Source organism: Arthrobacter ginkgonis (assembly GCF_039540195.1).
GTDB classification, from domain to species: Bacteria; Actinomycetota; Actinomycetes; order Actinomycetales; family Micrococcaceae; genus Zafaria; species Zafaria ginkgonis.
In genome coordinates this window covers 169,714-221,108 of record NZ_BAABEO010000020.1, presented here as the reverse complement: position 1 = coordinate 221,108, position 51,395 = coordinate 169,714, and the positions used below count along the sequence as shown (strand labels likewise).

The following is a 51,395-nucleotide window of genomic DNA, read 5'->3' as shown; positions in this document are numbered from 1 at the left end:
GCGGACTGGAACCTGCTCAGGTTCCCCGACCGGGACCAGGCGCTCGAGAAGATCATGGACCTGACCATGCTCTCCGACATCCTGCCCACCGGCTTCCACGGCGCCGTGACCGCCGGGGTCGGGGTCGGCTCCACGGTCTACGTGGCCGGCGCCGGACCCGTCGGGCTGGCCGCCGCCGCCAGCGCACAGCTGCTCGGCGCCGCCGTCGTCATCGTCGGCGACATGAACGAGGACCGCCTGGCCCAGGCCCGCTCCTTCGGGTGCGAGGCCATCAACGTGGGCGAAGGGGACCCCGCCGACCAGATCGAACAGCTCCTGGGGGTCCCGGAGGTCGACTGCGGCATCGACGCCGTCGGCTTCGAGGCCCGCGGGCACGGCCACGGGCACGCTGCGGCCGAGGCCCCTGCCACGGTGCTGAACTCGCTGATGGACCTGACCGTGGCCGGCGGCGGGATCGGCATTCCCGGGCTCTACGTCACCGGGGACCCCGGCGCGGTGGACGCTGCCGCGCAGCGCGGCAGCCTCTCCCTGAGCCTCGGGACCGGCTGGGCCAAGTCGCTGTCCTTCGCCACCGGCCAGTGCCCGGTGATGAAGTACAACCGGCAGCTGATGATGGCGATCCTGCACGACCGGATCCACATCGCCAAGGCGGTCAACGCCACTGCGATCGGCCTGGAGCGGGCGCCGGAGGCCTACGCCGAGTTCGACGCCGGCGCCGCGACCAAGTTCGTGCTCGACCCGAACGGCTACGTGGCCGCCTGACGCCCGCGGCCGATTGCGATTCGGCCGGGCATGTTCCGGCCGGCGGGGCGGGTTCCGGCGGGGGCTTCCAGCCTTCGCCGGAACCCGTACCCATGGTCGCTGATTAAAACAGGCCACTGAGGAAAAGGGGCGACGCTCGCCGGGGCCCCGCGCCGCCGGCGTCGTTGCCGTCCCTTCGCGCGCCTTCAACCGGACGCCGAATCGAGTCTCAAATTGAGACAAAAACGCACCTGAGCCCGTGGCTATGGTGTGTGTGGCAGCTCACACTTCCCCGGAAGATGGCCGCCGACCGCCACGTCCCCACCACCTACAGCGGCATCTTGTGCAGAGCGGGAGTCACAGTGAAGTCCACCCTTGAGGTCCTCGGGACCACCGGCATCGAGACGATCCGGGTGCCCATGCGCGACGGCGTCGCCCTCGCCGCCACCCTCTACCGGCCGGCCGCCGGCGGCGGGCATCCCGTCATCCTGGTGCGCACCCCCTACAGCGAGCCCATGAGCCGGTCGCTTCCGGTGCTCCCCGCGCTCGCCGAGGGCTTCGCCGTGCTGGTCCAGAACTGCCGCGGCACCGCAGGCTCCGAGGGGGAGCTGCACGCGTTCGAAAACGAGGGCGCCGATGGCCTGGACACGCTGGCCTGGATCCTCGAACAGCCCTGGTGTGACGGCCGCATCGCGATGTTCGGGCCCTCCTACCTGGGGATGTCGCAGCTGGCGGTCAGCGGACACGCTCCCGCCGGGCTGCGGGCCATCGTTCCGATCGTGGCCACCAACGACTACCGCGACGGCCTGGTCTTCCGCCAGGGCGCGCTGCAGCTGGGCCAGGGCCTGGGCTGGCACCTGCTCAAGGCGGCCCAGACCCTCGGCGACCGGCGCGCACGGGGCGAGGACGTGGGCGCCCACGCCGCAGCCTTCGGCGCCGTGGCGGCCAACCCGGACGCCGCCTACCGGACGCTGCCGTTGACCGCGCTGACCGGCGTGTCCGACCTGGTCCCGAGCTGGACCACCTGGCTGGAGCAGGAAAACGAGCCCGCCTACTGGGAGCGGATCAGCTACGCGGACCGCCGCTCCGGCACGGCCGTGCCCGGCCTGCACGTTGGAGGCTGGTTCGACCTGTTCCTCGGCGGCACGCTCGACAATTTCGTGGAGATCTCCACCCGGGCCACCGACGAGTCGGTGCGCCGCGGCCAGCACCTGATCATCGGGCCCTGGACCCACGCCGACCAGACCGGTGCCGCCGGCGAAATGTTCTTCGGGTCCGGGGCCGCGGCGGCCATCGGGCTGGAGGCGCAGCAGCTGCGGTTCCTCCGCGAAAGCGTCGAGGGCCTGGACTCCTCCCTGCCGCCCGTGCAGCTGTTCGTGATGGGCGCCAACGTGTGGCGCCAGGAGAACGAGTGGCCGTTGGCCCGCACCGACTGGCAGCGCTGGTACCTGCACCCCGACGCGGGCCTCGGCACCGCGGCACCGCACGAGGACGCGGCCCCGCGCACCTACCGCCACGACCCGCACGATCCGGTCCCCACCATCGGCGGCGCCACGCTCATCGGCGGCGGGCTCGACGGCGGCGCCGAGTACATGCCCGGATCCCGCGACCAGCGCCGGCTTGACGGGCGCGAGGACATCCTGCGCTTCAGCAGCGACCCGCTGGAGGAGGACGTGGAGGTCACCGGTCCGGTGACCGTAACGCTGCACGCTTCCACCAGCGCCGCCGACACCGACTTCACCGCAAAGCTCATCGACGTCTGGCCCGACGGCCGGGCCATGGCGGTCACCGACGGGATCGTCCGCGCCCGCTACCGCGGGGGCATGGATGAGCCGCAGCCGGTGGTCCCGGGCGAGGTGGCCCGCTACGAGATCGACCTGGTGGCCACGAGCCAGCTCTTCCGCCGCGGGCACCGCATCCGGGTCGACGTCGCCAGCTCGAACTTCCCCTGCTACGACCGGAACTCCGGCAGCGGCAAACCCGCCGGAAGCGTCCAGGCGGAGGACCTGGCGCCGGCCGACCAGGCCGTTTTCCTTGACCGCGACCGCCCCAGCTACATCACCCTTCCCGTCATCCCGTCCAACTGAGCACCACCACTCGCCTCTGACCAACACACGACCCTGAAGGAGCCTTCCCTGATGCATGCCCAACGACGTGTTCTTGCCCTGGCGGCCACCGCCGCCCTGCTTCTGACCGGCTGCGCCGGCAACACCGTTTCGCCCGAAGGAGCGGCCAACGAAGGCCCCAAGGAACTGGTGAGCGTTCCCGGCTTCGATGCCGCCACCAAGACCATCACCGTCGGATCGATGGTTCCCGTCTCCGGGATCTGGGCCCCCGCCGCCACCAACATCGTCGGATCCGAGGCCTACTTCCACCGCGCCACGCAGCCCGGCGGCCCGCTTGAGGGATTCACGGTAAAGGTGAAGAACGTGGACACCGAATACAACCCCTCGGTGGCCGTTCCGCTGTACAGCTCGCTGAAGAACGACGTCCTGATGTTCACCAACGTGCTGGGCACCGCCATCAACAAGGCGCTGCTGCCGCAGCTGAAGGCCGATGACATGCTGGCCGTGCCCGCCTCCTCCGACCAGAAGCTGCTGACCGAGCCGAACCTGCTCCCGTTCGGCCCCTTCTACGGCATCTACCACACGGCGGCGCTGGACTACATGGCCAACGACGAAGGCAAGAAGGACGCGGTGTACTGCGTGCTGGCCGAGGACAGCGACTTCGGCGCGGAGGTGGTGGAATCCTTCGAGTACGCCACCGAGAAGCTCGGGCTGACCACAGGCGCCACGGTGCGCTACCCGAACACGCTGCAGGACTTCACCCCGCAGATCTCCAAGCTCAAGAGTGCCGGCTGCGAGGTCGTCGACCTCGGCGGCGTCGGCGCCGTCGTGCAGAACGCGGCCGTGCGCGCCGTCCAGCTGGACTTCCAGGCGGACTGGATCGCCGGCAACACCGCCTACAACGCCTCGCTGGCCACCGGCGCCGCGGCCGACTACATCAAGGACAACGTCCGCTTCCTGGTCACCGGCACCGAATGGGGAGACGACTCCGCGCCCGGGCAGGTCCAGATGGAAGAGGACATCGCGGCGCTGGATCCCTCGGCCAAGCCGATGGCCAACAGCTACCAGACCGGCTACATGGCGGCGAAGACGACGACGGCGGTGCTTGAGCGGGCCATCGCCGACGGCGACCTCTCGCGCGAGCACCTGCTGGAGGTGGCGGCCTCGCTCGGAACCGTCGACGACTTGGGCCTGGCCGGCGGCACCTTCACCTACGGCGCCAGCCCCGCGGAACGGCGTTCCGGCAGCAGCATGTCCATCTTCACCGTGGACAGCTCCTCCCCGACGGGGCTGAAGCTCAAGAAGTACGGCTACGAGTCGACCGTCGCCGCCGAATACAACGAGTCCGTGGCCGCAAAGTGACGATTTGCGCAGTGACGCATCGTGCCGTGACCCATGGCGCGGGGGAGGGGAAACCATGAGCGAGGCCAAGGCCGCGGCGCAACCGCGCACGGATCGCGCCGGCACCGAGCTCCTGGCCGTCGATCGGCTCTCGGTCAGCTACAGCGGCGGGTCCATCGTCGCGCTCGAGGACGTCGGGCTGACGGTGCACGAAGGCGAGATCGTCGCCCTGCTCGGGGTCAACGGGGCCGGCAAGACCACCCTGCTGCGAGCCATCTCGGGACTGCTGGGCATGCACGGCGGCACCGTCAAGGGCGGTTCAATCCGCTACGCCGGCCGCGACATCACCGGCGCACCGTCCTGGAAGCGCGTCGCGGCCGGCATCTCGATCTCCCTGGAGGGCCGGCGCATCTTTGCCGACCTGAGCGTTGCGGACAACCTGCGGGCGGGTGGCTACACCCGCCCGCGGGCGCAGACGGCACGCACCATGGAGGAGATCTACGGGCTCTTCCCGGTTCTAGGGAAGAAGCGCGAACTGGCCGCCGGCCTCCTTTCCGGAGGTGAACAGCAGATGCTGGCCGTGGGACGGGCGCTGATGCAGGGCCCACGCCTGCTGCTGCTCGACGAGCCATCGCTGGGGCTGGCGCCACTGATCGTCGCCCAGATCATGCAGATGGTCACGCAGATCAACGAGCGCGGATGCAGCGTGCTGCTCATCGAACAGAACGTCTCGACAGCCCTGCCCGTCGCCGACTACGCCTACGTGCTGGAAAGCCGCCGGGTGGCCCACCACGGGCCCGCGGCCGCCCTGATGGCCGATGACCGGCTGCGCGACCTCTACCTGGGGTCCGCGGGCGAGCCGGTCGCCGTCCCCCGAGAGAAGGTCCTGCCATGATGCTCCGTGTCGAAGCGCTGACGCTGTCCTTCGGCGGCGTGCGCGCGCTGAACGAGGTCGGCTTCGAGGTCCGCGAAGGCGAGTTCTTCGGCATCCTTGGTCCCAACGGGGCCGGGAAGACCTCGCTCTTCAACTGCCTCAGCGGGCTGGTCAAGCCCGCGGGGTCGGTCACCGTGGAGGGGACCGAGCTCCTGGGCCGGCGTCCGCACGAGATCGCCGAACTCGGGGTGGCGCGCACCTTCCAGAACCTCGGCCTCTTCGGGTCGATGAGCGTCACCGAGAACATCCTGGTCGGCGGACACCGCCAGATCAGCGGCGGGGCGCTGTCGGCCGCCCTGCGCTGGCCGCGGACGTTCCGCTCCGAACGGCAGGCGAGGGCGCGGGCCGACGGGCTGGTCGACCTGCTGGGCCTGGGCGCCTACCGCGACGCGACCGTCGACACGCTGCCCTACGGCATCCGCAAGCGCGTCGAAATCGCCAAGGCGGTGGCGTCCGGTCCAAAGCTGCTGCTGCTGGACGAACCCGTCGCCGGCATGAACCACGAGGAAACCGACCAATTCGTCGACTTCGTCCTCGAGCTCAAGGACCGCATGGGCCTGACCATCGTCATGATCGAGCACGACGTGCCGATGGTCATGCGCATTTCCGACCGCATCCTCGCGCTCGACTTCGGTGAGGTCATCGGCGTCGGCACCCCCGAGGAGATCCGGCACAACGAACGATTCATCTCCGCCTACCTCGGCGCCCCCACGGGCGCCGGCACCACGGCGGAGCCCCAGCTGCAAGGAGGAACCCGGTGACCAACCTGATCCAACTCACCGTGTCCGGCCTGTCCTTGGGCATCCTCTACGCCCTGGTCGCCATCGGCTTCGCGGTGCTGCTCAAGGCCACCGGCCACTTCAACATGTTCCCCGGAGCCCTGGTGCTGCTGGGTGCCTACCTCACCTACCAGTTCCACGTGCTGTGGTCGCTGAACTTCGTGCTGGCCGTGGCGCTGGCGGCGATCGTGTGCGCCGCGCTCGGGCTGGCCGGGGAGCGGCTGCTCTTCTCCCGGCTCGGCGGCAAGGGACACCGCTCGATCGAGCACCTCTCGGTGCTCCTGGTCAGCCTCGGACTGATCTCGCTGGCCCAGGCCGCGGTGGTGAGCATCTGGGGGCCGCTGAACTACCTGATCGAGGACCCCTGGGGGCTGAGCCTGGTCCGGCTTGGCGGGGTCGCGATCGCGGTGCGGGACATCTGGGCGCTCGGGCTGAGCCTGGCGCTGCTGGCCGTCTTCTACCTGGTCATCCAGCACACCCGCGTCGGCGTGGGCATGCGCGCGGTGGCGAGCGACCCCGAGGCGGCCCGCGCCCAGGGCGTGAACCCGCACGTCATTTCCGCCACCGCCTGGGCCATGTGCAGCGCGGCGTCGGTGCTGGCCGGAATGATGCTGGCCACGGAAATGGGCGGCGGGCTGGTTCCCAACCTGGACCAGATCGCGTTCTCGGCCCTGCCCGCGCTGATCCTCGGCGGCCTGTCCTCGCTGCCCGGGTGCGTCTACGGCGGCCTGGCGCTCGGCCTGGTACAGACCTACGCCGCCGGCTACGCCCCCGAGAGCATGGGCCAGGGATTCGCCTCCATGCTGCCGTGGGTCGTCATGATCCTGCTGCTCGTCGTCAAGCCCGGCGGCTTCGCCAAGACCCTCGAGACACGAAAGGCCTGAGCCCATGGCCCTGACCGAAACCGCACCACGCCTCAGGTCCGCCCGCACCGAGCCGCCGTCGGGGGCTCGGCGCCGCGACGACTCCAGGCTCTGCCGCACGCGGACGCAGCGCATCCTGCTCGCCGTGGCGTTCGTGGCCATCGTGGCCTTCCCGCTCAGCGTCGACAGCGCGTTCCTGATCTCGCTGACCGGCACCATCGGCGTCTTCGCCCTCGCCGCGCTGGGCCTGAACATCCTCTCCGGATACGCGGGCCAGATCTCCTTGGCCCAGAGCATCTTCGTGGGCGTCGGCGCCTTCGCCGGCGTCGGACTGGGCGGCTTGGCCGAGCTGCCGCTGCTGGTGTGGCTTCCGGGATCGTTCGTGGCAGGAGGCCTGGCGGCCGCGCTCGTGGCCCCGCTGACGCTGCGGCTCAAGGGGGTGTTCCAGATCGTGCTCAGCCTGGCGCTGATCTTCGTGGGCCACTACGTCTTCGTCAACCTGCCGGCGCTGACCGGCGGCAACGGCGGCATCTCCGCCACCCCGAGCCTGTCGCTGGGGTTCATCGACTTCGGCGAGCTGACCGTGGCCGGGATGCGCTACAGCTACGAGCAGGGACTGTTCATCCTGATCTGGCTGGTGCTGGCCGCGAGCATGATCGCCGTCGTGAACATGCACCGCACCCGCTTCGGGCGGGCCCTGGTGGCGGTGCGCGAGGCCGAGACCGCCGCGGAGATCGCCGGGATCAACGCGGCACGGATCAAGGTGCTCGCCTTCATCCTCGCCGGTGCCTTCGGCGGGCTGGCCGGAGGCCTGCTGATGGCGCAGCTGCGCTACGTGCAGGCCGAGCAGTTCGGGATCAACATGGGCCTGGAACTGCTGATCATCGTTGTGGTGGGCGGGCTCGGGACCACGTGGGGACCGGTGCTCGGCGCCGCCGTCATCAGTTCCATCCCCGTCCTGGCCACCCAGTACGCCGAGTACATCCCGTTCCTGCAGGCCGACTTCAGCCAGGACGGCGGGATCGGCATCCCCGTCGGACAGGTGGGGCTGCTGATCTACGGCCTGGCGCTCGTCCTCGTGATGGTCTTCGAGCCCCGGGGCCTGTCCCACCTGCTCGGCGCCGCCGGCAGGTCGCTGGTGCGCCTCGCCGGGCGCTCCCGCACGGTACCGGATCCCGTCCCCGCACCACCCACCCGCGCAGATGACCGCGCCCACCAAGGAGAAAAGGCATGACACTTATGACGGCGGCCGTGGTCCGCGACGCGGCCCGCGGATTCGAACTGGAGCAGGTGCGCCTGGACGCCCCACGCGCGGACGAGGTGCTCGTGCGGCTGGTGGCCACCGGGATCTGCCACACCGACCTGGGGGTGGCCCGCGATGTCACCTCCCCGCGCGTGCTCGGCCACGAGGGCTCCGGCATCGTCGAACGGGTCGGCGCCGCCGTGACCGGGGTGAAGGCCGGCGACAAGGTGATTCTGTCCTTCGCCTCCTGCGGCGACTGCGACAAATGCCTCGGCGGGACCCCGGCGCACTGCCGCAGCTTCTTCCCTCTGAACATGGCCGGGGCCCGCCACGACGGGTCGCTGACCCTCAGCGGGAGCGTGGGCGAGCCGATCGCCGGCAGCTTCTTCGGCCAGTCCTCCTTCGCCCAGTACGCCCTGACCACCCCGCGCAACCTCGTCCGGGTGCCTGACGAGACCCCGGAGGAGCTGCTGCGCATCCTCGGCCCGCTGGGGTGCGGCATCCAAACCGGGGCCGGGGCGGTGCTGAACAGCCTGCGCGTACGCGCCGGCAGCTCGCTGGTCATCATGGGCGCCGGCGGCGTGGGCCTCAGCGCACTGCTCGCCGGCCTCGCCGCCGGATGCGCCACGATCGTCGTGGCCGACCTGAACCCGGACCGGCTCGCCCTGGCCCGGGAACTGGGCGCCACCGAGACGGTCAACGTCGCCGATGCCGACGCCCTGGACCAGCTGCGGGCGGCGACCGGCGGGGGAGCGGACTACGCCGTGGAGACCAGCGGGGCCGCTGCGGCCGTTCGCCTGGCCGTCGACGCCCTCGACGTGGGCGGCGTGGCAGGGCTGGTCGGCCTGGGGCGCCCGGGCGCCGAGATCGTCCTGGACCACGCCACCGTCGGCTTCGGCCGGTCGATCATGGGCATCGTGGAAGGCGACTCCGTGCCGCAGACCCTGATTCCCGCGCTGCTGCGGCTGCATCGGGCCGGGCGCTTCCCGTTTGACCGGCTGGTGACGCTCTACCCGTTCGAGCAGTTCCAACGGGCCGTCCAGGACAGCATCGCCGGCAGCACCATCAAGGCGGTGGTGGTGCTGTGAGCGTGCATGAAACGGCCCCGGCCGTGCCCCTCTCCGATGGCCAGTCCGCCGCCGGCCAGCACCGCGACGGAATGTATTGCGGCGGGCAGTGGATCGCGCCGCCGCAGGGCCGCGAGCGGAAGCTGCGGGACCCGAGCACCGGGGCCCCGCTCGGCACGGTGTCGCTGGCCGGCGCGGACGACGCCGACGCCCTGGTCGCCGCGGCCGAACGGTCCGCGGCGGGCTGGGCGGGCTGCGGCCCGGTGCGGCGCGCCGAGATCCTTGAGGCGATCGCCGAGCGCTGGGAGGCGCGCGGCGAGGAACTGGCCGAACTCGTGTCGCGCGAAATGGGCATGCCGCTCGGCGCCTCCCGGGGCAACAACGTGCACGGGCCGGTGGCGGTGCTGCGCTACTACGCCGGCCTGGCCCGCGGCCTGGAGACGGTCGAACGCCGCGCCCCGCTCCTGTTCGACGGAACCGTCAGCATCCACCGGGCGCCGCTGGGCGTCGTGGCCGCGATCGTGCCGTGGAACTACCCGTGGATGCTGCTGGCCACGAAGCTGGGTCCGGCGCTGGCGGCCGGGTGCCCGGTCATCGTCAAACCGGCCGAGGAGAACGCGCTCAGCGCCCGGCTGCTGGCCACGGTGTTGGACGAGGCCGGGGTGCCCCCGGGCGTCGTCAACGTGGCCGTGGGCGGTGCGGACCTGGCCGCCGCGCTCGTCGCCCACCCGGGGGTCGCGAAGGTGGCCTTTACCGGCTCGACCGCGGTCGGCCGCTCCATCGGGGCCACCGTCGGGGGCCGGCTCGCGGCCTCGAACCTGGAACTGGGCGGCAAGTCGGCGGCCATCGTGCTCGACGACGCCGACCTCGACCTGACCCTGTCCCGACTGCCCGCGCTGTCCTACCTGAACTCGGGGCAGACCTGTTTCGCCCAGACCAGGGTCATCGCCACACCGGGCATCTACGAACGGATCGTCGAGGGCTACCGCGAGTACGTCCAGGCCCAGCGGGTGGGCCCGGCCCTGGACGAATCGAGCGCCCTGGGGCCGGTGGCCTCCGCGGCCGCCCGCGACCGCATCGAAGGGGCGATCACCGGCGCGGTGTCCGCGGGGGCGCGCCTGATCCGTCCCGCGCTGCCGGCGGACCTTCCGCCCGACGGGCACTACGTCGCACCGGCCGTGCTGGCCGACGTCGACAACGACTGGCCGGTGGCGCGGGAGGAGATCTTCGGGCCCGTGGTGTGCCTGATTAGGGCCCGCGATGCCGAGGACGCGGTGCGGCTGGCCAACGACAACGCCTACGGCCTGGCCGGGACGGTGTGGACACGGGACCTGGACGTGGCCCGGGACATCGCGGCGCGGGTGCAGGCCGGTTCATTCGGCATCAACGGGTACCTGCCCGATCTCGGTGCGCCCTGGGGCGGGGTGAAGGCCAGCGGCACCGGACGCGAGCAGGGGCCCGAGGCCATCGAGGGATTCCTGCGCGCCGACACCGTCTACGAGTTCGGTTCCTGAACCGGCAGGCCCCGCCTTTTCCGCCCGTTGGCCCGTTCGCATGGTGACCCATGCGAACGGGCCAACGGCGTTTCCGGGGAGGGCCGCCGGCGGAAAAACCGCCCGTCTCAAAGTGAGACGCAAAGGCCATCGCACGGAGCCTAGCGTGATATCAATGACATCACCCAGTGATGTTGATTACGGCTTGAAATCCAATCACTGAAAGGGACAACCATGTTGAACATCGGCATCAACCTCGGATTCGGCAAGCTCGACGAGAGCCTGACCGACGAGGAGATGTACCACGGCGAGCTGGACCTGGCCGTGCGTGCCGAGGCCCTCGGGTACGACAGCATCTGGGCGGTGGAGCACCACTTCAGCGACTACTCGATGTGCCCGGACAACCTGCTGCTGCTGGCCAACGTCGCCGGCCGCACGGAGCAGATCAAGCTCGGCAGCGGCGCCGTCATCGTCCCTTGGAACGACCCGCTGCGGGTGGCCGAGAAGGCCCTGATGCTCGACACGATTTCCCGCGGCCGCCTGCTGCTCGGCGTCGGACGCGGGCTCTCCCGCAAGGAGTACGTCCCCTTCCGCATCCCGCTCGAGGAGACGCGCGAACGCTTCGACGAGGCCTCGGCGATGATCTTCGAGGCCGTCGAATCCGGCGTCATCGAAGGCGAGGGCCCCTTCTACCCGCAGCCGCGCGCCGAACTGCGCCCCGGCCCGCGCGGCTCCTTCCTCGGCCGCCGCTACTGCGTGGCCGGATCCCCCGACTCCCTCGTCTCCGCGGTGAACCTCAAGGCCCGCCTGATGTCCTTCATCGTGCGTCCGGTGCCGGACCTCATGGGCAACTTCACCACCTACCGCGAGATGTACCAGGAGCGGCACGGAGAGGTCGCGCCGGCCATCTGCCTGAACGTGAACATGTACTGCCACGAGGACGACGCCCTGGCCCAGGAGCGCCACTTCGAGTACATCTCCCGCTTCTTCCAGTCCAACGTCGACCACTACGAGATGGCCGGGGACCACTTCGCCACCACCAAGGGCTACGAGCGGTACGCCGAGGGCGCCAAGCGCATCAGGGACGCCGGCCTGCAGGGCGCCGCGGACAAGTACGCCGAAACGGCGCTGTGGGGCAACCCGGAGCGCATCCTGGGCCAGATCGAGGAAATCCGCGATGTCCTCGGCGACTTCGAGATCATCGTGGCCCCGTGCTTCGGCGGGATGCCGTACGACCAGGCCCGCGACAGCCTGGAGCTCTTTGCCCGCGAGGTGATGCCCAAGGCGCGCAGCCTCAACGGCCAGAAGGTCAGTCTCGCCGTCTGACGCCATCCGGCGCCCTCCCGCAGCCCGCGGGCGGCACCGCCCGCCCGCGGGGCCAGCCCGCCACCCGCCCCAGCAGAAAGGAACACCCCGATGGACACACCGCGCCCCACGGTGCCCGGCACCGTTGCGGAATGGGACGCCATCCGTGCCGCCAAGCTCGAGGTGCTGGGGCGGGACCCGTTCTCGATCCGCGACGGCGACTACCCCCAGGTCCGCCCCGACGTGCTGCGGTCCTGGAAGCGCTCCCTGCTGGCCGGGGTGGACCCGCACGGCACCGTGATTCCCCACGACCCCGGGTTCGTGGCCCAAAGCCGGCTGGCCCAGATCGCCCAGCCGATCATGAACCGTCTCGAGGACCAGATCTCCGACCTGAGTTCCTGGGGATTCCTGACGGACCGCGCCTCGAGGCTGCTGACCGTCGTGGTGGGCGACTCGCCGCAGGCGGAGCGGCTGCGCCAGAAGGATTTGCGCCCGGGACTGTGCTTTGCCGAGGACCAGATCGGCACCAACGGCATCGGCTGTGCCCAGGAGGAGCAGCGCCCGTTCATCATCTCCGGCTCCGAGCACTTCCGCCTCGATACCGAGATCATCACCACCACCGGGGTCAACATCCGCGACCCCTATACCAAGCGCTTCGTCGGAACGCTCGGGGTGCACTGCCGCCGCGAGTACGGCTCCACCGCGCTGCTCCAGCTCGTGGTCGAGATCGGGCGGTCCATCGAGGCCCAGCTGCTGGCCAGCCGCGCCGACGAGGAGCGCGCGTTCTTCGACCACTACCTGCGCATGCAGCGCCGCTTTCGCGGCGCGATCGTGGGCATCACACCGAACCACTACGTAGCCAACGCCCAGGCCCAGGCGCTGCTGGGCGAGAACGACCAGCAGGTCCTGCGCCGGCTGGCCGAGGAGGCGAGCCTGCGCGGGCAGGAACGTTCGACCCGCCGCCGGCTCGCCAACGGCTCCGGCGCCACCATCACCATCACCCCCCTGGAGCACTCGGCCGGGCGGTTCGCCGCCGTGCTGACCCTCGAACCCGAACGGGAAGCGGACCCCACGAGTCTCTACGCGCTGCCCTTCAGCGCGGGCGGGGCCGTGCGCGAGGACTTCCGGGCGCAGGCGCGCCGGGCGCTCGGCGGCGGCCAGGCGGTGCTCTTCAGCGGCGAGAGGGGCAGCGGCAAACGGCACATCGCCCGCGACGCGCTCGCCGAACTCTGTGCACCCGCGGCGGTGGCGGAAATCGACGGCGCCCAGGCCCACGCGGCACCGGGGGAGTGGTTCGCGGACCTGAGCCGCGCGCTGCGCGACGGCAACGCCCCCGTGCTGCTGACCCACCTCGAGGAGATCCCGGCCGAGCTCCTGCACCGCGTCGCGGACCTGATCAACGCGGCGGCCGGGCCGCTGGTCGGCACCACCACCGAACAGCACGGCGAGGACAGCCCGACGGCCTTCCTGCGCGAGTGCTTTCCCGCCGCCCTGGAGATTCCTCCGCTGCGCAACCGCGCCGATGAATTCTCCGCGCTCTGCCGCGGACTGCTGGCAGCGCTCGACGCCGCCGACGGCCAGCGCAGCAGCATCGCCCCCAAGGCGGTCGCCGCCCTGGTCTCCAACGACTGGCCCGGCAACGTGAGGCAGCTGCGCCAGGTCCTGGCCACCTCCCGCATCCGCGCCGCGGGGCGGGAGATCCGCCTCACCGACCTGCCCGCCCGCTACGGCACCGCGGTGGCCTCACGCCCGCTGCGGGAAATGGAACGGGTCGAACGGCAGACGCTTATGGTGGCGCTGCGCGAATCCGGGGGCAACCGGGAGGTCGCGGCCGAAAAGCTGGGCATCTCCCGGGCCACGATCTACCGAAAGCTGAAGCGCTATGAGCTGCGCTGAGACACACACGAACGGAAGGGGCATGCAGCCATGACACAGAGGGACGATCTCGCCGGGGCCACGGCGGTCGTGACCGGGGGCGCCTCGGGAATCGGCCGGGGCATCGCCTCCACCCTGGTGGAGCGCGGGATGAACGTCGTCGTCGCCGACATCGACCGGGACGCCCTGGACCGGGTGGAGGGCGAACTCGGCGTGCTTGGGGTGACCACCGACGTCACCGACGCCGACAGCGTCGCGGCGCTCGCCGAGGCCACCATGGCCGAGTTCGGCGCGGTGCACCTGGTCTGCAACAACGCCGGCGTCGGACCGATGGCCCCGATGAACCAGCTGACGCTGGAGGACTGGCGGTGGATGCTGGAGGTCAATCTGTGGGGCGTGATCCACGGGGTGGACGCCTTCCTGCCGCTGCTGGAACGCAACACGGATTGGGGCCACATCATCAACACCTCCTCGATGTCGGTGTTGGCCCCGCCACCCCGCCTGGGCGCCTACGTCGCCTCGAAGGCCGCCGTGATGGGCCTGACCGAGGTGCTGGCCGCGGAACTGGAGGCGGCGGGGTCGGTGGTCTCGGCCAGCGTGCTGATCCCCGGACCGGTGCGCACCAACATCGCGGCGAGCCTGCGGCACCGGCCCGCCACCTCGAACGGGGCGCTGTTCGACGTGGACATCTCCGGCAACGGGAAGAACTTCCGGTTCCTGGACCCCGAACAGGTCGGCGAACTGGTGGTCGAAGCCATCGGGGACCGCCGCCTCTACATTCCGACCCACGGCGAGTGGCGCACCCAGGCCGCCGAGCGCCACCGCCGCATCCAATCCGATTTCCCCGCCGACGGCGCCGCCGCCGGCGCCGTCCCCCAGGAGGCGTCATGAACACGAACACGAGCACCGCCGAGGCCGGCCCGGCCGCGGTGCAGGAACCGGCGCAGGAACTGGCGGAGCGGGTGCGGGCCGTCCACCGCCAGTACCCCACGGGCGTCACCGTGGTCACCACCGCCGTGGACGGCGTCCCCTACGGGCTGGCCGTCAACGCCTTCTCCTCCATTTCCCTGGACCCGCCGCTGGTGCTGGTGTGCGTCAACGAATCCTCGCGTTCCTACCCGGCGGTGTTCGACAGCGACCACCTGGGGGTCAACATCCTGGCCGCCGACCAGCGGGCGGTGGCCGGCGCCTTCGCCGCCTCCGGCGGAGACAAGTTCGCGCAGCTGGACTGGACCCCCAGCGAACGCGGGGTCCCGGTGCTCGACGGCGTGGCCGGCCACTTCGAGCTCGAGGTCAAGTACAAGATTCCGGCCTTCACCCACACCATCTTCATCGGCGAGGTGATCGATGCCCGGGCCTCGGGCAAGGCGCCCCTGGTCTACCAGGGCGGCGGCTTTTTCGACGGCGCCCAGCTTGTCCCGGCCGGCTAGGCCACCCCTGCAGCGAACCACGAAGGAGCCCACAGCATGTCCGTCACCGCGTCCACAGAACAACCCAAGCAGGAGCTGCCCAACCGGGAGCTGCTCCTGAGCGCCCTGTCGCACCAGGGCCACGAGGCCGCCAGCGAGGCCATCGACACCTACTACGCAGCCGACTTCGTCCGCCACGGCGAGAAGACGGACTACAGCCGCGACCAGCTGCGGGAGGGGATCGCACGGCTCTACCGCGGCTTCCCCGACCTGGTGCGCACCCACAGCGACGTGATCGTGCAGGGGGACCGCGCCGCCTACCGGTGGGAGGCGCGCGGCACCCACCTGGGCGACTACCTGGGGGTCCGGGCCACCCGGCGGCCCGTGCACGCCCGAGGCATCGTGATGTGCCGGTTCGCCGACGGCAGGATCGCGGAGGAGTGGGCCTCGTGGAACAAGGCCAGCCTGCTGCACGACCTGGGCATCATTCCGCTGGGTCGGGAGGAGGGCAAGTGAGGGAGTTCGCGGGCAAGATCGCCTTCATCACCGGCGGCGCCTCGGGCGCCGGCCTGGGGCAGGCGCGGGTCTTCGGGCACGCCGGGTGCCGCATCGTGATCGCCGACATCCGCCGGGCCGCGATCGACGACGCCCTGGAGCTGCTGCGCTCCGAGGGAATCGAGGCGCACGGGATCGAGCTCGACATCACCGACCGGCAGGCCTACGCGGCCGCCGCGGACGAGGTCGAGGCGATCTTCGGCTCCGCGCCGCAGCTGCTCTTCAACACCGCGGGGGTCAACAGCTTCGGGCCCTTGGCCACGGCCACCTATGAGGACTTCGACTGGGTGATGGGCGTGAACCTGCAGGGCGTCATCAACGGCATCCAGACGTTCCTGCCCCGCATGATCGCCAGCGGGCGGGACGGCCACATCGTCAGCACCGCCTCCATGGCCGGCTTCGAGGGCAGCCCCACCGCGGCGATCTACGCGGCCAGCAAGGCGGCGGTGATCAACCTGATGGAGAGCTACGCGCTGTCCCTGCCGGCCCACGGCATCGGTGCCTCGGTGCTGTGTCCGGCCAGCATCCGGTCCAACATCGCCTTCGCCCAGGACACCCGGCCGGCCCACTTGGCCGCGAACTCGGGGTTCCGCGCGGATCCCGAGTTCATTGCGCTGCAGCACCAGCTCTACAGCGGCGGCATGGATCCGATCGTGCTGGCCGGGCACGTCAAGCGCGGCATCGAGGAGGACGCCGTGCACATCCTGCCCTACCCGGAAACGCGGGACGGGATCGAGCGGCACTTCCGCACCATCCTTGACTCCTTCGCCGACTCCTCGGTCGATCCGGAAGGCGCCCGGGAACGGGCCCTCGCCTTCGAGCGGTACCGGGCCCAAGCGGCTGCCCTCCCGGCCTCCACGGACTGAGCCCGCCCGCGCGGCGGTACCGGACAGGGAGGGGGGACGACGCCGGAACGCACCGCCGGCGTCGTCGCCCCCCTCAGGCGAGGACCTGCCTAGTGGGAGAGCTTGAGCCCCACCACGCCGGCGACGATCATCAGCAGGAACAGCACCTTTACCACCGACAGCGGCTCCCCGCCGGTGGCCATCGCATAGACCACGGTAAGTACCGCCCCGATGCCGACCCACACCGCGTAGGCGGTGCCAACCGGCAGGCCCCGCATGGCATAGGCCAGTCCCGCCATGCTGGCGGCCAACGCGGAGAAGAACACAACGGACGGACCCAGTCGGCTGAAGCCCTCGGACTTGCCCAGCGCGGTGGCCCACGCCGCCTCAAGCACACCGGACAACACCAGAACGAACCATGACATGACAGCCTCCACGGGCCGTCTTGTCGCACACCGGGTACGGCACCCATCGTCCGGAAGCCCGTTGTTTCGGGCTCCTTTCAGGATCCCACGCCCCTTGGCGGGCGGCAATGTCAACTCCCTCACCCGCGTCCGCGCGGGCGATCCGCCGCCCTCAGGCCGAACGCAGCGCCTCCAGCGCCTCCTCCACGCGGCGCGAGGGGCGGTGCTCGCTCGGCAGCACGCCGACCAGCGCGTTGCCTTGCACCGCATCCAGGACGGGCAGGTACACCACGGTGCGCCCGTCGAAGGTCGCTCCGGTCGCCGGCACGCTGTTGATCAGCGAGTACCCCAGCCCGCGCGCCACCATGCAGCGGATCGTCTCCATGTTGCTGCTCCTCCAGCGCACGTCCATGCGCAGCCCGAGGTCGGACACGATGGAAGTGAGCCGTTCGATCGTCGGCGGGACGTCGAGCAGGACGGCCGGTTCGCCGATGACCTGCGCCAGGTGGATCCCGGGTTCGCCCGCCAGCGGATGCGTGGCGGGCAGCATCACGTGCAGGTGGATGTCGATCAGGCGCACCGGGGTCAGGTCGGGCGCGGCCTGCAACTCATAGACGAGCGCGAAGTCCAGGTGTCCGTCGCGGACCGCGTCCTGTATCTCCGAGGGCGCCCCCTCCCGGAATCCGAGCTCCACCTCCGGATAGCGGGTGGTGAAGTGCTCGGCGAGCACCGGCATCAGGCGTGGCGAAATCGACTGGGCGAAACCGATGTTCAGGGGGCCGCGCATCAGGTCGCGGTGGTCCGTCATCGCCTCTTCGGCCTCGGCCACCCGGGCCAGGACCGCCCGGGCATGTGCGGCAAACTCGCGCCCCGCCGGCGTGGGGGCGACCCGCTTGGAACGTGAGCGGATCAGCAGGTCGGTCTCCAGCGAGCGTTCCAGCTGGGAGATGGCCATCGAAACCGCGGCCTGGGAAATGTGGCACGCCGCGGCGGCCGCCGTCACCGAGCCGTGCTCGATGACCCGAACGTAGTACTGGAGCTGGCGCAGCGTGATTTCAGGCATAAGTTTTCCTGATCGATTTCCTTGGATCAATTGATTATACAGATCCTGTGCGGTGGCACACACTGGAACCAGAATCGTCCCTCACCCACAAGGAAGTGTCGTGAATCGCACCCAGACCCATGGAGGCACCGGAGCCTCCCTCACGGGCCCGGCCCCTTCGGGCGAACCCTCGGGGCCGGCCGTGAACGAATCGCTGAACACGGCGGAGATGCGCCGCATCCTCTCCTCGAGCTTCATCGGCAGCGCCATCGAGTACTACGACTTCATCCTTTACGCGACGGCCGCCTCGCTGGTGTTCGGCCACGTCTTCTTCGCCGACCTCGGCGCCGGATTCGCGCTCTTCGCCTCCTTCGCCACGCTGGCCGTCGGCTACGTGGCCCGCCCGCTCGGCGGCGTCGTCTTCGGCCACTTCGGCGACAAGCTGGGCCGCAAGAAGATGCTGGTGCTCTCCATGCTGATCATGGGCGTGGGCACCACGCTGATCGGCGTGCTGCCCACCACCGCCCAGATCGGGATCGCCGCGCCGATCGCGCTGGTGCTGCTGCGCATCTGCCAGGGCATCGCCGTCGGCGGCGAGTGGGGCGGGGCGGCCCTGATGGCGCTCGAGCACGCGCCGAAGGCCAAGCGCGGCTTCGCCACCTCCTTCGCCAGCGCCGGCGGCCCGGCCGGGGCCATCATGGCCACACTGGTGGTCTCCGCGGTCTCCGCGCTGACCGGCGAGAACTTCCTGACGTGGGGGTGGCGCATCCCGTTCCTGCTCAGCGCCGTGCTGATCGCCGTCGGCCTGGTGATCCGGCTGAAGGTCTCCGAGACGCCGTCCTTCCAGCGGCTGGAGGCCGTCAACGACAAGCGCAGGATGCCGATCCTTGAGGTCCTGCGCGACCACCCGCGCGCCGTGGTCCTGGCGCTGCTGGCCGCCATGAGCTTCTACGCCTGCCAGGGACTGTTCACCGTCTGGGGCGTCTCGCTCGCCGTGGAGAACGGGGTGGACCGCTCCGGAGTGCTGAACTGGAAGGCCGCCGGCGCCATCGTCACCCTGCTCGTCACGTTCTGGGCCGCGCGCATGAGCGACCGGATCGGGCGCAACCGCATGCTGCTGATCGGCGGCGTGGTCGGCGTCGTGCTGGCCTACCCGCTGATCGCCCTGCTGAACAACGGCACCCTCTGGGGCTTCGCCGTCGCGATCGTGGTCGGCAACGGGGTGGTGCAGGGCCTGCTCTACGGGCCGATCGGCGCGTTCGTCGCCGAGCAGTTCCCCACCAGCGTCCGCTACACCGGCGCCTCGCTCTCCTACCAGGGGGCCTCCACCCTGGGCGCCGGCTTCAGCCCGATGATCGCCACGGGGCTGGTCCTCGCCGCCGGAGGCAGCATCGGACTGGTCGCCGCCTTCTTCGCAGCGGTCATGGTCGCAGGCATGGTCGCGGTCCGGCTGACCAAGGAAACCTCCAAGATCGACCTGGGCTAGGCGCCTGCCCGGCGGCGGTTCCCCGAAAGGCTTCGGTGGGACCGCCGCGCCGGCGTCCCGGAAAGCACTGGCGTCCCCGCACGCACCGACCGAACCACCGCCCCGGCGCACCCCGCCGCCGCGGCGGAAGGAATGAAGAAGGATCATGACGCAGATCAACAACGGCAGCTACCCCGTACGCGACTATGCGGGCTTCGGGGGCATGGTCTCGGAGAAGGCCAGCGAATCGGCCCCCTGCTGGCCGCCCCGGCCCACCGCGCCCGCCGGGGCGCCGAACGTCGTCGTCATGCTCATGGACGACATGGGCTACAGCGACATCTCCCCGTTCGGCGGCGAGATCCACACCCCCACGCTGGAGGCCATCGCGGGGGAGGGGTACCGGCTGGGCAACTACCAGACCCCGCCGATGTGCGCGCCGGCGCGGGCCGCGCTGCTGACGGGGCTGAACCCGCACCGGGCAGGGTTCGCCTACGTGCCCCACATGGATCCCGGCTTCCCGAACTCCGCGATGGAACTGCCCGCGGACGCCCCCACGCTGGCGGAGAGCTTCCGCGCCGGCGGCTACGCCACCTTCATGGTGGGCAAGTGGCACCTGACGGTCGAATCGAAGATGCACGACGGCGCGGCCAAGGACTCCTGGCCGCTGCAGCGCGGGTTCGACCGCTACTACGGGTGCATGGACGGCTTCACGTCCCTGTTCCACCCGCACCGGCTGGTGCGCGACAACGGCCAGGTGGTCGTCGACGAATACCCGGAGGACTACTACCTCACCGACGACCTGACCGACCAGGCGCTGGGCATGATCGGGGAACTGCGGGCCAACGACCCGGCCAAGCCGTTCTTCCTGTACTTCGCCCACCAGGCGGTGCACGGCCCGGTGCAGGCCAAGGAGCGGGACCTGGAAACCTACCGGGGGCGCTACGACGCCGGCTGGGACCACATCCGCGACGAGCGCTTCGCGCGGCAGATCGAGATCGGGCTGTTCGGCCCGGACACCCGCTGCGCACCCCGCAACCGGGAGGCGGGCGCCGACGTCGTGCCCTGGGATTCGCTCACCGAGGCCCAGCAGCGGACCTTCGCCCGCTACATGGAGGCCTTCGCCGCCGCGGTGGACAACGTGGACCAGAACCTCGCCCGGCTCGCCAACCGGCTCAAGGCGATGGGCGAGTACCAGAACACGATCTTCGTCTTCACCTCCGACAACGGGGGCACCTCCGAGGGCGGGGACACCGGCACCCGCAGCTACTTCAGCCGCTTCGGCGGGGTCCGCACCGGGCTGCCGGAGGACTGGGAACCGGACGTGCCGCGCGACCCGGACCTGATCGGCGGCCCCCAGACCTACGTCCACTACCCGCGCGGCTGGGCCTACGCCTCGAACACGCCGTTCCGGATGTACAAGACCTACACCCACGGCGGGGGAGTGCGGGTGCCGATGCTCGTCTCCTGGCCCGCGGGCCTGCCGCGGGCCGCGGACGACGACGGCGTGCGCCACCAGTACGCCTACGCGACCGACATCGGCGCCACGCTGCTGCGCCTGGCCGGCGTCGAGCCGCTGGCCGAACGCGCCGGCATCCCGGCGCGGCCGGCCGACGGCGTGGCCTTCGACCACTGGCTGCGGGACGCGTCCCTGCCCACCCTGCACACCGAGCAGTACACCGAACTCAACGGCCGGCGCGCGTTCATCGAGGGCGGCCTCAAGGCGATCGCCCCGGCCCCGAACGGGCCCGGATGGGACGAGGGCGGCTGGGAGCTCTACGACGTCGCCGCGGACCCGACGGAGACGCGCGACCTCGCCGCCGAGCGGCCCGACGCCGTCGCGCGCCTGGCCGAGCGCTGGCGTGCCAGCGCGTGGGAGAACCAGGTGTTCCCGCTGAACGACGACGGGTCGTTCAACCGCAACCGGCCCGCCACCGAGCTGGCGCTGGAGGCGCCGGTGACGCTCTTCCCCGGCGCCCCCACGCTGGAGCGGTACCGCAGCGCCAAGCTGGTCCGGCTGCGCAGCTTCACGATCGAGGTGGACCTGCACTGGCGCGAGGGCGACGCCGGGGTGCTGCTGGCCCACGGCGACCAGGGCGGCGGCTACCAGCTGCGGATCGAGGACGGCCGGCTGGTCCTCGCCTACAACCAGTACGGGGCGATGCGCCACGCCAGCGCGCCGCTGGAGCCGGGCGCACGCTCGGTCACGGTCGGCTTCACGGCCCTGCCCGGGTTCCGCTGGGAGATCGGGGTCCGGGTGGACGGGCGTGCGGCGTTCGGCCTGGACGAGGTGACGATGCTGATCGGCATGGCCCCGTTCGCCGGGATCAGCGTGGGCCTGGACCGCGGCGGCCCCGTGGACTGGGAGCTGTACCGCCGGCACGGGTGCTTCCGGTACCGCGGCGAGCTTTCCTCCGTGCGCTACGTCCCCGGCCCCAAGGCCGCCTACAACCCCGAGGTGATCCTGGAACTGGACCGGCAGTTGGTCTCCGTCTTCGATTAGTGGCGGACTTCGACTAGATGGGTGAATCCTCCCCGGCCGGGGAGGGGAACAGGCTCCGACGTTCGCGTCGGGGCCTGTTCCGCGTTCCGGCCCCCTACACCTGCCGGCGGCCCGGGGCGGGCGTGCATGCCCGTGCGTCGGATGCATGGCGACGCGTCACGGTGCACCGCACGCAGGGGCATGCACGGGATCAATCGTCCGCAAGCGGTGGCGCGGCGAGCACTTCCGACTCGTAAAGCATGAGGTCGTCCTTGGCATCGAGCATCTTCAGCAGGGCCTGGTTGAGTACCCGGATCTCCTCCGGATCAAGGCGGCGGTGGAGGAGGCGCTGCCGTTCCATGGCCACCGGCATCATCCGTGTGTGCATCTCGGCGCCGGCCGGAGTCAGGAAGAGGAGGCGGGAGTTCCACCTCCCGTCCTTGGCGGTGATCAGCCTCCGTTCCGTCAGGACCGTAATCGCCTTGGAGGCAATCGATTTGTTGATGCCTAGGACCTCGCAGAGTTCGCTTGCGGACGAGCCCGGGTGGTTGCCCAGCGCGCTGATGATCCGCCACTCGTTGGTGCCGAGTCCGAACAGATGGCTGAAGACCCGGGAGCCGCCCCAGAGCAGCATGTTGGACACGAGCCCAACAAGAGCCGGGGTATATGAGTCGCGATCGATCGTCTCCGGAAGCCGGTCAAGGACGCGTCCTTCATCATCGACGTGGAGTGGGGCCGAAGCGGTTGGATTGGACATTTTGCCTATTCACTTGCGGAGGAAGCGGTGGTCGTTGCCATGCCGATGGCCTGGCGGGGCCCGGACTTGCGACCACGATACGTGGAGTTGCGGGCGGGCGTCACAACTGGCATGGAAAGTCCTTACGTTCGGTCGGAATTGCCCTGTGCTCACCGGGGCGCCTTCCCCGCTCCTGCCCTGCAGCGGGCAAATTCCGAGGCCTCCTTGACGGGTGCGTCGAAATCAGTTTACATATGAACGAATTTAAATGTAATGCACATCACGAACGGCTGGCTGGTGCGACATGCAGGGAGAAGCGCCGCGATCAGGGAGAGCACATGCTGGATTCAACGGACACAAACAAGCGCGTCATTTCGGACGTCGATCCTTTTTCCCGGGAGAGTCTGCTGAACCCGACCGAGGTGGATCGGACCGTGCGCGAGGCGGGCGACATCGTGTGGCTGGAAAAGCACGGCATCTGGGCCACCGGACGCCATGCCGTGGTGGATCACATCTTCCGCGACTACGGGACCTTCGAATCGTCGTCCGGCACGGGCCTGACAAACATCAAGAAGGAAGCGAACTGGCGCAAGCCCAGCGTCATCCTGGAGAGCGACCCTCCGGTGCACGCCAAGTACCGGCGGGTCATGGCCTCGGTGCTCAGCCAGCGGGTCGTCCGCCGGCTGCGCGACGGATTCCGGGCCACGGCGGTGGAAATCGTCGACAGGGCCCTCGACCGGGGCTCGGTCGACGGTGCCAAGGAACTCGCCGAGGCCTTTCCCCTTGCCGTCCTTCCCGACGCCATTGGCTTCAGCCCCGAGGGGCGGGAGAACCTGCTGCCGTACTCGAACCTGAACTTCCAGGCCATGGGCCCCCGGAACGAGTTCTACTGGGAGGCCGTCGAGGAGGCGAAGCCGGCGGTTCCCTACGTGGATTGGCAGATCAGGCGTGAGGCGCTGGCGCCGGGAGGACTGGGCCAGGACATCTATGCCTTTGCCGATTCCGGCGACATCAGCGAAGAGGACGCGGCGATGCTGGTGCGCACCTTCCTGTCGGCAGGTGTTGACACGACGATCTTCGGCATCCAGTTCGCGCTGAAGGCGCTCGCCGAGAATCCCGAGGCCTGGGCTGCCCTGAAGCAGGATCCGGGGCTGGCCAAGGCCGTCTTTGAGGAATCGCTGCGCTGCTACGCCCCGAGTCCCTACATCGGCCGAACCACGTCTCACGAAACCCGGATCGGCGATACGGTCCTCGGGGCCGGCGAGAAGGTCCTGCTGATGCTTTCCGCGGCAAATCGCGATCCCCGCTTCTGGGAGCGCCCGGAGGAGTTCGACATCGCGAGGGACACCTCGGGACACTTGGCCTTCGGCACGGGAATCCACGGTTGCGTGGGACAGATGATGGCCCGAATGGAGGCGATCACCCTGCTGACGGTTCTGGCCGAGCGGGCTGAAGTCCTGGAGTTGGCCGGCGAGCCGGTGCCCTTCCTCTCGAACTGGCTGCGCGGGTTCGATTCGCTGCCCATGCGGGTCGGACGCGGCGTGTCATGAGATCCGCCATGGAAACAGTTTTTGATACCAAAGCACCCCAAGGAGACAACAGATGAAACGACTGCCCAAGTTGATGATCGCCCTCGGCGCGGCGGCCATGGCGCTCACCGCCTGCTCGCCCGCCACCGGCGGCAGCGAGCAGAAGAGCGCGGCTGCCAACGGCGAGCTGCGGGAAGCGCACGTCGGGGCCGTTCCGGTCGTTGACGTGGCAGCGCTCTATGTGGGGGAGAAGCAGGGATACTTCGAGGATGAAGGGCTGAAGCTCAACATCGAGTTTGGCCAGGGCAGCGCGGCCATGATCCCCTCCCTGCTGAACGGGCAGTTCGACATGCTCTACGGCGGATCGGTGAACATGCTCCAGGCCGCCGGCCAGGATCTTCCCATCCAAGCCGTCGCCGTGGGCGGGCGCACGACGGGCGTCGTGGGCAAGGACCACGGCGGGGTGCTGGTCCTGCCGGAGAGCGGCATTGAAAACGCCGCAGGGCTGGAAGGCAAGAAGGTCGCGGTCAACGCCCTGCGCGGCCTGCACGAGGTCAGCCTCTGGGCCGCCATCAAGAAGGCCGGCGGAGACCCGAAGAAGGTCACGTTCCTTGAAATGCCCCTGGCCGACATGGGCGCGGCACTGGAATCGGGCCGGATCGATGCCGCGTCCACCTCGGAACCGTTCCTCGGCGTGATCGAAGGCGATGGCGCCAAGAACATTGCCAGCCTGTATGCCGAAGCCGACCCCAACTTCGTCACGGCCACCTACTTCACCTCCACCAAAATGACGGAAACCGATCCGGAATTCGTCAAGGCCTTCGTCCGTGCCCTGGAAAAGTCGTTTGCCTATGCCGATGCCAACCCGGACGCGGTGCGGGCCGAATTGGGCAACTTCACCAAGATCGATCCGGCGCTGATCGATTCCATGACCCTCACCCGTTTCAAGTGGGGGCTCACCACCGAAGACGTCCGGTTGATCGCCCGGCTGGCCGCCGACGCCGAGTCGCTCGAAGACCCGGACAAGGCCACCGATGCCGTGACCGCGTTCCTGAACGAGCAGTAGGGCGTTTGGTCCAGTCATGAAGAAGCTCATCAATTCGGCCGAAGACGTCATCGAGGACTACATCGATGGCCTGGTCGCGGCCGGGCACGGCCTGGCCCGCCTGCCCCGCGAACCAATCGTGCTGCGGGCCCCCCGGTTCCGGAAAGAGCCGGACAAGGTCGCGGTGATTTCAGGAGGCGGTTCCGGGCACGAGCCGGCCCACGCCGGCTACGTTGGCCCCGGAATGCTCGACGGCGCCGTGCTCGGCCCCGTCTTCACCTCGCCGTCGGCGGACGACGTCTACTCGGCCATCAAGGCCGTGGCGACGGACGCGGGGGTCCTCCTGATCGTCAAGAACTACACCGGTGATCGGCTGAACTTCGGGATCGCCATGGAAATGGCCCGGGCCGAAGGCCTCGACGTCGACATGGTGGTCGTCGCCGACGACGTCGCGCTCGGCGACGAGTCCCGGGCCGGGCGGCGCGGCCTGGCCGGAACGGTCCTGGTCCACAAGCTGGCCGGGGCGCTGGCGGAGCAAGGCACCGGCCTGGCCGGAATCGTCGCGGCACTGAAGGGCTTCCTGCCCGGGATGGGCACCATGGGGGTCGCCCTGGGCCCGTGCCATTCGCCGGGCCGGGAGGAACCGAACTTCACGCTGGGCCGGGAGGAAATCGAGTGGGGGCTGGGCATCCACGGCGAAGCCGGCCGAAACCGGGGCCCGCTTCCCGGCTCCCGGGAACTGGCCACCGCGCTGGTGGAAGCGATCGCCGTCGACCGGGGGCTTGCGGAAGGGACCGAGGTCGCCGTCCTCGTCAACGGCCTGGGCGGAACCCCGGACCTGGAACTGCGCATCTTTGCCGGCAACGTCATCCAGGCCGCACGTGCCCGGGGACTCTCCCCCGAACTGCTCTGGACCGGGGCGTTCATGACGTCCCTGGAGATGCCCGGGGTGTCGGTCACGCTGGCCGCGCTCGACGACGCGTCGCGGTCCCTGCTTCTGGAGCCGGCGGCCGTCCCCGGCTTCGGCGCACCGGGGCACCCGAACGGCGTCCCGGACGGTGACGGAGGCCTTCCGGAGGCCCCGCAGCACGAGGGTCGGGTCCATGGCGAGACGCCGGCCACGGTGGCGGCCGCCCACGAATTCGTGGCGCTGCTCTGCCGGCGGCTGATCGAGGAGGAGGACCACCTCACGGCGCTTGACCGTGCGGTGGGGGACGGGGACCTGGGGACGAACCTGGCCCGCGGTGCCCGGAGCATCCTGTCCTGCGGGGAGGAATTAACGGCAGGCAATAGTCTGTCCGGCTACTTCCGGGATCTGTCGACGACGATCCGCCGGGGTGTGGGTGGTACCTCCGGTCCGCTCTACAGCCTGTTGGCCCTAGGGGTGGCCGAAGGCATCGGCCGCGCCCAGGAGGCGCCGCAACTGGAGGATTGGGGCAGGGGCCTGGACATCGGCGCGGCCCTGATCCGGGAACTCGGCGGAGCCAAGATCGGCGACCGCACCATGGTTGATGCGCTCGCTCCCGCCGTGGAGGCCCTGAACGGGCCCGCCGCCAGCCATCCGGAGGCCGTGGCTGCGGCGGCACGGGCCGCCCGCCAGGGCGCGGAGTCGACCGGCGCCATCGTTGCCGGCCTGGGGCGGAGCAGCTACCTGGGCCAGCGGGCGCTGGGGCACCCCGACCCCGGGGCCATCGCCATCGCCCTCCTCTGCGAAACGGCTGCCACGCACCTCGGAGCGATGACCGGCGCCGACCCCCACCCTGGCGGCGGACGATGACGGCGGCCCCGACGCAGACGAAGAAGCAGACCGGGAAGGGCTCCAGCCGGGAACCGCTCCTGTGGGGGCTGCTGGGCGTCGGAATCCTGCTGGCGCTCTTCGAGATCGTTCCCCGGTTCGGGCTGCTCAATTCCCGGTACGTTCCGCCGCTGTCCGACGTCCTCGCCGCGCTCGGCGGGCAATTGACGGATGGGGGCTTCTGGGTGGCCCTGGGCTCAACGATCCTGGGCTGGCTGCTCGGACTGGCCATCGCGTCGGTCCTGGGCGTGGCCGGCGGTGTGGTCGTGGCCAGCATCCCGATCCTGAACCGGATGCTCTCCTCGACCATCGAGTTCCTGCGTCCCATCCCGTCGGTGGCACTGGTGCCGATCGCCGCGTTGCTCTTCGGCACGACCATGCAGGCGACGCTGTTGCTGGTGGTTTTCGCCAGCTTCTGGCAGGTCCTGATCCAGGTCATGTACGGGGTGCGGGACATCGACCGGGTGGCGATGGACACCGCGCGCACGTACCGGCTGGGTGCGTTCTGGACGATTCGCAAGGTCGTCTGGCCCAGCATCATGCCGTACGTGGTCATCGGCATTCGGCTGGCCGCGGCCGTCGCGCTCATCCTGGAGATCACCGGCGAACTCGTGATCGGGTCACCGGGCATCGGAAAGCTCATCGTCGTCGCCCAGTCATCGGTGGCCACCTCAACCATGTACGCCCTGGTCCTGGTGGCGGCCCTGCTCGGGGTGCTGGTCAACGTCGGCACCCGCCACATCGAGGGCAGGGTCCTGTTCTGGCATGCCTCGGTTCGCTCGGAGGGAGCGTGAAATGAACATGGGCAAGCTACCCATCTGGTTGTTCGTTACCTTGACCGTTCCCGCGGTGATCCTGGCGCTCTGGACGCTTTTGGCGGAAGTGACGGAGAGCCTCTACTGGCCCTCGCCGTTGGCCATTGCCCGGGTCTTCCCCAAGACCTGGCTCGATGGACGCATGGCAGAGGACGTGGTGCCCAGCCTGGTCCGGCTTGCCGTGGGCTATCTCTGTGCCCTGGTCATCGGGATCGCGATTGGGCTCGTCGTCGGATCGGTGCGGCGGCTGCGGCTGGCCGTTGAACCGGTCTTCGAGTTCTTCCGCGCCATCCCGCCGCCGGTCCTGGTGCCGATCATGATGCTGATCGCCGGCATCGGCGACGGCATGAAGATCACCGTGATCGCCTTCGGCTGCGTGTGGCCGATCCTCCTGAACACGGTGGAAGGCGTCCGCGGCATCGACGGGATCCAGATCGACACGGCCCGGTCGTATTCGCTCCGGCCGACGCAGCGGCTCCTGAACGTGACCATCCCCTCCGCCTCGCCGAAGATCTTCGTCGGGGCCCGGCAGTCCCTGGCGATCGGCCTGATCATGATGGTCATCAGCGAGATGTTCGCGGCGAGCAACGGCCTCGGCTACAACATCGTCCAGTTCCAGCGGCTGTTCCAACTCAAAGAAATGTGGAGCGGAATCATCCTGCTCGGCATCATCGGCGTCGCCGCCAACGCCATTTTCAAGCTTGTCGAGAAACGCTGCCTGCGTTGGTACCTCGGCATGCAGTCCCAGGAAAGGTAATTCAAGGATGCAACACGTCGAAAAGCCGCCGATCCTGTCGGTCGAGTCTCTCCGCAAGGTCTACGGTTCCGGTGCCGGAGCGGTGGAAGCCATCGGAAACCTCGACTTCACCATCGGCCACAACGAGCTGATCTGCATCGTGGGACCGTCGGGGGCGGGAAAAACGACCTTCCTCCGGTGCCTTTCGGGACTGCTTGCCCCCACCTCCGGGCAGGTCGTGCTGGAGGGGAAGAAGGTCGAGGGCCCGCCCGAGGGCATGGCCGTGGTGCTGCAGGAATACAGCCGCAGCCTCTACCCGTGGATGACCGTCTACGACAACATCGAACTGCCGCTGAAGGCAAAGGGCCTCTCCGCCGGCGAACGCAAGGCCGCCGTCACCGAGGCCCTCGCAGCCGTCGGGCTCTCCTCCTCGAGGAAGTCGTATCCCTGGCAGCTGTCCGGCGGCATGCAACAGCGCGTGGCCATTGCCAGGGCCATCGCCTACAAGCCCAAGATCCTGGTCATGGACGAACCCTTCGCCGCGGTCGACGCCCAGACCCGGGCGGACCTGGAAGACCTCGTGCGGGACATCTGGCAGCGCCTGGGCGTGACGGTCCTTTTCGTCACCCACGACATCGACGAGTCCGTCTATCTGGGCCAGCGGGTCCTGGTCCTGTCCAGCGCTCCCACCTTCATCATGGAGGAGGTGCGGATCAACCTGCCCGACGAGCGTGACCAGCTCTCCACCCGGGCGCTGCCCGAGTTCGCGCGGCTCCGCACGCAGGTGTACGAGCTGATCCAGCAGGCCAAGCATGTCACCTACCGGACGCAGCCCGCCGTCGCCGGGGAAGCGGTGTCCCATGGTGCCTGATCCAACAGTGACTAGTCCAACAACGCTCACCTTGCAGGTCGTGGCCAGGAACGCGGAGTCCGACGGGGTTGTCTCGCTGGTGCTGGCCGATCCGATGCGGGTACCGCTTCCCGCATGGACCCCCGGCGCCCACATCGACCTGCACCTGGACGTTCCCGGCCAAGGGGAAACGGTCCGGCAGTACTCGCTGTGCGGCGATCCGTCCCAAGACACCGAATACCGGATCGCCGTGCTGCGGGAGTCCGACGGCGGGGGCGGCAGCCGGCACATCCACGACGCCCTGTTCCCGGGCACCCTGGTGCGGGTCTCGAGCCCGCGGAACCTGTTCGAACTCGGCTCCGGCGCCCCGCTGGTCTTTGTGGCCGGCGGCATCGGCATCACCCCGATCCTGCCGATGGTTGCCCGGGCGCAGGAACAGGGGATCGACTGGCAATTGCACTACGCCGGACGGTCGACCGAGACGATGGCGTTCACGGGCGAGCTGGAACCGTATGCGGGGCGCACCTTTTTCTACCCTGCAGACCAGGGAAAACGGATGGAACTGCAGGAGATCGTGCGCAACGCCGGCCAGGCGGTGACGTACGCCTGCGGGCCGAACAGGCTCCTGGATGCCCTGCAGGCGGCCGCCGACCGGCACGGCCGGGACCTGCGGGTCGAACGGTTCGTGAACGGGAACATCGTCACCGCCGCATCGGACGAGCCGTTCAGCGTAGAGCTCTCCGAATCGGGGCTGACGCTGGAGGTCCTTCCCGGGGAATCGATCCTGGAGGTCGTTGGCTCGGCAGGGGTATCGGTGCCGTCCTCGTGCCGCGGCGGAACCTGCGGCACCTGCGAGACGTTCGTCCTGGCGGGCCGGCCCGACCATCGCGACGCGATCCTCAGCGCCAAGGAACGCGAGGAGTCCGAGGTCATGATGATCTGCGTGTCGCGGAGCAAGGGCGGCCCGATCACGCTGGAACTGTGATTCAACGGCCTGCCGCCGGAATCCGGACCGCCCGCGTGCAGCCGTCGTCAGCGGCTGCACGCGGGCGGTTTGCCGTTGGACGCGGGGTCAGCCCTGCCCGTCCGGGAAGGCGGTCTTGGTGAGCAGGCGGCGCAGCTCGTCCCGCTCGGCGGGGGAAAGCGAACCGAGCGCGGCCTCCTCCGCCCGGTGGGTCGCCTCGCGCGCCTGGCGGTACACGGCCGCGCCGTCGCCGGTGGCGCGGATGATCTTGGAGCGGCGGTCCTGCGGGTCCGGGACGCGCAGCACCAGCCCGCGCTTCTCCAGCTGGTCCACCAGGGCCACGATCTGGCTGGGGTCCAGGCTGAGGAACCCGGCGAGTTCGCGCTGGGTGGGAGGCGTCGGCCCGCAGGCCAGGGACAGGACGGAGTACGAGCGCACCTTCAGGTCCAGGGGGGCCAGTTCCCGGTTCGCCAGAAGGGAACCGAGCGAGCGGGTCCGGGCCGTGAGGAACTCGATCTCGCCGGCCAGATCGCTGGCCAGGAGCCGGTCGTGCTCCTCGAGGACCGCGGTGTTCTTCTCTTCGGGGGCCATGCCCCCTCCTTCCACGCATGTCGATGTGGAACTTAATCATTGACTTTTTCAAGAATATAAGTTGCCATGTATTTAACGCCAGATTCGCACGAAACCGAACGCCGGGCAAGGCCGGGCAGAAGGAGCCACCACATGTCACTCGCAGGAAAAGTCGCCATCGTCACCGGCAGCGGCCGCGGCCTCGGCCTCGCCTACGCGCAGGAGCTCGCCCGCCAGGGCGCGGCCGTGGTCGTCAACGACGTCGACGCCGCCGTCGCCGAAGAGGCGGTCGCCACGATCACCGCCGCCGGCGGCCAGGCTGTCGCCGTTGTCGCCCCGGTGGGCACCACCGAGGTGGCCCAGCAGCTGGTCCGCGCCGCCGTCGACGCGTTCGGCCGCCTGGACATCCTGGTCACCAACGCCGGCGTGCTGCGGGACAAGTCCTTCCTGAAGATGACGGACGAGGACTTCGACACCGTCATCAACGTCCACCTGCGCGGCACCTTCACCTGCGCCCGCGAGGCCTTCGCGTACTTCAAGGAGAACGGCATCGCCGGGCGCATCATCGCGATCGGTTCCCCCACGGGCCAGCGCGGCGCGTTCGGGCAGACCAACTACGCCGCGGCCAAGGCCGGCATCGTCGGCATGGTCCGCACCTGGGCGCTGGAGATGAAGCGCGCCGGCGTGACCGCCAACGCCGTGATCCCGGTGGCCGTGACGGCCATGACCCGCACCGTGCCGTTCTTCGCCAAGGCCGTCGAGGCGGAGGACCGCGGCGAGCCCATGCCGGAGTTCTTCCGCAAGGAGCTCGGCTTCGGCTCGGCCGACGACGTCTCCGGCCTGATCGCCTTCCTCGCCTCCGACGCGGCGGCCGGAATCACCGGCCAGGCCATTGGCGCCGGCGGCGACCGCCTCCAGCTCTGGAGCCACCCGGAGGCGATCGAGTCCGCCTACCACGACGGCGGCTGGGACTACGGGACGCTGCAGGCCGGCTTCCCGTTCGCCGAGGCGCTGCAGTCCGTGGGCGAGAAGTTCCCCGAGCTTCCCGAGGAGCTGCGCCCGGAACCCGTGGCGAAGTAGGGGCAGGGATCCATGTCCACCCACCACGGGCCCACCCGCTACGAACCCGCGCTGGACGTGGCCGCGCTGGCGGCCATCGACATGCACGTCCACCTGGAGGTGGACAACTGCGGCCACCGCGCCATGCCGGATGACCTGTTCGACGCCTCCGCGAAGTACTTCAAGGCCGAGGAACGCACCCCGTCCATGGACCGCATCGCCGAGATCTACCGCGAACGCTCCATGGCCGCCGTCGTGTTCACCGTCGACGCGCGCACCGCGCTGGGCCACCTGCCCAACTCCATCGACGACCTGGTCGCCGGGGCGGCGCGCAACAACGACGTCCTGATCCCGTTCGGCAGCGTCGACCCGCGCACCGGCGCGGAGGCCATCGCGGAGGCCCGCCGGCAGGCGCTGGAGCTCGGCGTGCGCGGCTTCAAGTTCCACCCGTCGCTGCAGGGCTTCGACCCCTCCGAGGCGGCCTTCTACCCGCTGTGGGAGGCGCTTCAGGAGCTGGGCCTGCCGTGCGTGTTCCACACCGGGCAGAACGGCATGGGCGCCGGGCTGCCCGGCGGGCGCGGGATCAAGCTGCGCTACTCCAACCCGCTGCTGCTCGACGACGTCGCCGCGGACTTCCCGGGGCTGACGATCATCATGGCGCACCCGTCGGTGCCGTGGCAGGAGGAGGCCAACTCCATCGCCACGCACAAGGCCAACGTGTTCATCGACCTGTCCGGCTGGAGCCCGAAGTACTTCCCGGCCTCGCTGGTGAAGCTGGGCAACAACGTGCTGTCCTCCAAGCTGCTCTTCGGTACAGACTTCCCGCTGATCACGCCCGACAAGTGGCTTCAGGCCTTTGCCGAGCTGCCGCTGAAGGACGAGGTGCGCCCGCGCATCCTCAAGGGCAACGCCGTGCGCGTGCTGGGACTGGAGGCTTTCGCGCCAGCCGGCACCGCCGAGGAGGCCAGGGCGGCCGCGGGGGCCGAAGCGTGAGCCGCGGCCGGGACGGCGCCACGGAGGGGTTCTACCCCTCGGACGTCTACGGGTTCGCGGAGCTGCTCACCGACGCCGAACGCTCCGCGCTGTCCCGGCTGCGGGCGGTCCTGGACACGCAGGTGCGCCCCCTCGTGGCCGAGTACTGGGAGCGCGGGGAATTCCCCGAGCAGATCGTGGCCCCCTTCGTGGACCTGGACCTGATGGATCCGGTGGAGGTCCGCGAGGCCGGACAGGTGCCCAGCGGCCTGTACGGGGGGTTCCGGAACTTCGAGATCGGCCGCGTCGATACCTCCACCGTCACCTGGTACAACGCGCAGTCCGGGCTGTTCCGCACCACGGTGAACCTCGGCGGAAGCGCCGAGCAGGCCGCCGAGCTGGACCCGCGGATCCGCTCCTTCGACTTCACCGGGGTCTTCGCGCTCACCGAGCCGGACCACGGCTCGGACATCGCCGGAGGGCTGGCCACCACCGCCACCTTCGAGCCGGCCGCCGGCGAGCAGGGCGGGGGCGGTCCGGGCGAAGGCCGGTGGACCATCAACGGCGCCAAACGCTGGATCGGCGGGGCCTTCCTGGCCGACGTGCTGGCGGTCTTCGCCCGCGACACCGCCGACGGCCAGGTCAAGTGCTTCCTGGTCCCGCGGGAGGCGGCCGGCGTGAAGCTGACCAAGATCGAGCGCAAGACCAGCCTGCGGATCATGCAGAACGCCGACATCGAGCTCGCCGACGTGCGGGTCCCGGACTCGGCGCGGCTGCGGAACATCAACTCGTTCGCCGACGTCGCCGCGTGCCTGCGCAACATGCGCTCGGACGTGGCCTGGATCGCCGCCGGCGGCGCCGCCGGAGCCTACGAGGCCGCGGTCAGGTACGTGCTGGAGCGCCAGCAGTTCGGCAAACCGCTGGCGTCCTTCCAACTCATCCAGGAAAAGCTGGCGCACATGCTCTCCAACGTCACCGCGGCCCTGGCCGTGGTGGTGCGCCTGACCCAGCAGCAGGAGGCCGGGATCTACCGGGACGAAAACTCGGCCATGGCCAAGATGTTCACCGCCCGCATGTACCGCGAGACCGCGGCGCTGGCGCGCGAGGTCTGCGGCGGCAACGGCATCCTGCTGGAGAACGACGTCGCGCGCTTCCACGCCGACGCCGAAGCCGTCTACTCCTACGAGGGCACCCACGAGATCAACGCGCTGATCGTGGGACGCTCCATCACCGGACTCGGAGCTTTCCGCTAACCGGTGCCTTCCGCCGAGCCGGCCACGACTTCACTCCAACCACATCAACTACACCAACCACACCTAAGGAGACCCACCATGGGCCAGACCGTCATTTCCTACGCCGAGCTCGCCAACGCCGCCGGCACCGACCTGGGCTACAGCGAGTGGCGCACCGTCACCCAGGAGCAGGTCAACACCTTCGCCGACGCAGCCGACGACCACCAGTGGATCCACACCGACCCGGAGAAGGCCAAGGATGGCCCCTTCGGCGCCCCGATCGCCCACGGCTACCTGACCCTCTCGCTGCAGATCGCGTTCTGGACCGAGATGTTCGAGGTGGAGGGCGTCAAGACCAAGGTCAACTACGGGCTGGAGAAGGTCCGCTTCCCGGCGCCGGTGCCGGTCGGCTCCAACATCCGCATGAAGGCCACCATCGCCGAGGTCGAAGAGGTCAAGGGCGGCTACCAGATCGCCGTCGACCAGACCGTCGAAATCGAAGGCGGCGCCAAGCCCGTTGTCGTCTCCCGCGGGCTGTACCGCTTCTACGCCTAGCCCGCCGCGGCCGGTCCGGCCCGCATGATGATCGGACCGGCCGCGGGACCCACAACACGACGACGGATGCGCCCGCGGGCGCCGCAGCAGCAGGAAAGGCAAGCGAAGAATGCGCAACGCAGGACTTGGATCCTGGATCCACAAGCGCCGGGTCAAGTCGGTGGGCAAGGTCGCCGTCGTCAACGGCGAATCCGAACTGACCTATGACGCCCTCGCGGAACGGGTCGACCGCCTGGCCAACGCCCTGGCCGAACGCGGCGTCGCCAGCGGCACCCGCGTGGCCTACCTGGGCAACAACCACCCCGCCTACCTGGAGACGCTGTTCGCCTGCGGCCTCCTCGGGGCCCTGTTCGTGCCCCTGAACACGCGCCTGGCTCCGCGCGAGCTCCAGTACGCGCTCAACGACTCGGGAAGCACCGTGCTGGTGGGCTCCGGCCTGCTGGAACCGCTCGCGGAGAGCGGCAGCCGCGACACCGGCGTCGTGCACCGGCTGGTGGTGCACGACGGCGGCGGCGAGGACTCGCCCGCCGAATCCTACGAGGTCGCGATCGCGGCCGCGCCGGCCGACCACCGGGACATCGACGTCACGCTCGAGGACCCGGCGATCATCCTGTACACCTCCGGCACCACCGGCAACCCCAAGGGTGCGCTGCTCACTCACGGCAACATGACCTGGAACGCCATCAACGTGCTGGTCGACTACGACGTCACCGGCGACGAGGTGGCGCTGATGATCGCACCGATGTTCCACGTCGCGTCCCTGGGCATGGGCGCCCTGCCGACCCTGCTCAAGGGCGGCACGCTGGTGCTGCAGGACCGCTTCGAACCCTCCGCGGTCCTGGCGGCGATCGAGAAGCACCAGGTCACCAGCCTTTCCGGGGTTCCCACCACGTACCAGATGCTCGCCGAGCACCCGGCCTGGGCGACCACGGACATCTCCTCCCTGCGCAAGCTCACCTGCGGCGGCTCCGCCGTTCCTGTGCGCGTCATGGACGCCTACGAGGAGCGCGGACTCGCCTTCTCCGGCGGCTACGGCATGACGGAGACCGCCCCGGGGGCCACCTCCCTGCAGCAGGAACGCTCGCGCGAGAAGGCCGGGTCCGCGGGCCTGCCGCACTTCTTCACGGACATCCGCATCGTGGACGCGATGGGCGAACCGCAGCCGGCGGGGGCGGTGGGGGAGATCCAGATCTCCGGACCGAACGTCATCCCGTCCTACTGGCAGCGGCCCGAGGCCACGGAGCAGTCCTTCGCCGACGGCTCCTGGTTCCGCTCCGGCGACATGGGGTACGTCGATGACGAGGGCTTCCTCTACATCTCCGACCGGCTCAAGGACATGATCATCTCCGGCGGGGAGAACATCTACCCGGCCGAGGTGGAGCAGGCCATCATGGAACTCGATTCAGTCTCCGCCGTGGCCGTCATCGGCATCCCCGACGAGAAGTGGGGCGAGGTGCCGCGGGCGATCGTGGTTCCCGCCCAGGGCGGCGGCCTTGACGACGCGGCCCTGATCGAGCACCTCTCCACGCGGCTGGCCAAGTACAAGATCCCCAAGACCGTGGTCTTCGTCGACGACCTTCCGCGCACCGCCAGCGGCAAGATCCGCAAGGCCGACCTGCGCAAGACGCACGGCGCCTAGCCGTACGCGGGAGGGGACGACGGCGGTGCGCACCGCCGTCGTCCCCTCCCGCAGTGTGCCGCGGCTAGGATCCGCCCGATCCGCCCCAGCGGCGCAGGGTGCTGTTGAGCAGGCCCACCAGGATGCAGGTCCACCAGCAGGCCTGCGAGATGGTCAGGGCGACGAGCAGCCGGGCGCGCAACCGGGCCGCCATGGCCGTGAAGCGGGTGTCCGCCGGCAGGCCGTGCAGGCGGCGCATCGCGGGGGCGAGGGCCACGCCGTTGAGCATAAGGACCAGCACGCACGCCATCTTGACCTGGGTCAGCGGGTTGGAGAGATCGGGCTTGATCATCGCTCCGGTGGCCAGCAGTGCGGCCAGCCCGCCCCAGATCAACGGCTGGGCGGCGGCCTCGAGGCGTCCGGTGTCGCGGATTTCCCGCTTGCCCAGCAGCCAGAGGAATCCCACCCAGTCCACCACCAGGATCGCGCCGAAGGCCACCGCCAGGGCCAGGATGTGCCCTGCCAGGCCGACCCGGTGCAGGACCGGTCCGCAGTCGACCCACATTCCCACCGCGATCGATGCTGCCCAGGCCAGCAGGCAGAGGGCGCCGAGGCTCACGGTGGTCCCGCGCCCGGGGGACCACCGTGAGGCCGGTCCGGTGGCCCGCCCGGCGGGTGCCGGAGCGCCGGGTCCGGCAAGGCCATCGGGTCCAACCAAGTCATCGGGTTCAGCTAGGTCATCGGGTTCAAACAGGCCGTCGGGGGCGGAGGGCAGGGCCGGTGGTGCCTTGCCGCCGGAGGTGACGACGGCGCGGCTCATGCGAACAGTCCCTCCCCGATGAAGCCGCCGGGCTTGGTGCCCGGGGGCACCGCGAAGAGGCCGGATCCGGTGTGCCTGAGGTACTCCACGGCCAAGGTGTCCTCCTTGGCCATGGTCATCTGCATCGGCACGTAGTGGGTCCGCGGGTCCTTGACGAATGCGATGAAAAACAGGCCGGCGTCGAGGCGGCCCAGCCCGTCCGAGCCGTCCGTGTAGTTGTAGCCGCGGCGGAGCATCCGCACGCCGCCATTCTGGTCGGCGTGGGCCAGCCGCACGTGGGAGTCCAGGGGAATCAGCGGTTCCTCGTCCTTGCCCGCTAGGTGGAAGTCGGGGGCGGTGAACTCCTTGCCTCCGGAGAGTGGGGCGCCTTCGCGCTTGGTCCGGCCGATGAGGCCTTCCTGCTCGCGCAGCGAGGTCCGGTCCCAGATCTCGATGTGCATGCGGATGCGACGCGCCACCAGGTAGCTGCCACCGGCCATCCAGGCCTCTTCCGGGCGGCCACCCGCTCCGGCCCACACGTGCTCGCCGAGCAGGCCGGCGTCCTCGGCCTTGAGGTTGTTGGTGCCGTCCTTGAACCCGAAGAGGTTGCGCGGGGTCTGCTGCGCAACGGAGGTCGACGAGGTACGGCCGAAGCCCAGTTGGGACCAGCGCACCCGGGCCTTGCCGAAGGCGATGCGGGCGAGGTTACGGATGGCGTGGACTGCGACCTGGGGATCGTCGGCGCAGGCCTGCACCACAAGGTCGCCCCCGCTCCGGGCCGGCTCCAGGGCGTCGCCGGGGAAGTGCGGCAGGTCGATCAGCGCCTCGGGCCGCCGCCCGTCGAGGCCGAAGCGGGCCTTGCCGTCCTTCTCGAACAGAGTGGCGCCGAAGCCGAACGTCAGGGTGAGGCGGGCGGCGGAGAGGTCGAGGGCCTCGCCGGTGTCCTCCGGCGGGGCGTCGTACGGCCCGTCGACGGCGCCGGTGTCGCCGGTGGGCCGGCCTGCCGCCATGGCCTCCGCGGCGGCGGTCCAGTCCTTGAGGAGCTCCACCAGCGCGGCACGGTCTTCGGTGGTGACGTCGAAGGCCGCCATGTGCAGGCGGTCCTGGGCGGGCGTGGTGATGCCGGCCTGGCGGTCGCCGAAGAACGGCACCGCCGAATCGCTGGCGGGCGGCGCGGCCGCGGCCGCCAAGGGGCCCCGGCCGACCATAACGGCCGCGATCCCCGCGGCGGCCCCCGCACCGCCCACGCCGGCCAGGCCCAGCAGGCCGCGGCGGGAGAGGCGCGAACGCACGACGCCGGCGGTTTCGGACCCTGCGCCGGCGGCCTGGGGCGCTGCGCCCGTACCGTTGGCGGGGCGCTCGGCAGGCGGTTCCTGGCCGCCGAAGGGGCAGCCGCTCACAGGGCCACCGCCTCGGCGGGGCCGGTCGAGGCGGCGCTGTTCAATTCGGCGCTGTTCAATCCGGCATGGGGAAAGCCGGTGGGTCGGCTGAATTTGGGCAGGGGGAAGCACGGCATGGGAATTCCTTGGGGGAGCGGTGGGGTGCGGTGATGGGACGGGACGGGCGGCTCATCGGCGGGCCGCAGCGCCGCGGGCTACGCTGGCCGCGGCGCGGAGGTATGTCGGACCGGCGGGCAGCCCGTGGTCCGGGCAGTGCTTGGCGCCGTCCGGCCGGCACGCATGGTGACAGTCATCCGGACACTTTCTCTGAGCGGAACGGTGATTAGGCTCACCTAACGGAGAACTGTATAGCTCCGGGTGATTACGTGAAAGTAACGTGTCCCAATCTCCGGGATGATTACTCCACGGAGAGGATGATTGCGCAGCGGCGGTCCGGGCCGCCCTAGCCCGGCGGCATCTCTCCGAGCCCGCGGGAGATGCCGCGCGCCGCGGTGCGCAGCGCCATCACCGCGGGGCGGAGCAGGTCCGACCCGCGCGGAACCACCACGGCCAGGACCGCGAGCGCGTGCCCGCGCCGGTCCAGCACCGGGACCGCGACGCCGGTGGTGTCCGTGTCGATGAAGCCCTCCAGGGACGCGTACCCGGTCTGCCGGATGTGCGCCAGTTCGCGGCGCAGGTCCGGGTGGCTGGAGCGCATCCGGTCCCCGTGGCGTTCCAGGTACCCTTCCAGCACCGGGGCGGGGGAGAAGGCCAGCAGGGCGAGCCCCATCGAGGTCAGGTGCACCGGCATGCGCCCGGCCACGGACGCCTGGTTGACCACGGAGCCGGGGCGGGAGAGGCGCTCCAGGACCAGCACCTCGTCGTCGTGCAGCACGGCCAGTTGGGTGTTTTGCCGCACCACCTGGTTGACGTCCTCCATGAAGGGCATCGCCACCCGCTTGAGGTCCAGGGTGGAGGAGGCCCGGTTGGCCAGCTCCCACAGCCGCAGGCCCAGCCGGACCTCGCCGCCCTCGCGCGCCAGCAGCCCGTGCCGCAGCAGTTCCTCCACCAGCCTGTAGGCGCTGGCCCGGGGCACGTTGGCCCGGCGGGCCAGCGCGCTGACCGTGAGCGACGGCGTGCCGGCGTCGAACGCGTCCAGGATCCTCACCAGCCGGTCCAGCACGGAGTCGCCGGAGGGGGAATTCGCCACCGGCTACCCCACGGCGGCCGCGACAGCGGCGGCCGTGGCGGGGTCCAGTTCCGCGAGGCTGGCCGGCGACCAGTGCGGGTCGCGGTCCTTGTCGATCACCTGGGCGCGGATGCCCTCGGCCAGGTCCGGGTGCTCCAGCAGGAACGCGGCGATGCGGTGCTCGCGCTCGAACGCGGAGCGCAGGTCGTCCTCGGCGCGTGCGGCGCGGATGGCGCGCAGCGCGGTTTCGACGGCGAGCGGGGAGTTGGCCCGGATCGCCGCGGCGGCCTCCGCCGCCCCCGGATAGGGGGAGGCATCCAGCGCGGCCAGGATCTCCGCGGCCGTTGCGTGCGCGTACGCGGCGTCGATCCAGCCCTGCGCGGCCGTGGCGGTGAAGGACGACGCCGGCGCGGCGGTGCCGTGGAGGATCTCCAGCCCCATGGCGAGCTCCTCCCCGGACAGCTCGGCGAAGTCCGGCAGCGCGGCCAGGATTTCCTCCAGCGCCTCCGGGACGGCGCAGAAATCGGCGAACCCGGCGTGGATGGCGTCCCCGGCGCCCATGCTCGCGGCGGTCAGCCCGAAGTGCTCGCCGAGCCGTCCCGGAGCCTGGCCGAGCAGGTGGGTGCCGCCGACGTCGGGGGAGTAGCCGATGCGGGTCTCCGGCATCCCGACCCGGGACCGCGGGGTCACGATGCGCACTGCCGCGTGCCCGGCCAGGCCCACCCCGCCGCCCATGCACAGCCCGTCCATGAAGGCGACGACGGGCTTGGGGTAGGTGGCGATGGCCAGGTCGAGGGCGAATTCGTCGGTGAGGAAGTCCAGGAAGTCCTGCGGCCGGCCCGCGGTGATCGAGGCGTGGAAGCCGCGGATGTCCCCGCCGGCGCAGAAGCCGCGCTCGCCGGCCCCGCGCAGCACCACGATCCGCACCTCGGGGTCCTCGCGCCACCCGGCCAGGGTGGCGGCGATGGTCCTGACCATGCCGTGGGTGAGCGCGTTGATCTTCTCCGGCCGGTTCAGCGTGATGATGCCGAGTCCGTCCCCGGTCCCGGTGATGACATGCTCGCCCATGTGCGTCCCTCGTGTCCTTCCGTGGCCCGTGTTCGTGGGCCGGGTCCTGGCGCTTCCGGTGCCTTGTGGTCTCGGTTCCCGTTCCGACGGTACCGGAAAGACGCGCGCGGCCCCTCCCGAAGGGGAGGGGCCGCGCGTGCGGTGGTGCGTGCCGCCGTCGTCGTTGCCCGGGCGGGTCAGGCGCCGGTGCCGACGAAGTCGGCCACGACGCGGTTGAACTCGGCGGCGTGTTCGAGCTGGGCCCAGTGCCCGCACCGGTTGAGCAGGTACAGCCGGGAGTTCCGGATCAGCGAGCACAGGCGCAGGGAGTGCTCGAAGTGCACCACCCGGTCATCGCGGCCGTGGATGAGCAGGGTCGGGGCCGTGATGGAGGCGACCTGCTCCGGGGTGGCAAAGGGCATGTAGCCGGGCTGGCCGAACCCGGCCAGGAAGTTGGCCCGGTGGTCATCGCGCCGGGCCGCGGCCTCGGCCCGTTTGGCCACCATCTCCTCGGTGGCGAAGCCGGGATCGAAGGTCATGACGTCCGCGAGGCGGCGCATGGTCTCCGGGCTGGGGTCCCGGTAGCCCGCCACCAGGACCTTGATGCCCTCGGACGGTCCCGCGGCGCCGAACAGGGTCGGGGTCGGGAAGCTGCCGGTGCCCATGGTGACCAGGTGGCTGACCCGCTCGGGGTGGGCCGCGGCCAGGGAGGTGGCGATGATCCCGCCCATGGAGTTGCCCACCAGGGCCGCGCGCTCGATGCCGAGTTCGTCCATGAACTGCACCAGCGCCCCGACCGAGTCGGCCTGCTCCGGGGTCGCCGAATCCGAGTCTCCCCAGCCGGGCACGTCGATGGCCAGGACCCGGAACCGCTCCGCGAGCGGGCCGATGTTCGGGGAGAAGTTGCTCCACCCGGACGCGCCGGGCCCGGACCCGTGGATCAGGATCAGCGGGTGCCCGCTCCCGGCCTCCTGGTAATGGATGCTCCAATCCTTCGTCTGCACCCAGCGGCTGGTGCCCTCCTGGGTCAATTCAACAGTGTCCTGAACCGTCATGGGGCCCGTCCCTTCTGTGCGGCAGGTGGCCGCCTCGTCGGTCTGCCGGTGATCCGGTGCCTTCCATCCTTGGGGACGTCCACGGGGGCCGCCACGAAAACGGGCCGCTCTGCGGAACGGTCAGTTTTCGGACGGGACGACTTTTGTAGAGCGTCCATTCTAATATGTTCACTCCAACCTCTTGAAGTGGCCTGTATCACTCAATACAGTTTGGGGAGCACAGAGCTGTGCGGGGCCCTCTCCGTTGGGGGAACTAGTGAAGGAGCCATCGTGACCGCAATGCAGGTTGAGCCGTTGTCCCGTCCCGCCGCCGGGACCGCCCGCGGGGCGGTCCCCGAGCTGGACGGGCTGGGCAATGGGGATTTGGGCGGTGAGGGTTTGGGCAATGAGGGCCTGGGGGCCTCCTCCGCCACCTCGGTCAGCAAGGCGCTGCAGATCCTGGACGCGTTCCGCGGCACTGGCAGCGCGCTGGGCGTCAGCGAGCTCTCCCGCTGCGTGGGCGTCCCCAAATCCACCACCTTCCGCCTGCTGGCCAGCCTCGAGCAGGGCGGCTTCGTGGTGCGCACCGGCACCAAGTACAAGCTCTCCCGCCGCGTCTTCGAACTCGGCAACCGGGTGGACGAGTGCCTGCCGCAGGGCCTGCGCGACGTCGCGCTGCCGTTCCTCAGCGAGCTGTTCGTGGCCAGCGGACGCACCGTGCACATGGCGGTCCTGGACGGGGCCGACGTCGTCTACCTGGACAAGATCCACGGGCACCTGGCCCCTCCCGTCCCCAGCACCATCGGCGGGCGCATCCCGGCGAACTGCTCGGCGCTGGGTAAGGCCCTGCTTGCGCACGGCACCGCGGACGCGTTGCGTGGCTACCTCGGCGGGCCGCTGGCCCGGCGTACCCCCTACTCCATCACCGAGCCGGGCCGCCTGGTCAACCAGCTGCGGCAGGTCCGCGCCAGCGGGCAGGCGTTCGACCGCGAAGAGGTGCTCCTGGGGCTGACCTGCGTCGCGGTCCCGGTCATGCATCGGGGACGTCCGGTCGCGGCCGTTTCCATCTCCTCGCCGACCACGGGGTTCGCCCCGGAGGCCTACGGGCGGCTGCTGCGCAAGGCCGCCTCCGGCATCTCGCTGGCCCTCGCGGGTTAGGGCGTGTCCTCCGCGCCCGTCTCCGCGGGCGGTTTCGGCTGGTGGACGCCGGCCTTCGGCAAAGGCATCGGCACCGCGCTGCTGATTTGGGGCGCCTACTGGATCGGCATCACCACCGTCCAGTGGCATGTGGCCTCGCTGCCGGACACCGGACCCGCGGAAATGGGCCTGCTGTATTTCATCCAGCTGGCGCCCATGCTGTTCCTGACGCCGTTCCTCGGACCGCTGCTGGACCGGGTGGGGGGACGCCCGGTGCTGCTCGGGACCGGGATGTTCATGGGAGCCGCCGCGGCCTGCGGGGTGCTGCTCGGCGGGCTCGGGCTGCTGGACTTCGGCCTCGGTGCGGCCCTGTCCGCCTGCCTGGGGCTGTGCATGGCGTTGGGCTCACCGGCGGTCCATGCCCTGATTCCCACGACGGTCAGCCTGGCGGGCCTGTCCCCGGCGGTGCGCTCGGTGTCCGTCACGCAAAATATCGCCCGCCTTCTGGGCCCGATGGCGGCCGGGGCGCTGCTGCTCCACGTCGGGGTGCCGTTCGCCGTCGCCGTCGTTGCGGTCCTGGCCCTGGCCGGCACGCTGCTGCTGGTGCGGGTCCCGGGCCAGCGCCCGGAGCGCGCCGCGGACGCCGCCGGCGGCCTGGCCGAACTGGTCTCCGGGTTCCGGATCGCCTACTCCATTCCGCCGGTGCGCCGGGCCCTGCTGCTGATGTTCGCCAACTCGATGCTGAACCTCTCCCACGTCTCGATGCTCCCCTCGATCGCCACCGGCGTCCTCAGGGTGGGCGAGGCCGGCTTTGCGGCCCTGCTGGCGGCCGGCGGCGTCGGAGGCCTGCTCGGGGCACTGTTTCCGCTGTCCAGGATGCGCAGCCTGCGCACCATCTCGGCGCTGTTCGCCGCCAGCGCGGCGGGGCTGGTGCTGCTGGCCTTCGCGGGGGCGCTCCCGTTGGCCGTCTCCGCCAGTTGCCTCATGGCCGCGCTGGGGGTCATGACCGCCATCAGCCTGAACATCCACATCCAGCGCAGCATCACCCAGGAGATCCGCGGTCGCGTGATGAGCCTGTTCACCTGGGCCTGGGGAGGTTTCCTGCCCATCGGCGGGCTGTTCCTCGGCACGGTCGCGGACCACGCCTCGGTCCGCGCGGCCCTCCTGGCGACGGCCGCCCTGCTCGGCGCGGTCGCCGCGATCAACCTCGCCGCCCCTTTCGCGGCAACCCCTTCTCCCGAAAAGTGATGCGTAAGTGCGGGTGTTCACCCGAATCCTGACGCTTAGGTGCCGGTACTTCCCGGAATTTTGCTACCTGCGGGACAGTGTTCCCGGGATTTTGCTCGCTTGGAGGCAGTGCAGCGCGAATTGTGCGCGGGGCTGTCAGGATCGCTGCCGCCGGTCGCGGTTGCCTTGAGCAGCGGGCAATTGCGACGGCGGAGCCTGACTTCCGCTCATGCCCTTGGCTGTGGGGGGGCGGGGCCGGGGCGCCCTTTCAAGCTGGAGCTTCGTCCAACCCGGTCTTTTTCCACCAGCGGCTTCGCGGCCGCCTAGCGGACAAGGTCTCTCCGGCATGTTTCCTGAAGGGTCTGCGGTCCGATGGCGACTGCCAGTTCTCCCTGCCGGGAGCAGCGGCCCGCGGCCGACGCGTGCGCCGGGTCCCGGCGTCGTGCTGGCCGGCACGACGCCGGTCGGCATCCCGCCGGTGAGGCGAGGCGCCGGCCGAAGCCGCGCACAATCCCGGCGGGACTGCCTCCAAGCGAGCAAAATCCCGGGGACACTGTCCCGCGGCTAGCAAAATTCCGGTGAGGACCCGCACCTACGCGTCAGGATTCGGGTGAACACCCTCACTTTCGCGTCACTTTTCGGGAGAGGAGGTGTCCTGGGGGTCGTCGAGCCGGGAGAAGCCGTTGCCGCGCAGGACCAGGGCCAGGACCAGGACGCAGGCCAGCATGGAGGCGCCCGCCAGGACCACCGCCGTCTGCACGCCCCACAAATCCGCGGCCCAGCCCTGCAGCAGGGAGCCGACGGGCATCGAGGCGGTGAAGAACATCAGCCGCGCGGCAAGCACCCGGCCGCGAAGCCGCTCGGCCACGATCAGCTGCACCGCCGTGTTGATCCCGGAAATGGCGGCCAGGAAGCAGGCGCCGAGCAGGACCATGCAGGGGATCGCCAGCGCGAAGCTGGGGGTGAACCCGAGCGCGACCAGCCCCACCCCGTACAGCAGCATGGCCCACTTGACCACCTTGCTGATGGGCAGGACCCTGCTCCAGCCCGCGATGAGCGGGGCCACCAGCACGGCCCCGACGCCGAGCGCGGCGTTGAGCATCCCGAGGCCGGTGGCGCCGACGCCGTAGACCGTGTCCGCGAAGACCACCGTGAGCTGGAAGAGCGGGTTGCCGAAAAGTCCGACCATGACCGAGAGCAGGATGCCGACGAGCAGGCCGCGCTGGCCCAGGATGTACCGGCAGGCGCCGATGAACTCGCCGACCACCGGTCCGGGGGACCGGCCCGACGGCGGCTGGGTGGAGGTCACGCACAGCAGCGCCGCCAGGACGAAGCCGAAGGACAGGAAGTTGAAGAAGAAGGCCCAGGACGGGCCCAGCGTGGCCAGCAGCACGCCGGCGATCGCCGGTCCGATCGCCCGCGCCGCGTTGAACTGCATCGAGTTGAGCGCGACCGCGGACATGAGGTCCTCGCGCGGCACCAGGTCGTTGACGAACGACTGCCAGGACGGCATGTTGATGCCGTTGATGATGCCGATCAGGCTCACGAACCCCAGCAGCATGTACGGGTCGTGCCATCCGGACGCCCACGCGCCCCACAGGGCAAAGGTCACGACGGCGAGGGAGGCCTGGGTGGCCAGCAGGACGCGGCGCCGGTCGAAACGGTCGGCCACGTGGCCGCCCAGGGGACCCAGTAGGACCGCGGGGGCCAGTTGGGCCAGCGTGGCGTACGCGACCCAGACCGCGCTGCCGGTCAGGGTGAAGAGAATGTAGGGAACCGTCAGGTTGCTCAGCCACGTCCCGGTGTTGGAGGCGAGCGCACCGAACCAGAAGATCGTGTAGTCGCGGTGGCGGAAGGCCCGGAACGAATGGACCAGGCCCTGGTCCTTGGGGGCCTTGCCGCGGATGCGCTTCGGAGGGGCGCCGGTGGCGGGAAGCGGATCGGGAACCGAATCCCCGGGGTCGAGAGGCGGGGTCATGGTGTGTCCCCGGTGGCGTGGGCCGTGGCCATTGCGGATACCCTCCCTGGACTGGCCGAAACCGGGCCGGGGCTGCGTGCCCCCGGCCCGGTTTCGCGCTGCGTATGGATGCTAGTTGTTGGCGACGAAGTCCGCCACCAGGCGGTTGAACTCCGCCGGATGCTCCACCATGGCCCAGTGGCCGCAGCGGTTGAGCAGCACCAGCCGCGAGTTCGGGATGACCGAAACCAGGCTCAGCGAGTTCTCGAAGTGCACCACGCGGTCGTCGCGGCCGTGGACGATCAGTGCGGGGACCTCGCTGGTGGCCAGCGGGCTCAGGTCCAGGCGCTTCCGGCCGGCCGGGATGCCGTCGATGAAGTTCTGCAGGTGGTCCGGGCGGGACGTCGCGGCCTCGGAGCGCTGGTTCACCAGTTCGTCGGTGGCGAACTGCGGGTCGAACGTCATGATGTCCACGAGCGCGCGCATGCCGGCCGGGGACGGGTCGTGGTAGGCGGCCTGCAGCACCTTGATGCCTTCGCTGCGCCCGGCGGCGGAGAAGAGCGCGGAGCCGCCGCCGGAACCCATGGTGATCAGGTGGGAGATGCGGTCAGGGTGTTCCATGGCGAAGCGGATGGAGGTCATGCCGCCCATGGAGTTGCCGATGAACGCGGCCTTCTCGATGCCCAGCGCGTCCAGGACCTGCAGCGCGGCCTCGACGTGGTCGCGCTCCTCGAGCGTGACGGCGTCGGACTTGCCCCAGCCGGGCATGTCCACGGCGATGCAGCGGAAGTTCTCCGCGAGCTCGCGCATGTTCGGGCCGAAGTTGCTCCAGCCCGTGGCCCCGGGGCCGGAACCGTGGAGCATCAGCAGCGGCTGGCCCTGGCCGGCCTCGTAGTAATGGATCTTCCAGTCCTTGGTCTGGACGTATCGGCTGGTGCCTTCGGCGGTCAGTTCGAGAGCCATGTGGTTACTCCGCTCGACGTTGAGGTGGGTGGGGGCGGCGCGGGGCCGCTGGGCCTGCGGATCGGTTATCTGCAGATTGGCCAGTGCCGACGTTCCCCCATCCGGGCCCACCCCCCAACCAAATGGTTCCGCGGTGTGGAACATCCAAATAATTCGGCCCTCATGCCGGATAGCGGAACATTTTTGTCGGCGCTGGGACGTGTCGCGCATCACAGTCTCTTCATCGGAGGGCCGGCCGGGCCGCGGGGAATCCCCGCCGCCGCACCCCAACCCCTCACGGCAAGAGTTCTCGTGAACGAAAGGCAAGTTCCCTATGAAGGCTCTCAAGATCGCGGCGACGGGCATCGTGGCCCTGTCGCTTGCGTTGACGGGATGTTCCGGGACGTCGAAGGCGACGCCTGACAACGGACCCGCCAATGCCCTGCCCGCGGGCGTCACGGTCACCGCCACGGGAGGCCAGGCGTTCCAGCGCAACGCCGCCGTCGACGGCGGCACGCTGCGCACCGGCACGATTGCTCCGGTGGAAACGCTGGATCCGATGTCACCGCTCAACTCGGGCGGCCTGCCGGTGGCCCGGGCGGTCTTCGACGCGTTGTTCGTCTACGACAAGGACGGTGCCTCGGTCCCCGAACTCGCCAAGTCCTTGGAGTCCACCGACAAGGGCAAGACGTGGACCCTGAAGCTGCCCGCGGACGTGAAGTTCTCCGACGGCACCGCGTTCAACTCGGAGGCCGTGAAGAAGCACGTCGAGCGGTTGGCCTCGGAGAAGTCCCAGTCCCGTTCCGCGGGCGACGCCCGCAACGTCGCGAAGATGGAAACCCCGGACGCGACCACCCTGGTGCTGACCCTGAAGAACGAGACGATGCGCTTCCCGAAGTTCTTCACCTACGGCATCACGGGCATCGGTGCCCTGGTGCCTTCCCCGACGGCCGTTGAGAAGTACGGGGCCGGCTTCGGCCAGAAGATCGTCGGCGCCGGACCGTTCACCCTCGAATCCTTCCAGGCCGGCGGCGAAATCAAGCTGAAGAAGAACCCTAACTACCGCCTGGCCGGCAAACCCCACCTGGACGGGCTGACCTTCGTGACGGCGACCGACACCCAGTCCCGCCTGGCCGGGACCATCGCTGGGGACCTGGACCTGGCCAGCACGCAGGCCGCCTCCGACCTGGTTGATGCCGAGGCCGGTGGCCTGACGGCACTGACCCAGGAGACCACCACCTACTACGACATCCTGTTCAACCTGGACAAGGCCCCGTTCGACGACGTGCGCTTCCGCGAGGCCGTGATCCGCGCGATCGACCTGGACGGGCTGAACAAGGCGGTGTTCGACGGACTGCAGACCCCGATGACCGGCATGCTGCCCAAGTCCAACCCCTACTACATCGACACCGACTGGCCCTCCTACGACCCGGAGAAGGCCAAGGCCTTGATTGAGGAGTACGTCAAGGACACCGGCAACAAGGCCGAATTCAAGATCACCACCACCTCCCCGCCGGAGTTCCAGAAGCAGGCCCAGGTCATGCAGCAGATGCTCGCCGACGCCGGGATCACCATGACCATCAACGTGGGCGACCAGCCGACGATGGTCACCGAGGCCTTCGCGGGCAAGTTCGACTCCCAGCACCGCTTCACCGGCATCGCCGCCGAGACGGACCAGGCCCTGAGCACCGATTACCTGAGCACCTCCCCGGTGAACAACACCCAGGGTTCGGACCCCAAGGTCGACGAGCTGCTGCTGGGCCTGAACGCCGACTACTCGCCGGAGCACCGCACGCAGGTCTACACCGACCTGCAGAAGCAGTTCCGCCAGTGGCTGCCGATCGTCCCGCTCATCCAGCACCAGAACGGCTGGTACGTCGGCAAGAAGGTCGGCAACTTCCCGGGCACCCTGCCCGGCACCGTCGAACCCGACGTGCGCGAGCTCTGGATCTCCAAGTAGCCACCATCCCACCCAATTCCCTGAAACCAAGGAGAAGTCAGATCATGGCAGCATCCGTCAAAAGCCTCGGCTACCTCATCGTCAATTCGACCGACCTCGACGCCTGGGAGCGGTTCGGCTCCGGCCTGCTGGGCCTGCAGGCCTCGGTCAAGACCCCCGAACGCCTGGAGTTCCGCGCCGACGAGAAGGAATACCGGATCGTCGTCAACAAGTCCGAGCGCAACGGCGTCGAGGCCATCGGCTGGGAGGTCGGCGGGCCGGCCGACCTGGCCGAACTGGTGGAGACCCTGCGCGCGGCCGGGTTCGGCGTGAAGGAAATGGACGCCCAGGCCCTGAAGGCGCGCCGCATCACCGCCGGCGCCGTGTTCCGTGACCCGGACGGGCTGGTGGACCTGGAGTTGCACTACGGCCTGCGCGAGGCCACCGACCGCTTCGTCTCCCCGGCCGGCGCCGGCTTCGTCACCGGCAGGGGCGGACTGGGCCACGTCTTCCAGACGGTCCTCGACACCGAGGCGTACGCCCGCCTCTACTTCGACATCCTGGGCTTCCGGCTCTCCGACCACATCGAGGCGGGTCCGGAAGGAAGCGTCGACCTGACCTTCACCCACTGCAACGAGCGCCACCACTCCTTCGCCTTCGCCCACATCCCGGGCGTCCCGTCGGACATCGGGCACCTGATGCTGGAGGTCGATGAGCTCGACATCATCGGCCGGGCCTGGGACAAGGTCCTGGAGGAAGACGCCGCCCCGATCCTGTCCACCCTGGGCAAGCACACCAACGACAAGATGGTCTCCTTCTACGTCCGCAGTCCCTCCGGATTCGGCATCGAGTACGGCACCGGCGGCATCCTCATCGACGAGGCGACGTGGACCCCGACCCGCTACTCCGCCGCCCACTACTGGGGCCACTCCCGCGTCACTCCGGTGGACCCGACCGACCCTGCCGACAACACCTAGGAGGGGATCCATGAGCACCACGGAAATCGACGACCGGCAGGCTACGCAGGTTAGGGACATCGAGAACGCGGCCGGCGTCCTGGAAAGGGCCGAGGCGCTGGCCGGGTTCTTCGAGTCCCAGGCCCGGGAGGCCGAGGACCTGGGCCGGCTGCCGGACCGCACGGTCCAGGCCATGAAGGACGCGCAGATCGTCCGGCTGCTCCAGCCCAAGCGGTACGGCGGCCACGAGGCCCACCCGGTGGACTTTGCCAAGGCCGTCCTCGGCATCGGCGCGCGCTGCGGCGCGGCCGGCTGGGTCGCCGGCGTCGTGGGGGTGCATCCGCACGAACTCGCCTTGGCCGATCCGCGCGTGCAGGAGGAGATCTGGGGCGGGGACGTCAACACCTGGGTGGCGTCCCCGTACGCGCCGATGGGGGTGGCGAAGCCGGTCGACGGCGGCTTCGTCTTCAACGGGCACTGGAAGTTCTCCTCCGGCACTGACGGGTGCGACTGGGTGATCATCGGCGGCTTCGTCGCCCACCCGGACGGCACCCCGAACCGGGAGGACATCCGCCACTTCATCCTTCCGCGCGGGGACTACGAGATCCTGCAGGATTCCTGGCAGGTCTCCGGCCTCAAGGGGTCAGGGTCGAAGGACCTGGTGGTCCGGGACGCCTTCGTCCCGGACTACCGGGTGGTCCCCGGGGTGATCGAGGACCTGTGGGGCGCCGCGCGCGCCGTGGGCCTGGAGGCCCCTGTCTACGCGATGCCGCGGGCGGTGATGTTCGCCGGGACCATCAACACCGGCACGCTCGCGCTGGCCCAGGGCGCGCTGGGGGCGTTCATCGCCTACACCCGGGTGCGCAGCAACGCGGCCGGTCCGGCGTCGCAGAACATGGTCCAGCTGCAGGTGCTGGGCGAGGCCGCTGCCGACATCGAGCTCAGCATCGAGAAGCAGCTGACCGACTTCAACCGCGTCCACGACCACGTCGCCACCGGCCGCAACGCGCCGCTGGAACTGGTGGTCGAGGTCCGCCGCAACCAGGTGCGCAACACGCACCGGGCGCTGGCCGCCGTCGACAACCTGTTCCTGCATGCCGGGGGCGCCTCGCTGCACCTGGACCAGCCGCTGCAGCGCTTCTGGCGGGACATGCACGCGGCCATGAACCACATGTGCAACGTCGCCGAGCCGGTCTACGGCAACTACGCGCTGAACCTCTTCGGCCACCCGGTCATCGGCCGCGTCTAGCGGGCGGGCAGGGGTGCCCCGGGCCGTACGGTCCGGGGCACTTTTGCGTGCCGGAAAGTCGGTGGGGTCTTGCCCGCCGGCCCGCCCCGGGGTTAGAGTTCAATGAGCGAACAAGAGTTCACGATGTGAACATCTCATGACGGGAGCAGGAAAACCGA

Annotated in this window: 46 protein-coding genes and 1 riboswitch (1 of these 47 running past the window's edge); of the genes, 35 read left to right on the top strand and 11 right to left on the bottom strand. The window is 69.8% G+C overall.

What is annotated here, in order from left to right:
• The 15 genes from ABD912_RS16110 to ABD912_RS16040 form a co-directional block, all read left to right on the top strand.
• The coding region (locus ABD912_RS16110; RefSeq protein ID WP_345152355.1) for a zinc-binding dehydrogenase at nucleotides 1–762 on the top strand (762 nt) is incomplete at its 5' end.
• 341 nt (nucleotides 763–1,103) lie between these two features.
• A complete protein-coding gene (locus ABD912_RS16105; RefSeq protein ID WP_345152353.1) occupies nucleotides 1,104–2,828 on the top strand; it encodes a CocE/NonD family hydrolase in 1,725 nt (574 codons plus the stop codon).
• A gap of 51 nt (nucleotides 2,829–2,879) precedes the next feature.
• The gene (locus tag ABD912_RS16100) at nucleotides 2,880–4,169 is read left to right on the top strand and encodes an ABC transporter substrate-binding protein (RefSeq protein WP_345152351.1); all 1,290 of its coding nucleotides are present in this window, start codon (nucleotides 2,880–2,882) and stop codon (nucleotides 4,167–4,169) included.
• A gap of 55 nt (nucleotides 4,170–4,224) precedes the next feature.
• On the top strand, nucleotides 4,225–5,043 hold the full coding sequence (locus tag ABD912_RS16095) for an ABC transporter ATP-binding protein (RefSeq protein WP_345152349.1): 819 nt from the start codon (nucleotides 4,225–4,227) through the stop codon (nucleotides 5,041–5,043).
• Complete coding sequence (locus ABD912_RS16090; RefSeq protein WP_345152347.1) at nucleotides 5,040–5,843, top strand: ABC transporter ATP-binding protein; 804 nt, start codon at nucleotides 5,040–5,042, stop codon at nucleotides 5,841–5,843. Before ABD912_RS16095 ends, ABD912_RS16090 begins: the two co-directional genes overlap by 4 nt.
• Entirely contained in the window at nucleotides 5,840–6,745 is a 906-nt protein-coding gene (locus ABD912_RS16085; RefSeq protein WP_345152344.1) for a branched-chain amino acid ABC transporter permease, read from the top strand. Before ABD912_RS16090 ends, ABD912_RS16085 begins: the two co-directional genes overlap by 4 nt.
• 4 nt (nucleotides 6,746–6,749) lie before the next feature.
• On the top strand, nucleotides 6,750–7,958 hold the full coding sequence (locus ABD912_RS16080; RefSeq protein ID WP_345152341.1) for a branched-chain amino acid ABC transporter permease: 1,209 nt from the start codon (nucleotides 6,750–6,752) through the stop codon (nucleotides 7,956–7,958).
• Entirely contained in the window at nucleotides 7,955–9,055 is a 1,101-nt protein-coding gene (locus ABD912_RS16075) for an NAD(P)-dependent alcohol dehydrogenase (RefSeq protein WP_345152339.1), read from the top strand. The genes ABD912_RS16080 and ABD912_RS16075 overlap by 4 nt, the downstream gene beginning before the upstream one ends.
• Nucleotides 9,052–10,548 (top strand): aldehyde dehydrogenase family protein, encoded by a 1,497-nt coding sequence (locus tag ABD912_RS16070; protein WP_345152336.1) that lies wholly within the window; start codon nucleotides 9,052–9,054, stop codon nucleotides 10,546–10,548. The genes ABD912_RS16075 and ABD912_RS16070 overlap by 4 nt, the downstream gene beginning before the upstream one ends.
• A 213-nt stretch (nucleotides 10,549–10,761) precedes the next feature.
• Entirely contained in the window at nucleotides 10,762–11,853 is a 1,092-nt protein-coding gene (locus ABD912_RS16065; protein ID WP_345152334.1) for an LLM class flavin-dependent oxidoreductase, read from the top strand.
• 90 nt (nucleotides 11,854–11,943) lie between these two features.
• Complete coding sequence (locus tag ABD912_RS16060) at nucleotides 11,944–13,728, top strand: sigma-54-dependent Fis family transcriptional regulator (RefSeq protein WP_345152332.1); 1,785 nt, start codon at nucleotides 11,944–11,946, stop codon at nucleotides 13,726–13,728.
• A 30-nt stretch (nucleotides 13,729–13,758) separates the two neighbouring features.
• Nucleotides 13,759–14,598, top strand: a complete 840-nt coding sequence (locus ABD912_RS16055) for an SDR family NAD(P)-dependent oxidoreductase (RefSeq protein WP_345152330.1) — start codon at nucleotides 13,759–13,761, stop codon at nucleotides 14,596–14,598.
• On the top strand, nucleotides 14,595–15,137 hold the full coding sequence (locus ABD912_RS16050) for a flavin reductase family protein (RefSeq protein ID WP_345152329.1): 543 nt from the start codon (nucleotides 14,595–14,597) through the stop codon (nucleotides 15,135–15,137). Before ABD912_RS16055 ends, ABD912_RS16050 begins: the two co-directional genes overlap by 4 nt.
• A gap of 36 nt (nucleotides 15,138–15,173) precedes the next feature.
• Nucleotides 15,174–15,632: an ester cyclase gene (locus ABD912_RS16045; RefSeq protein WP_345152327.1), complete on the top strand. Its 459-nt coding sequence runs from the start codon at nucleotides 15,174–15,176 to the stop codon at nucleotides 15,630–15,632.
• Nucleotides 15,629–16,537, top strand: coding sequence for an SDR family NAD(P)-dependent oxidoreductase (locus tag ABD912_RS16040; protein WP_345152324.1), 909 nt, complete (start codon nucleotides 15,629–15,631; stop codon nucleotides 16,535–16,537). Before ABD912_RS16045 ends, ABD912_RS16040 begins: the two co-directional genes overlap by 4 nt.
• Before the next feature lie 89 nt (nucleotides 16,538–16,626).
• Here ABD912_RS16040 and ABD912_RS16035 read toward each other — a convergent pair whose 3' ends face one another.
• Together ABD912_RS16035 and ABD912_RS16030 are read right to left on the bottom strand one after the other, a co-directional pair.
• Entirely contained in the window at nucleotides 16,627–16,941 is a 315-nt protein-coding gene (locus ABD912_RS16035; protein WP_345152322.1) for a DMT family transporter, read from the bottom strand.
• Nucleotides 16,942–16,950: 9 nt separating this feature from the next.
• Nucleotides 16,951–17,018, bottom strand: a riboswitch (guanidine-III (ykkC-III) riboswitch).
• Nucleotides 17,019–17,092: 74 nt separating this feature from the next.
• Nucleotides 17,093–17,983, bottom strand: coding sequence for a LysR family transcriptional regulator (locus ABD912_RS16030; RefSeq protein ID WP_345152320.1), 891 nt, complete (start codon nucleotides 17,981–17,983; stop codon nucleotides 17,093–17,095).
• 100 nt (nucleotides 17,984–18,083) lie between these two features.
• Here ABD912_RS16030 and ABD912_RS16025 point away from each other — a divergent pair, with 100 nt between their 5' ends.
• A complete protein-coding gene (locus tag ABD912_RS16025) occupies nucleotides 18,084–19,448 on the top strand; it encodes an MFS transporter (RefSeq protein ID WP_345152318.1) in 1,365 nt (454 codons plus the stop codon).
• Between the two features lie 145 nt (nucleotides 19,449–19,593).
• Nucleotides 19,594–21,927 carry an arylsulfatase gene (locus ABD912_RS16020; RefSeq protein ID WP_345152317.1) on the top strand — a complete coding sequence of 778 codons (2,334 nt, stop codon included), beginning with the start codon at nucleotides 19,594–19,596 and terminating at the stop codon, nucleotides 21,925–21,927.
• A 190-nt stretch (nucleotides 21,928–22,117) separates the two neighbouring features.
• Here ABD912_RS16020 and ABD912_RS16015 read toward each other — a convergent pair whose 3' ends face one another.
• The gene (locus ABD912_RS16015) at nucleotides 22,118–22,540 is read right to left on the bottom strand and encodes a MarR family winged helix-turn-helix transcriptional regulator (RefSeq protein ID WP_345152391.1); all 423 of its coding nucleotides are present in this window, start codon (nucleotides 22,538–22,540) and stop codon (nucleotides 22,118–22,120) included.
• Nucleotides 22,541–22,980: 440 nt separating this feature from the next.
• Between ABD912_RS16015 and ABD912_RS16010 the strand changes: the two genes are divergently transcribed.
• From ABD912_RS16010 to ABD912_RS15980, 7 genes are read left to right on the top strand one after another with little or no spacing between them, the layout of a single operon-like run.
• Nucleotides 22,981–24,192, top strand: coding sequence for a cytochrome P450 (locus ABD912_RS16010; RefSeq protein WP_345152315.1), 1,212 nt, complete (start codon nucleotides 22,981–22,983; stop codon nucleotides 24,190–24,192).
• Between the two features lie 52 nt (nucleotides 24,193–24,244).
• Nucleotides 24,245–25,237, top strand: coding sequence for an ABC transporter substrate-binding protein (locus tag ABD912_RS16005; RefSeq protein WP_345152313.1), 993 nt, complete (start codon nucleotides 24,245–24,247; stop codon nucleotides 25,235–25,237).
• Between the two features lie 16 nt (nucleotides 25,238–25,253).
• The gene (locus ABD912_RS16000; RefSeq protein WP_345152310.1) at nucleotides 25,254–26,993 is read left to right on the top strand and encodes a dihydroxyacetone kinase family protein; all 1,740 of its coding nucleotides are present in this window, start codon (nucleotides 25,254–25,256) and stop codon (nucleotides 26,991–26,993) included.
• The gene (locus ABD912_RS15995; protein ID WP_345152309.1) at nucleotides 26,990–27,805 is read left to right on the top strand and encodes an ABC transporter permease; all 816 of its coding nucleotides are present in this window, start codon (nucleotides 26,990–26,992) and stop codon (nucleotides 27,803–27,805) included. The genes ABD912_RS16000 and ABD912_RS15995 overlap by 4 nt, the downstream gene beginning before the upstream one ends.
• Nucleotide 27,806: 1 nt before the next feature.
• The gene (locus tag ABD912_RS15990) at nucleotides 27,807–28,583 is read left to right on the top strand and encodes an ABC transporter permease (protein WP_345152306.1); all 777 of its coding nucleotides are present in this window, start codon (nucleotides 27,807–27,809) and stop codon (nucleotides 28,581–28,583) included.
• Nucleotides 28,584–28,590: 7 nt separating this feature from the next.
• Nucleotides 28,591–29,433 carry an ABC transporter ATP-binding protein gene (locus tag ABD912_RS15985; protein ID WP_345152304.1) on the top strand — a complete coding sequence of 281 codons (843 nt, stop codon included), beginning with the start codon at nucleotides 28,591–28,593 and terminating at the stop codon, nucleotides 29,431–29,433.
• Nucleotides 29,434–29,440: 7 nt separating this feature from the next.
• Entirely contained in the window at nucleotides 29,441–30,397 is a 957-nt protein-coding gene (locus ABD912_RS15980; RefSeq protein WP_345152301.1) for a PDR/VanB family oxidoreductase, read from the top strand.
• Nucleotides 30,398–30,484: 87 nt separating this feature from the next.
• Here ABD912_RS15980 and ABD912_RS15975 read toward each other — a convergent pair whose 3' ends face one another.
• Nucleotides 30,485–30,967, bottom strand: coding sequence for a MarR family winged helix-turn-helix transcriptional regulator (locus ABD912_RS15975; RefSeq protein WP_345152298.1), 483 nt, complete (start codon nucleotides 30,965–30,967; stop codon nucleotides 30,485–30,487).
• 132 nt (nucleotides 30,968–31,099) lie between these two features.
• Between ABD912_RS15975 and ABD912_RS15970 the strand changes: the two genes are divergently transcribed.
• From ABD912_RS15970 to menE, 5 genes are all read left to right on the top strand, one after another.
• A complete protein-coding gene (locus tag ABD912_RS15970) occupies nucleotides 31,100–32,026 on the top strand; it encodes an SDR family oxidoreductase (protein WP_345152295.1) in 927 nt (308 codons plus the stop codon).
• Between the two features lie 12 nt (nucleotides 32,027–32,038).
• Nucleotides 32,039–32,998 carry an amidohydrolase family protein gene (locus ABD912_RS15965; RefSeq protein WP_345152291.1) on the top strand — a complete coding sequence of 320 codons (960 nt, stop codon included), beginning with the start codon at nucleotides 32,039–32,041 and terminating at the stop codon, nucleotides 32,996–32,998.
• Complete coding sequence (locus tag ABD912_RS15960) at nucleotides 32,995–34,230, top strand: acyl-CoA dehydrogenase family protein (protein WP_345152290.1); 1,236 nt, start codon at nucleotides 32,995–32,997, stop codon at nucleotides 34,228–34,230. The genes ABD912_RS15965 and ABD912_RS15960 overlap by 4 nt, the downstream gene beginning before the upstream one ends.
• 78 nt (nucleotides 34,231–34,308) lie before the next feature.
• Complete coding sequence (locus ABD912_RS15955) at nucleotides 34,309–34,764, top strand: MaoC family dehydratase (RefSeq protein WP_345152287.1); 456 nt, start codon at nucleotides 34,309–34,311, stop codon at nucleotides 34,762–34,764.
• 109 nt (nucleotides 34,765–34,873) lie between these two features.
• Nucleotides 34,874–36,403 (top strand): o-succinylbenzoate--CoA ligase, encoded by a 1,530-nt coding sequence (menE, locus tag ABD912_RS15950; protein WP_345152286.1) that lies wholly within the window; start codon nucleotides 34,874–34,876, stop codon nucleotides 36,401–36,403.
• A 64-nt stretch (nucleotides 36,404–36,467) separates the two neighbouring features.
• Here the strand turns inward: menE and ABD912_RS15945 are convergent, their stop codons facing one another.
• The 5 genes from ABD912_RS15945 to ABD912_RS15925 all read right to left on the bottom strand — a co-directional run bounded on the left by ABD912_RS15945 (nucleotide 36,468) and on the right by ABD912_RS15925 (nucleotide 41,851).
• Nucleotides 36,468–37,202, bottom strand: coding sequence for a hypothetical protein (locus ABD912_RS15945; RefSeq protein WP_345152284.1), 735 nt, complete (start codon nucleotides 37,200–37,202; stop codon nucleotides 36,468–36,470).
• Nucleotides 37,199–38,581 carry an iron uptake transporter deferrochelatase/peroxidase subunit gene (efeB, locus tag ABD912_RS15940; protein WP_345152282.1) on the bottom strand — a complete coding sequence of 461 codons (1,383 nt, stop codon included), beginning with the start codon at nucleotides 38,579–38,581 and terminating at the stop codon, nucleotides 37,199–37,201. The genes ABD912_RS15945 and efeB overlap by 4 nt, the downstream gene beginning before the upstream one ends.
• A 442-nt stretch (nucleotides 38,582–39,023) precedes the next feature.
• The gene (locus tag ABD912_RS15935; protein ID WP_345152280.1) at nucleotides 39,024–39,770 is read right to left on the bottom strand and encodes an IclR family transcriptional regulator; all 747 of its coding nucleotides are present in this window, start codon (nucleotides 39,768–39,770) and stop codon (nucleotides 39,024–39,026) included.
• Nucleotides 39,771–39,773: 3 nt separating this feature from the next.
• Complete coding sequence (locus ABD912_RS15930) at nucleotides 39,774–40,817, bottom strand: enoyl-CoA hydratase/isomerase family protein (protein ID WP_345152278.1); 1,044 nt, start codon at nucleotides 40,815–40,817, stop codon at nucleotides 39,774–39,776.
• 176 nt (nucleotides 40,818–40,993) lie between these two features.
• Nucleotides 40,994–41,851: an alpha/beta fold hydrolase gene (locus tag ABD912_RS15925; protein WP_345152276.1), complete on the bottom strand. Its 858-nt coding sequence runs from the start codon at nucleotides 41,849–41,851 to the stop codon at nucleotides 40,994–40,996.
• 279 nt (nucleotides 41,852–42,130) lie between these two features.
• Here ABD912_RS15925 and ABD912_RS15920 point away from each other — a divergent pair, with 279 nt between their 5' ends.
• A complete protein-coding gene (locus ABD912_RS15920) occupies nucleotides 42,131–42,988 on the top strand; it encodes an IclR family transcriptional regulator (protein WP_345152390.1) in 858 nt (285 codons plus the stop codon).
• Between the two features lie 3 nt (nucleotides 42,989–42,991).
• Nucleotides 42,992–44,215, top strand: a complete 1,224-nt coding sequence (locus tag ABD912_RS15915; RefSeq protein WP_345152273.1) for an MFS transporter — start codon at nucleotides 42,992–42,994, stop codon at nucleotides 44,213–44,215.
• A 610-nt stretch (nucleotides 44,216–44,825) separates the two neighbouring features.
• Here ABD912_RS15915 and ABD912_RS15910 read toward each other — a convergent pair.
• The gene (locus tag ABD912_RS15910) at nucleotides 44,826–46,172 is read right to left on the bottom strand and encodes an MFS transporter (RefSeq protein ID WP_345152271.1); all 1,347 of its coding nucleotides are present in this window, start codon (nucleotides 46,170–46,172) and stop codon (nucleotides 44,826–44,828) included.
• Nucleotides 46,173–46,283: 111 nt separating this feature from the next.
• Nucleotides 46,284–47,114 carry an alpha/beta fold hydrolase gene (locus tag ABD912_RS15905; RefSeq protein ID WP_345152268.1) on the bottom strand — a complete coding sequence of 277 codons (831 nt, stop codon included), beginning with the start codon at nucleotides 47,112–47,114 and terminating at the stop codon, nucleotides 46,284–46,286.
• A gap of 313 nt (nucleotides 47,115–47,427) precedes the next feature.
• Here ABD912_RS15905 and ABD912_RS15900 point away from each other — a divergent pair, with 313 nt between their 5' ends.
• The 4 genes from ABD912_RS15900 to ABD912_RS15885 all read left to right on the top strand — a co-directional run.
• Nucleotides 47,428–49,053, top strand: coding sequence for an ABC transporter substrate-binding protein (locus tag ABD912_RS15900; RefSeq protein WP_345152267.1), 1,626 nt, complete (start codon nucleotides 47,428–47,430; stop codon nucleotides 49,051–49,053).
• A gap of 44 nt (nucleotides 49,054–49,097) precedes the next feature.
• The gene (locus ABD912_RS15895; protein WP_345152264.1) at nucleotides 49,098–50,009 is read left to right on the top strand and encodes a VOC family protein; all 912 of its coding nucleotides are present in this window, start codon (nucleotides 49,098–49,100) and stop codon (nucleotides 50,007–50,009) included.
• Nucleotides 50,010–50,019: 10 nt separating this feature from the next.
• Nucleotides 50,020–51,237 (top strand): acyl-CoA dehydrogenase family protein, encoded by a 1,218-nt coding sequence (locus ABD912_RS15890; protein WP_345152263.1) that lies wholly within the window; start codon nucleotides 50,020–50,022, stop codon nucleotides 51,235–51,237.
• A 157-nt stretch (nucleotides 51,238–51,394) separates the two neighbouring features.
• Nucleotide 51,395: a 1-nt sliver of a thiolase family protein gene (locus tag ABD912_RS15885; protein WP_345152262.1), read on the top strand. The gene runs 1,208 nt beyond the window's last position; a 1-nt sliver of its 1,209-nt coding sequence is all that appears in the window; the start codon is cut by the window's right edge — 1 of its three bases falls inside, at nucleotide 51,395; the stop codon falls past the right edge of the window.

What these genes read in the sequence shown, in the direction of transcription:
- ABD912_RS16095 (WP_345152349.1), top strand. Translation starts at nt 4,225, where the DNA reads ATGAGCGAGGCCAAGGCCGCGGCGCAACCGCGCACGGATCGCGCCGGC.
- ABD912_RS16020 (WP_345152317.1), top strand. Translation starts at nt 19,594, where the DNA reads ATGACGCAGATCAACAACGGCAGCTACCCCGTACGCGACTATGCGGGC.
- ABD912_RS16060 (WP_345152332.1), top strand. Translation starts at nt 11,944, where the DNA reads ATGGACACACCGCGCCCCACGGTGCCCGGCACCGTTGCGGAATGGGAC.
- ABD912_RS16005 (WP_345152313.1), top strand. Translation starts at nt 24,245, where the DNA reads ATGAAACGACTGCCCAAGTTGATGATCGCCCTCGGCGCGGCGGCCATG.
- ABD912_RS16075 (WP_345152339.1), top strand. Translation starts at nt 7,955, where the DNA reads ATGACACTTATGACGGCGGCCGTGGTCCGCGACGCGGCCCGCGGATTC.
- ABD912_RS16010 (WP_345152315.1), top strand. Translation starts at nt 22,981, where the DNA reads ATGCTGGATTCAACGGACACAAACAAGCGCGTCATTTCGGACGTCGAT.
- ABD912_RS16045 (WP_345152327.1), top strand. Translation starts at nt 15,174, where the DNA reads ATGTCCGTCACCGCGTCCACAGAACAACCCAAGCAGGAGCTGCCCAAC.
- ABD912_RS15905 (WP_345152268.1), bottom strand. Translation starts at nt 47,114, where the DNA reads ATGGCTCTCGAACTGACCGCCGAAGGCACCAGCCGATACGTCCAGACC.
- ABD912_RS16015 (WP_345152391.1), bottom strand. Translation starts at nt 22,540, where the DNA reads ATGCTGCTCTGGGGCGGCTCCCGGGTCTTCAGCCATCTGTTCGGACTC.
- ABD912_RS16065 (WP_345152334.1), top strand. Translation starts at nt 10,762, where the DNA reads ATGTTGAACATCGGCATCAACCTCGGATTCGGCAAGCTCGACGAGAGC.
- ABD912_RS15985 (WP_345152304.1), top strand. Translation starts at nt 28,591, where the DNA reads ATGCAACACGTCGAAAAGCCGCCGATCCTGTCGGTCGAGTCTCTCCGC.
- ABD912_RS15895 (WP_345152264.1), top strand. Translation starts at nt 49,098, where the DNA reads ATGGCAGCATCCGTCAAAAGCCTCGGCTACCTCATCGTCAATTCGACC.
- ABD912_RS15945 (WP_345152284.1), bottom strand. Translation starts at nt 37,202, where the DNA reads ATGAGCCGCGCCGTCGTCACCTCCGGCGGCAAGGCACCACCGGCCCTG.
- ABD912_RS16035 (WP_345152322.1), bottom strand. Translation starts at nt 16,941, where the DNA reads ATGTCATGGTTCGTTCTGGTGTTGTCCGGTGTGCTTGAGGCGGCGTGG.
- ABD912_RS16080 (WP_345152341.1), top strand. Translation starts at nt 6,750, where the DNA reads ATGGCCCTGACCGAAACCGCACCACGCCTCAGGTCCGCCCGCACCGAG.
- ABD912_RS15910 (WP_345152271.1), bottom strand. Translation starts at nt 46,172, where the DNA reads ATGACCCCGCCTCTCGACCCCGGGGATTCGGTTCCCGATCCGCTTCCC.
- ABD912_RS15890 (WP_345152263.1), top strand. Translation starts at nt 50,020, where the DNA reads ATGAGCACCACGGAAATCGACGACCGGCAGGCTACGCAGGTTAGGGAC.
- ABD912_RS16055 (WP_345152330.1), top strand. Translation starts at nt 13,759, where the DNA reads ATGACACAGAGGGACGATCTCGCCGGGGCCACGGCGGTCGTGACCGGG.
- ABD912_RS16090 (WP_345152347.1), top strand. Translation starts at nt 5,040, where the DNA reads ATGATGCTCCGTGTCGAAGCGCTGACGCTGTCCTTCGGCGGCGTGCGC.
- ABD912_RS16050 (WP_345152329.1), top strand. Translation starts at nt 14,595, where the DNA reads ATGAACACGAACACGAGCACCGCCGAGGCCGGCCCGGCCGCGGTGCAG.
- ABD912_RS16100 (WP_345152351.1), top strand. Translation starts at nt 2,880, where the DNA reads ATGCATGCCCAACGACGTGTTCTTGCCCTGGCGGCCACCGCCGCCCTG.
- ABD912_RS15965 (WP_345152291.1), top strand. Translation starts at nt 32,039, where the DNA reads ATGTCCACCCACCACGGGCCCACCCGCTACGAACCCGCGCTGGACGTG.
- ABD912_RS15990 (WP_345152306.1), top strand. Translation starts at nt 27,807, where the DNA reads ATGAACATGGGCAAGCTACCCATCTGGTTGTTCGTTACCTTGACCGTT.
- ABD912_RS16000 (WP_345152310.1), top strand. Translation starts at nt 25,254, where the DNA reads ATGAAGAAGCTCATCAATTCGGCCGAAGACGTCATCGAGGACTACATC.
- ABD912_RS15955 (WP_345152287.1), top strand. Translation starts at nt 34,309, where the DNA reads ATGGGCCAGACCGTCATTTCCTACGCCGAGCTCGCCAACGCCGCCGGC.
- ABD912_RS15900 (WP_345152267.1), top strand. Translation starts at nt 47,428, where the DNA reads ATGAAGGCTCTCAAGATCGCGGCGACGGGCATCGTGGCCCTGTCGCTT.
- ABD912_RS15925 (WP_345152276.1), bottom strand. Translation starts at nt 41,851, where the DNA reads ATGACGGTTCAGGACACTGTTGAATTGACCCAGGAGGGCACCAGCCGC.
- ABD912_RS16030 (WP_345152320.1), bottom strand. Translation starts at nt 17,983, where the DNA reads ATGCCTGAAATCACGCTGCGCCAGCTCCAGTACTACGTTCGGGTCATC.
- menE (WP_345152286.1), top strand. Translation starts at nt 34,874, where the DNA reads ATGCGCAACGCAGGACTTGGATCCTGGATCCACAAGCGCCGGGTCAAG.
- ABD912_RS15970 (WP_345152295.1), top strand. Translation starts at nt 31,100, where the DNA reads ATGTCACTCGCAGGAAAAGTCGCCATCGTCACCGGCAGCGGCCGCGGC.
- ABD912_RS15930 (WP_345152278.1), bottom strand. Translation starts at nt 40,817, where the DNA reads ATGGGCGAGCATGTCATCACCGGGACCGGGGACGGACTCGGCATCATC.
- ABD912_RS15920 (WP_345152390.1), top strand. Translation starts at nt 42,131, where the DNA reads ATGCAGGTTGAGCCGTTGTCCCGTCCCGCCGCCGGGACCGCCCGCGGG.
- ABD912_RS15975 (WP_345152298.1), bottom strand. Translation starts at nt 30,967, where the DNA reads ATGGCCCCCGAAGAGAAGAACACCGCGGTCCTCGAGGAGCACGACCGG.
- ABD912_RS15995 (WP_345152309.1), top strand. Translation starts at nt 26,990, where the DNA reads ATGACGGCGGCCCCGACGCAGACGAAGAAGCAGACCGGGAAGGGCTCC.